Source organism: Brevibacterium sp. S22, assembly GCF_004745485.1.
GTDB lineage: Bacteria > Actinomycetota > Actinomycetes > Actinomycetales > Brevibacteriaceae > Brevibacterium.
Genome location: NZ_RHFG01000019.1, coordinates 1 through 57,671, shown reverse-complemented (window position 1 = coordinate 57,671; position 57,671 = coordinate 1). Strand labels below are relative to the sequence as shown.

Annotated in this window: 50 protein-coding genes (1 of these 50 running past the window's edge); 27 read left to right on the top strand and 23 right to left on the bottom strand. The window is 65.4% G+C overall.

Annotated elements, in window-relative coordinates; translation table 11 throughout:
* From EB835_RS14570 to EB835_RS14500, 15 genes are all read right to left on the bottom strand, one after another.
* Positions 1-609, bottom strand: the beginning of a protein-coding gene (locus EB835_RS14570; RefSeq protein ID WP_135810176.1) for an anion permease. Its footprint begins 870 nt before the window's first position; the window shows 609 of its 1,479 coding nt (coding positions 1-609); the start codon lies at positions 607-609; its stop codon lies beyond the left edge, outside the window.
* Between the two features lie 343 nt (positions 610-952).
* Positions 953-1,312: a universal stress protein gene (locus EB835_RS14565; protein ID WP_135810175.1), complete on the bottom strand. Its 360-nt coding sequence runs from the start codon at positions 1,310-1,312 to the stop codon at positions 953-955.
* 113 nt (positions 1,313-1,425) lie between these two features.
* Positions 1,426-2,841 (bottom strand): sugar porter family MFS transporter, encoded by a 1,416-nt coding sequence (locus EB835_RS14560; RefSeq protein WP_135810174.1) that lies wholly within the window; start codon positions 2,839-2,841, stop codon positions 1,426-1,428.
* Positions 2,842-3,028: 187 nt separating this feature from the next.
* A complete protein-coding gene (locus EB835_RS14555) occupies positions 3,029-3,913 on the bottom strand; it encodes a sugar phosphate isomerase/epimerase family protein (protein ID WP_135810173.1) in 885 nt (294 codons plus the stop codon).
* Positions 3,914-3,948: 35 nt separating this feature from the next.
* Positions 3,949-4,977 carry a Gfo/Idh/MocA family protein gene (locus EB835_RS14550; RefSeq protein ID WP_240688765.1) on the bottom strand — a complete coding sequence of 343 codons (1,029 nt, stop codon included), beginning with the start codon at positions 4,975-4,977 and terminating at the stop codon, positions 3,949-3,951.
* Positions 4,978-5,039: 62 nt separating this feature from the next.
* On the bottom strand, positions 5,040-6,005 hold the full coding sequence (locus EB835_RS14545; RefSeq protein WP_135810172.1) for a sugar phosphate isomerase/epimerase family protein: 966 nt from the start codon (positions 6,003-6,005) through the stop codon (positions 5,040-5,042).
* A 51-nt stretch (positions 6,006-6,056) separates the two neighbouring features.
* Positions 6,057-7,958: a 3D-(3,5/4)-trihydroxycyclohexane-1,2-dione acylhydrolase (decyclizing) gene (gene iolD, locus EB835_RS14540; RefSeq protein ID WP_135810171.1), complete on the bottom strand. Its 1,902-nt coding sequence runs from the start codon at positions 7,956-7,958 to the stop codon at positions 6,057-6,059.
* Entirely contained in the window at positions 7,955-8,869 is a 915-nt protein-coding gene (gene iolB / locus EB835_RS14535) for a 5-deoxy-glucuronate isomerase (protein WP_135810170.1), read from the bottom strand. The genes iolD (EB835_RS14540) and iolB overlap by 4 nt, the downstream gene beginning before the upstream one ends.
* Positions 8,866-9,777 (bottom strand): Cgl0159 family (beta/alpha)8-fold protein, encoded by a 912-nt coding sequence (locus tag EB835_RS14530; RefSeq protein ID WP_135810169.1) that lies wholly within the window; start codon positions 9,775-9,777, stop codon positions 8,866-8,868. Before EB835_RS14530 ends, iolB begins: the two co-directional genes overlap by 4 nt.
* A complete protein-coding gene (iolC, locus tag EB835_RS14525) occupies positions 9,777-10,838 on the bottom strand; it encodes a 5-dehydro-2-deoxygluconokinase (RefSeq protein ID WP_135810168.1) in 1,062 nt (353 codons plus the stop codon). The genes EB835_RS14530 and iolC overlap by 1 nt, the downstream gene beginning before the upstream one ends.
* A gap of 226 nt (positions 10,839-11,064) precedes the next feature.
* Complete coding sequence (locus EB835_RS14520; protein ID WP_135810167.1) at positions 11,065-11,832, bottom strand: GntR family transcriptional regulator; 768 nt, start codon at positions 11,830-11,832, stop codon at positions 11,065-11,067.
* A 176-nt stretch (positions 11,833-12,008) separates the two neighbouring features.
* Positions 12,009-12,998 (bottom strand): sugar phosphate isomerase/epimerase family protein, encoded by a 990-nt coding sequence (locus tag EB835_RS14515; protein ID WP_135810166.1) that lies wholly within the window; start codon positions 12,996-12,998, stop codon positions 12,009-12,011.
* Positions 12,995-14,179 (bottom strand): Gfo/Idh/MocA family protein, encoded by a 1,185-nt coding sequence (locus EB835_RS14510; protein ID WP_135810165.1) that lies wholly within the window; start codon positions 14,177-14,179, stop codon positions 12,995-12,997. Before EB835_RS14510 ends, EB835_RS14515 begins: the two co-directional genes overlap by 4 nt.
* Before the next feature lie 212 nt (positions 14,180-14,391).
* Positions 14,392-15,111, bottom strand: a complete 720-nt coding sequence (locus tag EB835_RS14505; RefSeq protein WP_135810164.1) for a DNA alkylation repair protein — start codon at positions 15,109-15,111, stop codon at positions 14,392-14,394.
* Complete coding sequence (locus EB835_RS14500; RefSeq protein WP_135810163.1) at positions 15,111-16,178, bottom strand: LacI family DNA-binding transcriptional regulator; 1,068 nt, start codon at positions 16,176-16,178, stop codon at positions 15,111-15,113. The genes EB835_RS14505 and EB835_RS14500 overlap by 1 nt, the downstream gene beginning before the upstream one ends.
* 233 nt (positions 16,179-16,411) lie before the next feature.
* On the opposite strand from EB835_RS14500, the gene EB835_RS14495 reads away from it, so the two are divergent.
* The 10 genes from EB835_RS14495 (at position 16,412) to EB835_RS14450 (ending at position 28,351) form a co-directional block, all read left to right on the top strand.
* A complete protein-coding gene (locus EB835_RS14495; protein ID WP_135810162.1) occupies positions 16,412-17,860 on the top strand; it encodes an aldehyde dehydrogenase family protein in 1,449 nt (482 codons plus the stop codon).
* 82 nt (positions 17,861-17,942) lie between these two features.
* The gene (gene iolD / locus EB835_RS14490) at positions 17,943-19,877 is read left to right on the top strand and encodes a 3D-(3,5/4)-trihydroxycyclohexane-1,2-dione acylhydrolase (decyclizing) (protein ID WP_135810161.1); all 1,935 of its coding nucleotides are present in this window, start codon (positions 17,943-17,945) and stop codon (positions 19,875-19,877) included.
* The gene (locus tag EB835_RS14485) at positions 19,865-20,653 is read left to right on the top strand and encodes an HpcH/HpaI aldolase family protein (protein WP_135810160.1); all 789 of its coding nucleotides are present in this window, start codon (positions 19,865-19,867) and stop codon (positions 20,651-20,653) included. The genes iolD (EB835_RS14490) and EB835_RS14485 overlap by 13 nt, the downstream gene beginning before the upstream one ends.
* Positions 20,654-20,697: 44 nt before the next feature.
* Positions 20,698-21,948, top strand: coding sequence for a Gfo/Idh/MocA family protein (locus tag EB835_RS14480; protein WP_135810159.1), 1,251 nt, complete (start codon positions 20,698-20,700; stop codon positions 21,946-21,948).
* Positions 21,941-22,912, top strand: coding sequence for an NAD(P)-dependent oxidoreductase (locus EB835_RS14475; protein WP_135810158.1), 972 nt, complete (start codon positions 21,941-21,943; stop codon positions 22,910-22,912). Before EB835_RS14480 ends, EB835_RS14475 begins: the two co-directional genes overlap by 8 nt.
* The gene (locus tag EB835_RS14470) at positions 22,909-23,793 is read left to right on the top strand and encodes a sugar phosphate isomerase/epimerase family protein (protein ID WP_135810157.1); all 885 of its coding nucleotides are present in this window, start codon (positions 22,909-22,911) and stop codon (positions 23,791-23,793) included. The genes EB835_RS14475 and EB835_RS14470 overlap by 4 nt, the downstream gene beginning before the upstream one ends.
* A complete protein-coding gene (locus EB835_RS14465) occupies positions 23,790-24,866 on the top strand; it encodes a Gfo/Idh/MocA family protein (protein ID WP_135810156.1) in 1,077 nt (358 codons plus the stop codon). Before EB835_RS14470 ends, EB835_RS14465 begins: the two co-directional genes overlap by 4 nt.
* 81 nt (positions 24,867-24,947) lie before the next feature.
* On the top strand, positions 24,948-25,961 hold the full coding sequence (iolG, locus tag EB835_RS14460; protein WP_135810155.1) for an inositol 2-dehydrogenase: 1,014 nt from the start codon (positions 24,948-24,950) through the stop codon (positions 25,959-25,961).
* A 120-nt stretch (positions 25,962-26,081) separates the two neighbouring features.
* Positions 26,082-27,503 carry a sugar porter family MFS transporter gene (locus EB835_RS14455; protein ID WP_135810154.1) on the top strand — a complete coding sequence of 474 codons (1,422 nt, stop codon included), beginning with the start codon at positions 26,082-26,084 and terminating at the stop codon, positions 27,501-27,503.
* 53 nt (positions 27,504-27,556) lie between these two features.
* Positions 27,557-28,351 (top strand): sugar phosphate isomerase/epimerase family protein, encoded by a 795-nt coding sequence (locus EB835_RS14450; protein ID WP_240688764.1) that lies wholly within the window; start codon positions 27,557-27,559, stop codon positions 28,349-28,351.
* 229 nt (positions 28,352-28,580) lie between these two features.
* Here EB835_RS14450 and argG read toward each other — a convergent pair whose 3' ends face one another.
* Together argG and EB835_RS14440 are read right to left on the bottom strand one after the other, a co-directional pair.
* On the bottom strand, positions 28,581-30,002 hold the full coding sequence (argG, locus tag EB835_RS14445) for an argininosuccinate synthase (RefSeq protein ID WP_135810152.1): 1,422 nt from the start codon (positions 30,000-30,002) through the stop codon (positions 28,581-28,583).
* Between the two features lie 284 nt (positions 30,003-30,286).
* The gene (locus EB835_RS14440; RefSeq protein ID WP_135810151.1) at positions 30,287-31,780 is read right to left on the bottom strand and encodes an APC family permease; all 1,494 of its coding nucleotides are present in this window, start codon (positions 31,778-31,780) and stop codon (positions 30,287-30,289) included.
* Positions 31,781-32,078: 298 nt separating this feature from the next.
* Here EB835_RS14440 and EB835_RS14435 point away from each other — a divergent pair, with 298 nt between their 5' ends.
* From EB835_RS14435 to gap, 12 genes are all read left to right on the top strand, one after another.
* Positions 32,079-33,257, top strand: coding sequence for a CPBP family intramembrane glutamic endopeptidase (locus EB835_RS14435; RefSeq protein WP_240688763.1), 1,179 nt, complete (start codon positions 32,079-32,081; stop codon positions 33,255-33,257).
* A gap of 175 nt (positions 33,258-33,432) precedes the next feature.
* On the top strand, positions 33,433-33,909 hold the full coding sequence (locus EB835_RS14430; protein ID WP_135810150.1) for a DoxX family protein: 477 nt from the start codon (positions 33,433-33,435) through the stop codon (positions 33,907-33,909).
* Between the two features lie 9 nt (positions 33,910-33,918).
* Positions 33,919-34,662 (top strand): GrpB family protein, encoded by a 744-nt coding sequence (locus EB835_RS14425; RefSeq protein ID WP_240688762.1) that lies wholly within the window; start codon positions 33,919-33,921, stop codon positions 34,660-34,662.
* Between the two features lie 48 nt (positions 34,663-34,710).
* Complete coding sequence (locus EB835_RS14420) at positions 34,711-35,277, top strand: isochorismatase family protein (protein ID WP_135810149.1); 567 nt, start codon at positions 34,711-34,713, stop codon at positions 35,275-35,277.
* Between the two features lie 332 nt (positions 35,278-35,609).
* Complete coding sequence (locus EB835_RS14415) at positions 35,610-37,937, top strand: MMPL family transporter (protein WP_135810148.1); 2,328 nt, start codon at positions 35,610-35,612, stop codon at positions 37,935-37,937.
* A gap of 134 nt (positions 37,938-38,071) precedes the next feature.
* Positions 38,072-39,508: a sensor histidine kinase gene (locus EB835_RS14410; protein WP_240688761.1), complete on the top strand. Its 1,437-nt coding sequence runs from the start codon at positions 38,072-38,074 to the stop codon at positions 39,506-39,508.
* On the top strand, positions 39,505-40,125 hold the full coding sequence (locus tag EB835_RS14405; RefSeq protein ID WP_135810147.1) for a response regulator: 621 nt from the start codon (positions 39,505-39,507) through the stop codon (positions 40,123-40,125). Before EB835_RS14410 ends, EB835_RS14405 begins: the two co-directional genes overlap by 4 nt.
* Before the next feature lie 124 nt (positions 40,126-40,249).
* Positions 40,250-41,737: an outer membrane protein assembly factor BamB family protein gene (locus EB835_RS14400; protein ID WP_135810146.1), complete on the top strand. Its 1,488-nt coding sequence runs from the start codon at positions 40,250-40,252 to the stop codon at positions 41,735-41,737.
* Between the two features lie 285 nt (positions 41,738-42,022).
* On the top strand, positions 42,023-43,684 hold the full coding sequence (locus tag EB835_RS14395; RefSeq protein WP_135810145.1) for a serine hydrolase domain-containing protein: 1,662 nt from the start codon (positions 42,023-42,025) through the stop codon (positions 43,682-43,684).
* 316 nt (positions 43,685-44,000) lie between these two features.
* Positions 44,001-44,369, top strand: a complete 369-nt coding sequence (locus tag EB835_RS14390; protein WP_240688760.1) for a carboxymuconolactone decarboxylase family protein — start codon at positions 44,001-44,003, stop codon at positions 44,367-44,369.
* A 112-nt stretch (positions 44,370-44,481) separates the two neighbouring features.
* The gene (locus tag EB835_RS14380) at positions 44,482-45,633 is read left to right on the top strand and encodes a GlxA family transcriptional regulator (RefSeq protein ID WP_240688759.1); all 1,152 of its coding nucleotides are present in this window, start codon (positions 44,482-44,484) and stop codon (positions 45,631-45,633) included.
* 213 nt (positions 45,634-45,846) lie between these two features.
* Positions 45,847-46,842 carry a type I glyceraldehyde-3-phosphate dehydrogenase gene (gap, locus tag EB835_RS14375; RefSeq protein ID WP_135810144.1) on the top strand — a complete coding sequence of 332 codons (996 nt, stop codon included), beginning with the start codon at positions 45,847-45,849 and terminating at the stop codon, positions 46,840-46,842.
* A gap of 193 nt (positions 46,843-47,035) precedes the next feature.
* Here gap and EB835_RS14370 read toward each other — a convergent pair whose 3' ends face one another.
* Positions 47,036-47,353, bottom strand: a complete 318-nt coding sequence (locus EB835_RS14370) for an XRE family transcriptional regulator (protein ID WP_135810143.1) — start codon at positions 47,351-47,353, stop codon at positions 47,036-47,038.
* A 236-nt stretch (positions 47,354-47,589) separates the two neighbouring features.
* Between EB835_RS14370 and EB835_RS14365 the strand changes: the two genes are divergently transcribed.
* Positions 47,590-48,513, top strand: a complete 924-nt coding sequence (locus EB835_RS14365) for a hypothetical protein (RefSeq protein ID WP_135810142.1) — start codon at positions 47,590-47,592, stop codon at positions 48,511-48,513.
* A 10-nt stretch (positions 48,514-48,523) separates the two neighbouring features.
* Here the strand turns inward: EB835_RS14365 and EB835_RS14360 are convergent, their stop codons facing one another.
* Both EB835_RS14360 and EB835_RS14355 read right to left on the bottom strand, forming a co-directional pair.
* Entirely contained in the window at positions 48,524-50,404 is a 1,881-nt protein-coding gene (locus EB835_RS14360) for a bifunctional sugar phosphate isomerase/epimerase/4-hydroxyphenylpyruvate dioxygenase family protein (RefSeq protein ID WP_135810141.1), read from the bottom strand.
* Complete coding sequence (locus tag EB835_RS14355) at positions 50,401-51,726, bottom strand: MFS transporter (protein WP_135810140.1); 1,326 nt, start codon at positions 51,724-51,726, stop codon at positions 50,401-50,403. The genes EB835_RS14360 and EB835_RS14355 overlap by 4 nt, the downstream gene beginning before the upstream one ends.
* A 225-nt stretch (positions 51,727-51,951) precedes the next feature.
* Here EB835_RS14355 and EB835_RS14350 point away from each other — a divergent pair, with 225 nt between their 5' ends.
* From EB835_RS14350 to EB835_RS14340, 3 genes are read left to right on the top strand one after another with little or no spacing between them, the layout of a single operon-like run.
* Positions 51,952-52,701, top strand: a complete 750-nt coding sequence (locus tag EB835_RS14350) for an IclR family transcriptional regulator (RefSeq protein ID WP_135810139.1) — start codon at positions 51,952-51,954, stop codon at positions 52,699-52,701.
* 35 nt (positions 52,702-52,736) lie between these two features.
* A complete protein-coding gene (gene aroQ, locus EB835_RS14345) occupies positions 52,737-53,219 on the top strand; it encodes a type II 3-dehydroquinate dehydratase (RefSeq protein WP_135810193.1) in 483 nt (160 codons plus the stop codon).
* Positions 53,216-54,076, top strand: coding sequence for a shikimate dehydrogenase (locus EB835_RS14340; RefSeq protein ID WP_135810138.1), 861 nt, complete (start codon positions 53,216-53,218; stop codon positions 54,074-54,076). The genes aroQ and EB835_RS14340 overlap by 4 nt, the downstream gene beginning before the upstream one ends.
* A gap of 1 nt (position 54,077) precedes the next feature.
* Here EB835_RS14340 and EB835_RS14335 read toward each other — a convergent pair whose 3' ends face one another.
* A complete protein-coding gene (locus tag EB835_RS14335; protein WP_135810137.1) occupies positions 54,078-54,815 on the bottom strand; it encodes a DedA family protein in 738 nt (245 codons plus the stop codon).
* A 236-nt stretch (positions 54,816-55,051) separates the two neighbouring features.
* Here EB835_RS14335 and EB835_RS14330 point away from each other — a divergent pair, with 236 nt between their 5' ends.
* On the top strand, positions 55,052-55,687 hold the full coding sequence (locus EB835_RS14330) for a hypothetical protein (protein ID WP_135810136.1): 636 nt from the start codon (positions 55,052-55,054) through the stop codon (positions 55,685-55,687).
* Between the two features lie 57 nt (positions 55,688-55,744).
* Here the strand turns inward: EB835_RS14330 and mgrA are convergent, their stop codons facing one another.
* A complete protein-coding gene (gene mgrA / locus EB835_RS14325; protein WP_135810135.1) occupies positions 55,745-56,785 on the bottom strand; it encodes an L-glyceraldehyde 3-phosphate reductase in 1,041 nt (346 codons plus the stop codon).
* Between the two features lie 56 nt (positions 56,786-56,841).
* Positions 56,842-57,504, bottom strand: coding sequence for a 4a-hydroxytetrahydrobiopterin dehydratase (locus EB835_RS14320; RefSeq protein WP_135810134.1), 663 nt, complete (start codon positions 57,502-57,504; stop codon positions 56,842-56,844).
* Between the last annotated feature and the right edge of the window lie 167 nt (positions 57,505-57,671).

The window sequence follows — 57,671 nt, the reverse complement described above, 5'->3', positions numbered from 1 at the left end:
CTGCACCGAGGTCAGGGAGAGGTAGGCGCCTAGCTTCTTCCGCGACTCATCGCTGGATGGGTGTGAGTCGTTGACCGAGGCCAGCGATCGCACGATCGGATAGACGACGCCTCCCGCACGGGCGGTGTTCGACGGTGTGGCCGGGGAGAGCACAAGGTCGGTCAGCGCCATGCCGTAGGACAGTCCGAGCGAGGACTTGCCGAGCAGAGAGACGAACAGCAGCGCGATGCGACGTCCCAGGCCGGTGAGCAGGAAGCCGTCGGCGATGAAGAACGCGGCCACGATCAGCCAGATCGTCGAGTTCCCGAACCCTTGGAGGGCTTCGGTCTTCGCGTCCATCGTGCCGGTGACCATGGCGGCGGCCAGTCCGATCAGAGCCACCGAGGCGGTCGGCAGCGGCTGCAGGATGAGCCCGAGGATGGTTCCGGCGAAGATTCCGGCCATGTGCATCCCGCGCGGGTCGATGCCCTCGGGTGCTGGGATGAAGTAGATGATCAGGGTGAGAGCGAGGACCGCTGTGATCTTTCCCGCCATCGACAGGCGGGCATGGTTGCGGGCATGGTGTGCGGTGGCTGCTTCCAGCGTTGCGGTGCTGGACTGACTGGGCATGGGGCTTCCTTGATTCTCAATCGGGATGCGCCTGATGCCTTCTGCGTTCGCGGTGTGCCGGCGGCTTTCGCTGTCGGCGGCGACAGCGATGGCGTGCGGCGGGATCGGGGCGGGCGTTCAGCCCGGTTCTGCGCGATCCGGTCCCAGAATAGACCTGCGTGAAGCTGTTGAGGAGACCTCTGGCCAGAGGGATATCTCACATGGCGGACGGAGTCGGTGAGTGGTAGCGGGTGGGCGTTCACGCTGGCCGGTGCCTGCGTTGATCAGCCACGACGCCCTGTGCCCACGTCGACGGGCCGAGCGGGTGCGCACCCGCTCGGCCTGCCACTGGAGCTTTCAGTCCTCAGCCCTTGACGGCGAGAACCGGAACCGGGGAGTCGAGAAGCAGGCGCTGGCTCACCGAGCCGATGAGCATCTTGCCGACCCTGGACCTACGTCGCATCCCGATGACGAGGCGGTCGACATCCGAGCGTTCCTCGAGTTCGTCGAGGACCGCCTCGGCGGGGTCACGATCGCCGCGTCCCCTGCGGGCGATGACGGTGTAGCTGATTCCGCTGTCATCGAGCGCAGACGTGTCGAAGTCTGCGGCGATGCCGAGGGGAACAATGACGAGGTCGGTGTCGAAGAGCTTCGCTTCGGCGATGGCGGCAGCCACGGCCGCTGCGCCTTCAGCGCGGTCAGTGACGGCGACGAGGATCGACATGATGGGCTCCTTCGATGGAGAGAGTGGACGATGCGGCTGAAGCTGCCGGCAGGATGAGCGGTGCCGACAGACCGAGCGGTTCCGGCGATGAAGTCGAAGACTGAGGTCTCACGTCACTCACCGTACTTCGTGCGGAACTCGGCCTCGAGGTCCTCGAGGGTCTTGTTCCGCGTCTCAGGGACGAAGAAGTAGATGAACAGCAGGGCCAGCACTCCGAGCCCGGCGAAGAGGAAGAAGGTGTTCGCGATGCCGAGGCCCGCGACCACGCTCGGGAAGAACTGAGCGACCGCGGCGTTGGCCAGCCACAGGGCGAAGACACAGATGCCCATTGCGAACGAGCGGATCTTCAAGGGGAAGATCTCGGCGAGCATGAGCCAGACGAGCGGCCCCAGCGTGCCCTGCATCGAGAAGACGAACAGCACGACGAACACGAGGATCGCGTAGGCCTTGAAGGTGCCCTCAGGCAGGAACACGGCGGAGAGCCCGATGAGCAGGTGGAATGAGCTGGTGAGGACGAATCCGCCGAGGAGCATGAATCGGCGCGGCAGACGGTTGATGAGCATGATGCCGACGGTGACGCCGAGGACGGAGAAGAGTCCGTTGAAGGTGTTCGCGATGATCGCGGCATCGGCGGAGAATCCTGCGTCGGTGAGCAGCTGAGTGCCGTAGTACATCACCGAATTGATTCCCGTCAGCTGCTGGGCGACGCCGAGGCCGACGCCGATGAGGACGAGCCTGAGCACCCATTTCGACGCGAGGTCGGACACGCCGCCGGTCTTGGCCACCTCTTCCTGCTCGGCGAGGAGTTCGACCTCTCTCATCTCTGCTTCGGCGCGATCGTCGGAGCGGACCTGTTTGAGGACGTCGAGCGCTTGATCGTCCCGGTTCTTCGAGATCAGCCAGCGGGGACTCTCGGGCAGGAAGATCATGCCCACGAGCAGTGCGATGGCCGGGAGAACGGCGACGGCGAGCATATAGCGCCATACGCCGTCGTGCTCTCCCCAGACGTTGAAGATGACCGCATTGATGACGAAGGCGGCGAACTGGCCGACGACGATCATCACCTCATTGCGGGTGACGAGCGAACCTCGCTTCTCGAATGGTGCGAGTTCGGCAAGATACACGGGCACCGTCGTCGAGGCGGCGCCGACCGCGAGTCCGAGGAAGAATCGGGCTCCGGCGAGGAACTGCCAGTTCGGCGCGAGCGAGCAGGCGAGTGTGCCGACGATGAAGAATGTCGCCAACAGGATGATGTTCGAGCGGCGTCCGAACGCGTCGGAGAGCCGTCCGCCGGTGATCGCACCGAACGCGGCACCGATGGTGAGGAAGCTGACGACGAGCCCTTCGGTACGAGGCGTCAGGCCGAAGTCGTGTGTCAGCGGTTCGAGGGCGCCGTTGACGACTCCGGTGTCGTAGCCGAACAGCAGGCCGCCGAATGTGGCGACGACCGCGATGATGCCCAGTCGTGAGGTGTGCGGGCCCTTCGTGTCGGGCGGAAGTTCCACCAGCGATTTCACTTGACCGCTCATGGCATTCACTCTCCTTTGAATGATTCTCAATCTGCGCGCAAACGAAGCGCAACAGGGGTGCCCCACCGCTTGTCGGCGGTGCGGTTGAGGAAGGCTGTTCAGTATTGGTGCAGGTGGTGCGCTTACGTGGTTCGATCAGTGGATTCGCGTCGACCCGACGGTGCGAGCCCGCGCGGTGATGCGATTCTCAGCCGGTCCGACCTCCCTGCTCGCTGACGAGTTCGTCGATCCGCTGCTTCTGGAAGCGGCTGACGGCCTCGTTGTTCTCGTTCTCTCCGAACACGTTGGAGACGATGAGGGCCTCCGCCCGGCCGAGGAAGCCGGATGCCCCGAGACCGGCGAAGAGAGCGTCGAAGTCGACGTCCCCGTCCCCTGCCTTGAGATGCTGGTGCACCCTCGCCGAGGTGGTCGGCGGGTTCGCGATGTAGCGCAGCCCGTGCGAGGCCCGGTGGTCGAAGGCGTCGGAGATGTAGACAGCGCGCAGGCGATCACCGAGCTCCGGCAGCAGAGTCTCGAGGCAGTCTCCGTAGTGGAAGGTGTGCGAGGCGACCCAGACGAAACCGATCGACTCCGAATCAAGACCGCGCAGCACTCGCCATGCTTCGTGGCCGTCCTCGACGAAGTCGTCGGGGTGGGGATCGAAGTTGAGTCGCAGGCCCTCTTTCTCAATGATCGGCAGCAGCTCGTCCATCGACCGGTAGAAGGAGACCTCGGAATCCTCGAAGGCCTCGGGTCGGCCGCTGAACTCGGTGTTGATCGTGCGCACACCGAGGTCGACGGCGATCTCGATGACCCGACGGAAGTTCTTCACCGCTGCGACTCGTTTGGCTTCGTCCGGCCATGCGATGCGTTGGACGGGCAGCAGCGCGGGCAGGGTGATGTCGGCGGCCTCGACGTTGCGGGCGAAGCGACGGATGAGGTCGCGGTCCATCTTCGGGTAACGGAAGTGCGTGGCGAAGTCAGGGTGCGGGGTCAGCTGCATGTGCTCGAACCCGAGGTCCGCGGTGGCCGCCGGGAAGTCGAGCAGTCGGTGCGTGTGGTGCAGCGGAGTGGGATCGTAGGCGATCTTCATGAATGCTCCCGAGGTGACAGTGAGTGGGCGGTCGGTCAGAGATAGAAGGTGGGGGTATCCGGGAGGTCGAGAGTGCGGGGCCTGCCGTCGAGCAGCGAGGCGACGCCTTCCTGGCAGGCCACGGCCACCTTGAAGCCGTCCCAGGCCGAAGGACCGGCAATGGCGCCCCGACGAGCCGCGTCCACCCAGGCCTGCACCTGATTGTCATAGGCCGCGGCGAAACGAGTGGTGAAGTCGGCATGTTCGGCGAGACCGGAACGCCCCTGGTGCCACAGCTGCAGGCCGTGCGCCTCTCCGATCCGGGCGATGCCCGAGTCGAAGACCGCCTCGGTGGTCACCTGGTAGCCGAACTGGATGCTCACATTCATCTCGAGATCGACGAGCGTGCCGTTCTCGAGTTCCATGAGCACGAGGATCGGCTCCTTCAGGCGTTCGGGCGTCAGCCGGTTGCGGCGGGCGTGCTTGACTTCGAGCGAGACGATGGGGGAGTCGGCCAGCCACGGGACGACATCGAATTCGTGGACGACGGAGTCGGTGATGAGCATCTCCTGCACGTAGCTCTCCGGGACCGCCGGGTTGCGGTGGGCACAGCGAAGCATGAGCAGCTCACCGGCCTGCTCGGTCTCGACGAGTTCGCGCAGCTGTCGGTATTCGGGGTCGAAGCGGCGCATGAAGCCGACCTGGATGAGATGCTTCCCGGTGGCCTGTTCGGCCTCGAGGATCCGCCACGACGATTCCGGATCCGGCGTCAGCGGCTTCTCACAGAGGATCGGCAGCCCGGCCTCGAGGCTGGGCAGCAGTACTTGTTCGTGGAGGAACCCGGGGGTGGCGATGAGGACTCCGTCGACGGCGTCGGCTGCGATGGCATCCTCGATCCGGGAGTATCCGACGGCTCCCGGAGCGTTCTCCAGAGCTGCGGCCACTCGAGCCGCGTCGGGGTCGACGACGGCGGTGACGCGGGCCCCGCTGATCGTCGAGGTGATGCGCTTGATGTGATCGGCGCCCATCATTCCGGCGCCGATGACGCCGACCCTGAAGTCCTGTGTCAGGTCCGATTCCGTCATTGTCTCTCCTGGTGTCTGATCTGCGGTGTCCGCGTTCTGCGGGGTCCGTGTGCGGTGGGTTGTCAGCGGTCGACGACCGCGGCCTCGGTCGAACCGAGGATGGTGGCAAGTGTTCGCTGTGCGATCGGGAAGGGGGCATCGACGCTGCAGCCGAACATGTCCTGTTCGACGATCGCGAAGGTGTTCTCGTCGAGACCGGCGACGGCCTCGATGATCGGGTCGAGGGGAGGAGTCCCCTGATCGGGTTCGACCATGATCCCGTCTGCGACGGCATCGCCGAACGATGTGTCGGATTTGAGGACGTCGAAGATCTTCACTGGGTCGACCTGTTTGAGGTGGAGGTAGCCGATCCGGGAGGGATGATCCTCGATGAGACCCAGGTTGTCCCCGCCGTAGTAGGAGAAGTGCCCGGTGTCGAGGCAGAGGTTCGTGAAGCGCTCATCGGTGAGTTCGAGGAACCGTTCGACTTCGGAATGGGTGCCGACATGGGAGTCGGCGTGGGAATGGAACTGCTGGTGGAGACCGAACTCCTCATACAGTGCCTTGCCGAGGGCGTCGTGTCCGGCGGCCATTCGCGTCCACTGTTCGGAATCGAGTGTGCGGGACTCAAGCGCCTGGCCCGTGGTGTCCGAACGCCACAGGTCGGGGATGACGACGATGTGCTCGCCGCCGAGTTCGGCGGTGAGAGCGGCGACCGCCTCGGCCTGTTTCCACGCCCGGTCGAACTGGTCATCGGTCTTGTGGAATCCGGTGAATACCGTTCCGCCGGAGAGCTTGAGACCGCGGCTGCCGAGCTCTTCACTCAGCCGAGATGGATCCGTAGGCAGGTAGCCGTAGGGTCCGAGTTCGATCCACGTGTATCCTGCGTCGACCACCTCGTCGAGGAAACGCTGCCAGGGAACCTGGCCAGGGTGGTCAGGCAGCCACACTCCCCAGGAGTCGGGGGCGGTGCCGATGCGCAGGGTTCGGGAGGCGATATTCTGCTCGGCCGAGGCCTGAGCTTCGGGTGACGGCGTTGTCGTTGTCATGGGGTGTCCTTCGGGAACTGTCGGTGTTCGGGCTGGCGCGCACGCGGCGCCTCACAGCAGCGGTCGCTGCCGCTTCCGTTCGGTTTCGTACTGGGCGCGGGCTGCTCGGGTGTCCTCGGTCGTGGCCACCTCGGCGACGGGCACATCCCACCAGCCTTCTCCGTCGGGAGCGTAGTCGAGCGGATCGGAGTCGACGTGGATGAGCGTCGAGGTCGGTGATGCCTTGGCTGCCTTGACCGCATCGGCGAGCCGGGTGCTCGCGTGCGGTCCCGGTGCGATCTCGACGACGTCGATGCCATAGGACCGAGCGTTGGCGGCGAGGTCGACGGGGAGGACTTCGTCGGTGCGGAAGTCGGGCGCCTCGGCGTCATATTTGCGATACCAGGTGCCGAAGCGGGGTGCTCCGACGGTCTCGGAGAGGTGTCCGATCGAGGCGTAGCCGTGGTTCTGGATGAGGACGACGATGAGTTTGAGGCCTTCGGCGACTGCGGTGACGAGTTCGGTGTGGAGCATGAGGTACGAACCGTCACCGACCATGACGATGGCTTCCCGGTCCTCACCGGCGGCGTCGATGGCGCGGCGGACGCCGAGTCCGCCGGCGATCTCGTAGCCCATGCAGGAGAACGCGTATTCGACGTGGTAGCCGAGCGGATCGCGAGTGCGCCACAGCTTCTGCAGATCTCCGGGCAGGGAACCGGCGGCCTGGATGACGACGTCGGTCGGGCCGGCGGCGGTGTTGACCGCGCCGATGACCTCGGCCTGTCCGGGCAGTTCGGCCGCGGTGGGGGCTGTGGCCGCATCGACGACGGAGATCCAGTCGCTGCGTTCGGTTTCGACCCTGGCGGTGAGTGCGGGGCTGACACGATGATCGCCGAGGCGGTCGTTCAGGGCGGTGATCCCTTCCCGGGCGTCGGCGATGAGCGGCAGCTGGCTGCCGTGCTTGACCGCGTCGAAGGGGGCGACGTTGAGGTTGACGAAGCGGACTTCGGGGTGGGCGAAGACGGTGCGGCTGGCGGTCGTGAAGTCGCTGTAGCGGGTGCCGATACCGATGATGAGATCCGCCTCGGCAGCGATGCGGTTGGCCGCGGCCGACCCGGTCGCCCCGATCCCGCCGAGGTTGAGCGGATGGTCCCAGTCGAGGGTGCCGCCGCCGGCCTGGGTCGTGGCCACGGGGATGCCGGTCGCCTCGGCGAAGGCCCGCAGCTCGGCCTCGGCGTGGGAGTAGAGGACGCCGCCGCCGGCGACGATGAGCGGAGTCTGCGACTCACGAATCGCTGCCACCGCACGGTCGAGGGGTCCGGTCTCGGGCAACGGACGGCGCAGGTGCCAGTCGCGTTCGACGAGGAATTCGTCGGGCACCTCGAGGGTCTCGGCCTGGACGTCCTCGGGCAGCGCAATGGTCACGGCACCGGTTTCGGCTGGGTCGGTGAGTACGCGCATGGCGGCCAGGGCGATCGAGAAGAGCTGCTCGGGCCGGTCGACGCGATCGAAGAACCGTGACATCGGGCGGAACGCATCGGTGACCTGCAGAGAAGTGTCGTGCGGGTGTTCGAGCTGTTGGAGGACCGGGTCGGCGACCCGGGTGGCGAAGGTGTCCGAGGGTAGGAGCAGGGCGGGCAGTCGGTTCGCCGTGGCCAGCGCCGCTCCGGTGAGCAGGTTCGCAGCACCCGGACCGACGGACGCCGCCGAAGCGAACGTCGAGAGGCGTCGATTCATTCGTGCGTATCCGACGGACTGGTGGACCATGGCCTGTTCGTTGCGAGCCTGGTGGTAGGGCATGGCTCCCGGTTCGTCCCGGCTGAGCTGGCGCAGGGCCTGCCCGATTCCGGCGACGTTGCCGTGGCCGAAGATCCCGAAGGTCCCAGCGATGGTCCGCTGCCGGATGTCACCGTCGACGGTGTACTGGCGGGACAGGAAGGTCACCAGCGCCTGGGCGACCGTCATCGTGGTCATTTCACTTCTCCTTCGGCGGTGTATGGCAGTCGGGAGTCGAACTCCTCGTCCTCCCACTGGGCCCTCACCCAGCCATGTGCGGGATCATCGCTGATCAGCCACACGCGCTCTGGGTCCGGTCCCGCCATGACGTTGAGGTAGTAGTTGTCGTATCCCGGGGCTGCGGCGAGCGGCCCGTGGTACCCGTACGGGACGAGGGCGACGTCGCCGGTGCGCACGATGGCCGAGGTCTCGATCGTTCCTGCGGGAGACGAGTATGTCGAGAACAGGGCGATCGGATCGGCGGCGTCCGGTGCCGTGAGGCCGCGGGAGACAGCGGTTTCGAAGTAGTAGATCTCTTCGAGCCGTGACTCGGATCCGGCGACCGCCTCGTCGTGCTTGTGCGGGGGATAGGACGACCAATTCTCGGCAGGCGTGATCACCTCGCACGCGATGATCTTCACGCAGTCGAGTCCGGCCGGGGTCGCGAAATTGTGGACCTGTCGGCTCGAGCGTCCTGCTCCGCGCAGTTCCACGGGAACCTCCGCCGCGGGCAGGAACTGCACGGGCCGGATCTCGGCGGTGGGCGCCTCGGCGGCGGCGATCCGCCCGTCACCGGACACGGTCAGCGCGGTGCCGGTGGGCAGGTAGAGGCAGTCGGCGGGACCGTGGAAGACCGAAGTCCGTCCGGCCAGCACCTGTTTGCCGCTGGAGCCGTCGGCCAAGGCGTATTCGACGGTGAACGTCTGCCCGGCCAGGGGGACGAGCACGCGTTCGAGCTCGGCGGCGGGGACAGTGATCGGACCGGACTGCTCCCCGAGGTCGAGGACCCGCAGGCCGGTGTGCTCCCAGCCGGGGATCGACGAATCGACGACGGATTCGAAGCCGTCGCGGGCGAGGCTGCCGCGAGGGTGGAACCATTCGTTGGTCATGCGTGTGCCCTCTCTGCTCCGTGGACGAGACCTGCCGCTCGGTCGACCGAGGCCGACACGTCTCCGTCGGCGGGATAGACGATGGAGCGGCCGATGACGAGGCCGCGGACGCCGGGCAGGGACAGTGCGTGCTCCCAGCTGCGGAACGTTGCCTCCGGGTCGTTCGAGCGCTCGCCGCCGAGCAGCAGGGTGGGCAGCGTGGTCGCCGCGAGCACTCGTTCCATGTCGTCGACGACGGGGATCTTCAGCCAGGTGTGCGAGGACGAGGTCCCCAGTGCCTGGGCGATGCCGATCGAGGCGATGACGGCCTCGGGGGTGAGGACGTTGCGGACCTTCCCGCCGCCCCATTCGCTGATGAAGGGTTCGAGCATGACCGGGATGTCCGCGGCTCGGCAGTCGTTGACTGCCTGGGCGTTCGCGGCCAGCGCCGAGGCGGTCGCGGGGTCATCGAGGCAGACGCGAAGCAGCGTCTTCGCGAGGTCGATGCCGTCGCGGGCCATACCGGCCGCGGTGTGGCCGGTGAAGCGGTCGTCGATCTCGAAGGAAGAACCGGCGAGTCCGCCGCGGTTCATCGAACCGACGGCGAGTTTGTCCTCGAGGCAGCCGAGGACGACGAGATCGTCGAGGATGTCCGGGCTGGCGAGCACACCGTCGACTCCGGGGTGCTGCAGCGCCGTGGCCAGGCGGGTGAGAAGATCCTCCCGGTCGGCCATCGCCAGCGGGTCGTCGCCGACCTTGTTCGCCCCGCGAGCCGGATGGTCGGCGGCGACGATGAACAGCCGTGAGTCGGCACCGCCGATGGGACGTCGGGAACGGGCCGCCCAAGCCGCGGGGATGGCATTCGGGTCGTCGAAGCGGAGGTCGCGCAGGCGGGCGAAAGCGTCGGGGGAGGGCAGGGAGATCGTCATCAGGCGTCCTTCGCGGAGGTGGTGAGCGTCGGGGTGGTGGTCGCGGCGGGTTCGCCGATCACCGCGGTGACCTCGTCGGTGCTGGGCATCGCGGTCGAGCATTCGCGTCGGGTGGCGACGATGGCGCCGGCGACGTTGGCGAACTTGAGCAGGTATTCGAGGTCCCAGCCGGCGAGCAGGCCTTGGCACAGGGCGCCGCCGAATCCGTCGCCGGCACCGAGTCCGTTGATCACTTCGACGGTGTGGGGAGGGACTTCGACCCGGTCGTCCGCGGTCTTCGCCAGCACGCCCTTGGGGCCCTGCTTGACGATCGCGAGTTCGACACCGCGTTCGAGCAGCGCATCGGCGGCGCGGTCGGGCACGGTCTCGCCGACGGCGATCTCGCATTCTTCCTTGTTCCCCACGGCGACGGTGACGAGCTCGAGTGCACGGGCCACCTCGGCGCTGGCGATCTCCGGGGACTCCCAGAACATGGGGCGGTAGTCGAGGTCGAGGACGGTGTGCTCGGCGCGGCCGCGGGCTGCCCACGCGGCATGGTGCGCGCTGCGGCTGGGGTCGACGCTCAGCCCGGTCACCGTGGCCCAGAAGATGCGGGCCTCGGCGATCGCTGCCAGGTCGAGGTCCGCCTCGGCGATGTCGAGATCGGGGGCCTTGGGCTCGCGATAGAAGTAGAGCGGGAAATCGTCGGGCGGGAAGATCTCGCAGAACGTCACCGGGGTGTTCAGGGTCTGACTGGTCGTGACGTAGCGGTCGTCGACGCCGAGGCGGGTGAGCTCGGCATGGAGGTAGCGGCCGAAAGGATCGTTGCCGGTGGCGGTGATGACGGCCGAGTCGACTCCGTGGCGGGCGGCCGCGACGGCGACGTTCGAGGCCGAGCCGCCGAGGTACTTCCCGAAGGTCTCGACGTCCTCGAGGCCGATTCCGTCCTGAAGGGGGTAGATGTCGACTCCGATGCGTCCGACGGTGATGAGGTCGAAGGGCTCAGAGCGAACCGACTCAGGCTGAACGGGCTCAGAGCGAACCGACTCAGGGCGAGGAGCCGGTGTCGGCGAGGAGGTCATGCTGGCCATCCTTCTCTACGGCAGCGATGCCGTGACGAGTATTTGTTAGGACAAACTATTTGTTATGACATTATCACCGTTCGTGGTCGCCGTCACCCCCCTGTTCCGAAAATTCTTAGGAGGGGTCGGGGCGCGGCTTTCTGAGGTCGCGGATCGGCGCGGCGGGGCGATGAGGATGCACCCGTGGAGGCGAGAGTGCACCCGTGGAGGCGCGGCGATGTGCGGCTCAGCGTGAGACGAGAGTCGTCTCGAAGGAGTAGAGATCGGGCCGATAGCAGTGGTCGCCCCATTCGATGATGTCGCCGGAGTGGTCGAGGGCCGTGCGGTTCATCGTCAGCAGCGGTGAGCCCGGATCGATGTCGAGCAGTTCGGCCTGAGTGTCGTCGGCGGCCTTCGCCCCGATGCGCTGCTGCGCGATCGAGAAGACCACCCCGCGTGAACGCAGCATCTCGTACAGGCCGGTGCTCACGAGCTCATCGGAGGTGATGTCGGTGAAGGGTGCAGGCAGCACATTGTGGAGCACCGCCAACGGTGTCGAACCGACCAGGCGCAGGCGGCGCAGGTGCAGGCTAGGAGTGCCGACGGGAACGCCGAGTCGTTCGGCCGTCTCGGGGTCGGAGGCTACGACGCGATGAGACAGGACGACGGTCGAGGGCGGGTTGCCGGACTTCTCGAGGTCTTCGTAGAGGCTCGTGAGATCGACGGGGCGGGCGACCGGTCGCTGGATGACCTGTGTGCCGATGCCGCGTCGGCGCACGAGCAGCCCTTTGTCGACGAGGTCTTGGATGGCCTGCCGAACCGTCGGGCGAGACAGGCCGATGCGCTTGGCCATCGCGACCTCGTTCTCGAGCCGGGTTCCGGCCACGAGCGAACCGGTCGCGATCGCGGCCTCGAGCTTGCGGGCGATCTGGACGTAGAGGGGCACGGCTCCGGGAGAGCGGTCGAGTGGACCGAAGAACTCCGCGGGGAGTTCGGTCTCGGGTTCGCGTGCCATGGGCTCCTGCCTCGTCGGGGAGTCGGGGATCTGACTCGAGCTTACTCGGCCAGGTGTGGCCTGGGGACGGTGACCCGCGCGGGTCACCGTCCCCATGTCGTGGGAGTCTCTGCGTCTCGGACGTCACTCGTCGTCTGGGAATCGCCGGTCGCGCGTGAACCGTCCGACGTGCGGACTCACGTGTTCCGTGCGGCGGTGAGCAGCACCTCAGCGGCGGTTTCGAGTCCTTCGATCCTGCCGAGGGATTCGTCCTCGTGCTCGATGTGCACGGCCATGTCCGGGTCGACGCGGGCCAGGGCGGCGACGAACCGGTTCCAGAAGTCCTGGTCGTGTCCGCGACCGAGCGCCACGAAGTCCCAGGCTGATCCTTCGGGCCATTTGTTGATCGCCGCCCCGCCGCGGAGTCGGGTGATCCGATCCCCGGTGAAGCGTGTGTGGCGGTCATCGAGGACGCCGTGGATCTTCGCCGCCTCGTTGATCCGCACATCCTTGGCCGCAGCGTGGACGACGAGTTCGCCGAGGTGGTCGACCGCGGCGACGGGATCGATGCCCTGCCAGAACAGGTGGGACGGGTCCATCTCGGCACCGACGTTCGTCGCGCCGATCCGTTCGACGAGGCGTTCGAGGGTGGCCGGGTTGAACACGAGATTGTGCGGGTGCATCTCGATCGCGATCTGCACCCCATTGTCGGCGGCGAGCCTGTCGAGGTCGCGCCAGACGGGAACCGCGCGATCCCACTGGTCCTCGAGGATGTCGAGGTGGGAGGACTCCCAGGGATTGACGATCCAGGTGGGAGAAGGTGCCGAGGCATTCGCCCCGGGCAGGCCCGACATCGTCACCACGCGGGTCTGCCCGAGCCGGTTCGCGACCGTGATCGCCCGCTCGATGTCGGCCAGGGTCGACGGACCGATCTCGGAATCGGGGTGGAGGGGATTGCCGTTGGCATTGAGGCCCACCAACTCGACCCCCGCCTCGGCGAAGGTGCCGAGGTAGTCGTCTCGGGCATCGTCGGAGGTGAGGATGTCGTCGATCGTGGGCATGTGGATCGGTGGGAGGAAGCCGCCGACGTTGACCTCCGCCGCGTCGAGTCCCAGTCCTTTGATCACGGACAGGGCTTCGGGCAGCGGACGGTCGTGGAGGATGGCCGAGTAGACGCCGTACTTCATTCTGCGACCTCCTTCGCGGTTCCGTTGTCGTTGGCCGAGGCGATGACTGCGTCGCGGACTTCGAGGGCGTGGAGGCCCTCGGAGAACTGGGCGCAGCGGGGCAGAGATTCGGCCTCGGGGCGGCCGGCGACCTCGTCGAGGAAGGCGCGGGCCTGGAAGACGAAGCCGTCGTTCTGTCCGACGCCGACTCCGGGGGCGGCCATGGCGAGGCCGTCGGCGATGTAGGGGTGTTCGGGGCCGAGCTGGATCGTCGTCAGTCCGGTTGCGGCGTGGCCGTCGATGCTCTGGTTGAGCACGATCTGACCGGGGAAGCGGAAGTCGAAGCTGGCCGATCCGTTCGCGCAGAAGACCTCGACGCCGAGGCTGTTCGGATGCCCAGCGGCGATGCGGGAGACCTGGAGGATGCCGGATCCTGTCGGGAATTCGACACCGAAGCCGGCGTAATCATCGTTGCCGACCGGCTCGTATTCGTCGCTGACCTCGACGTGGTCGTGGCCGACGACGTGGCTCAGCGGCAGCGGACGGGAGGTGATCGCTGTGTGGAAGCGGCCGCCGGAGACCGACTGGATGGGGCCGGCGAGGAACTCGACGGTGTCGGTGAGGTGGCTGCCGACATCGGCCAGGGCGCCGCTGCCGAGCACCCCTTTGTAGCGCCAGCTCATCGGTGCGGTGGGGGAGCAGGCATAGTCGGTCCAGTACCAGGCGTTGATGTGGTGGACTTCGCCGAGGGTGCCGTCGTTGATGAAGTCACGGATGGCGGCCAGACCCGGGGCGCGGCGGAACGTGAAGCCGAGGCGGGCGATCGAGTCGGCACTCTCGGCCGCGGAGACCATCGCCTGGGCGTCGTCGACCGTGTCGGTCAGCGGCTTCTCACACAGGACATGCTTGCCGGCCGCGAGCAGGGCCTCGACGATCTCCCGGTGCAGCGAGTTCGCGACGACGACGCTGACGATGTCGATGTCGTCGGCCTCGACGATATCCTGCCAGTTCGTGTCGTGGCGGGAGAATCCGTAACGAGACGCAGCCGCGGCGGCGAGGTCGCCGGCGATGTCGCAGACGGAGACGAGCTCGAGGTCCGGCAGTCCGCCGGTGCCGACGGTGGGGGCGGCGCGCCAGGCCGAGGCGTGTGCCCGGCCGGCCATTCCGGCGCCGATGACAGCGATTCCGAGGCGCTGCGACATGGTGATTCTCCTTCGAATGCAGGGTGGTGATGGTGCGGGTTCGGGGCGCGACAGTGCGTTGGTACCGCCGAGCGATCACCACGCTACAGGCTTATTTGTCATGTCAAAAGATGTTTCGGTGATTAATTTGTCAGGACATGAAATTGTCGTGGTGGGAACGCCGAGCCTCGACTGTGCCGGCACTCCCGAGGCCGCTCATCGTGCGGCATGGATCATCTCTCGGCCAGCACTGCGTCCCGCTGGCTTTGCGACAGCGGCTTGACCGCCTCGCGAAGCGACACCCCGGACGCTCGGTGAGCTCGCAGCAGAATCCAATCGAATACCAGGTCCGGACGCTTCTTCGCGGTGTCGCGCAGCACCCAGCCGATGGCCTTGCGAATGAAGAACTCGCGTTCTTCGAGCATGGCGTCGGCGAAGCGCGAGAAACGGTCGAAGTCCCCACGCCCGGCACGCAGCGGACGCAGATGGGCCAGCAGCGCCGAACGCCGGATCCAGAAATCCGCATCGATCGCCCAGCGTTCGAGCATCGGATCGAAGCCTGAATCCTGCTCGCTCAGCGGCCCGACGAGGTCCCCGGCGAGCGGATCGACGAGCGCCCAGGTCTTCGCTTCTCGCAGGAATCCTTCGATGACATCGGCATCACCGGCGCCGAGGTGGTCCTGCATGTGGATGAGCACCATCGTCGCCGCGAGGCGGCGTTCGTAGACGGGCTTTTCCCTGGGCTGTGTCCATAGCTGACCTGCGAGGTCAATGGCATCGTCGTGGCCGAGATCAGCCTCGCGCAACGCGGCACGGACGACCGAGCGCGTGTCAGGGACGCTCACCCCGTAGTGGTCGATCTCGCTCTTGAGGTAGGATTTCTCCTTCTCGGCCCGCTCACGGGTACCGCGCTCGCGCAGCTCCCGGTCGACAACCTCGGCGAGGGGCGACATTACGATTTGTCGGCCACGATGTCGCCGCGGACTGTGGAGTCCCGGATGACGAGCTTCGGTGTGATGAGATGCTCCTTCGCCGGTTCGTCGGGGTCGGCGAGGATGTCGAACACCGCTTGTGCGGACAGTTGTCCGATCAGCTTGTTCTGTGGATCCACCGAGGTCAGCGAAATCCTCTTCAGCGCTGACAAGGGGATGTTGTCGACGCCGACAACCGCCAGTTCGTCGGGCACCGCCACTCCTGCGTCATCGGCCGCCGAGAGGATGCCGATCGCGGAGACGTCGTTGATCGAGACGATCGCGGTCGGCGGGGATGCCATAGCGAGCAGCTCCGTGGCGGCGGCATATCCGTCGCCTTCGAAGAAGCCGGCTTCCCGGACGATCGGTGTCAGGCCACGGGATTCCATCGCCTTTCGATAGGCGACCTCTCGGGTCTTCGCGACTGCCCCGCCCAGGCCTCCGACGAAGGCGATCCGTTCGTGACCGAGCTCGCGCAAGTGGTCGATGACGAGGTCCGCGCCCTGGGTGTCATCCATCCGGACCGAGCTGTAGCCGGAATCGCTGCGAGGTTCGGCGCTCGCGTAGACGGTCGGGATCCCTTCAAAGAGGCCCTCGTGTTCGATCACGGTGCCGACGACGATGAGCGCCTTGGGGCGCAGGTCCTGGAGCATGGCGATAACCCGCGAATCGATGCGCCCGTACGGCTGTTCCGGATCCTGATCGTTGGCGACCGTGGCGCTCGTAATGAGTCCGTACTCGCCCCGCGCATCGAGCTCGACCCGAACTGCATCGGCGATCTCGGCGAAGATCGGATTGTGGAGGTTGACGACGAGGATGCCGACGAACGGTGATCCTTCCGTCGCCAGGGAGCGGGCGAGGAAGTTCGGCTGATAGCCGAGGGTCTGCGCTGTCTTGAGGATGAGCTCGCGACGTTTCTCCCCGACGCGCTGCGGGTCCTTGAAGGCGAGGGAGACGAGCGACTTCGACACTCCGGCGGCCGCTGCGACATCACGAATCGTCGGCCTCGATCCCGAGGTCTTCGATTCGTCGCCGACAGCTGATCCCATGGCTTCATCTTCACACAGGATGACGGCCGGGATGGACTGCGGGTGGCGATCTCGACTCAACTTGCGAAAAGATCACGACGGCCTCTTGACTCATGATCCGAATCACACTAGATTCGCACTGATCCCATTTTGAACCGGTCCAAAAATTTGGACGAATACGATGAACTCTAGATTTGGACCGGTTCAAAATGGATCACGCAAGCAAGTGAGATCGAACGAATGTGGAGTACGCAATGACGCGCAGCGAGTTGCTCATCGGTGGGACATGGCAATCCCCTCGCGGAGGAGACGGTCGCCTGAAAGATGTGGTGTCGCCGTTCGACGGTCGCACCGTGGGACAGGTTCCGATCGCGGGCACTGCGGACGTTGAGGCTGCCCTCGACTCCGCCACTCACGGTGCACAGATCTGGCGGAGGACTCCTGCCCACGAGCGCAGTGAGATTCTGCTCCGCGCCGCTGCTCTGGCCGATGAACGCAGCGAGGAGATCGCTCGTGTGATCTCGGCTGAGAACGGCAAGACCCTGAAAGAGGCGCGCGCCGAGGCCGGTCGCTCCGGTTCGATCATCCGCCTGGCCGCGTTCGAAGGTACCCAGCTCTATGGGCAGACGCTGCCGCTGGATGCGAACCCGGGGACGGGCCTCGACAAGGTCGGTTTCACCCTGCCCCAGCCGGTCGGCGTGGTCGTGGCTATCACCCCATTCAACTACCCGGCGTTGCTGGTCAATCACAAGATCGCTCCGGCGTTGGCCGCCGGCAACTCGGTCATCCTCAAGCCAGCGAGCACCACTCCGCTGACGGCGCTGGCTTTGGCCGAATGCTTCGTCGATGCAGGATTGCCCGAAGGCGTCCTGTCCGTCCTCACCGGTTCGGGTGGACAGATCGGGGATCGGCTTGCCGCTGACCGGCGCGTTAGAAAGATCTCCTTCACCGGATCCACCTCGGTGGGTGAGCACCTGGCATCGATCGCTGGAGTGAAGAAGCTGTCCCTCGAACTGGGCTCTTCGGCACCGGTCGTCATCCTTCCCGACGCCGACATCGACCACGCCGCGAGCGCCGTCGCCGCCGGCGGCTATACGAATGCCGGCCAGGTCTGCATCTCGGTGCAGCGTGTCATCGTCCACGAAGACATCCAGGGTGACTTCCTCGATGCGCTCAGCGCCAAGGTCCGTGAGCATCAGATCGGCAATCCCGAGGACGATGCGACGACGGTCGGCACGCTCATCACTGAGACCGAAGCCCAACGGGTCGAAGCGTCCATCAGGGAAGCCGTCAGTGCCGGAGCACGCCTCGAGCTCGGTGGCGACCGCGACGGTGCGATGGTCGAGCCCGCAATCCTCAGCAGTGTCGATCCCCACGCCGCGTTTGCGCAGGAGGAGATCTTTGGGCCCGCGGTGGCTGTGTCCACCGCGCCCGACGTCAGGACCGCCATCGAGCTGGCGAATTCGACCGACTATGGCCTGGCCGCTGGAATCTTCACGAACAATGTCGACGCCGGCGTCCAGTACATGCGCGAGATCGATGCCGGAAACATCCACATCAACTGGACTCCGCTGTGGCGAGCAGACCTCATGCCCTACGGGGGTCTCAAGGCCAGCGGTATCGGCAAGGAAGGCCTGCGGGCCGCCGTGGAGGAGATGACCGAGTCGAAGACCGTCGTCATTCACGGCCGTCCCTGGACCTGATGATTCGGCCCAGAACTGGCACCGCAGCACAACCGACATTCCAGCGCAGAAGAGCGCACCCCATCCGTTCGAAGGAGAACCCATGAGCCACGAACCGACCATCCGCCTGACGGTGGCCCAGGCCGTCGTCAAGTTCCTCAGCAGTCAGTATTCGGTCCTCGATGACGACCGGCAGCGCTTCATTCCGGCTGCGGCAGGCATCTTCGGCCACGGCAATGTCGCCGGCTTCAGCCAGGCATTCTCGCAGTACGCCGATGATCTCCCCTTCATTCAGGGCCGCAATGAGCAGGCATTGGCCCACGCGGGAAGTGCCCTGGCCAAGGCGAGCAATCGGAAGCAGACGCTGGCCGTCACCGCATCCATCGGGCCCGGCGCGATGAACCTCGTCACGGCGGCCGCTCTGGCCACAGTCAACCGTCTCCCGCTGTTCCTGCTGCCCGGCGATACCTACGCGACTAAGCGCCAGGGGCCGGTCCTGCAGGAATTGGAGAATCCCCAGGACCCATCCCTGACGGTCAACGATGCTTTCCGTCCGGTCTCGGCGTTCTTCGACCGGATCACACGCCCCGAACAGCTCATCACCGCGCTGCCGAAAGCCTTCCGCGTCCTGGCGAACCCCGCCGAGACCGGAGCCGTCGTCCTCTCGCTGCCGCAGGACATCCAATCGCACGCCTTCGACTTCCCGGTCAGCCTGTTCCGCGACCGCGACTGGGCCATACGACGCACGATTCCCCAGCCGAACGACATCGCCGAGGCGGCCGACGTGCTCGGATCGGCCGCGAAGCCACTCATCATCGCCGGAGGCGGGGTCCACTACTCCGAAGCCCGCGCAGCTCTGGCCGAGTTCGCCGAGTCCACGGGGATTCCCGTGGCCGAGACGTTCGGCGGCAAGGGCGCCGCACTCAACGACGCCGATTGGGTGCTCGGCGGAATCGGCCTCGAAGGCAACCCCGCAACGAACCGCCTCGTCGCCCAGGCTGATGTCATTGTCAGCATCGGCACGCGACTGACGGACTTCGCCACCGGATCGCAGACGATGTTCAAGAATCCCGATGTGCGCTTCGTTTCGATCAACATCGCCGAGCTCGACGCGATCAAGCAGGGAGCCGTCGCAGTACTGTCCGACGCGAAGCTCGGGATCGAGGCGCTGCACCAAGGCGTCTCCGAATACACGGTGCCCGACAGTTGGACGAGCGAGATCGCATCGGAGAAGGCCGAATGGGCCCCGCAGCGCAGCCAGGCGCTCGACCCCGAGACTCCCTTCGACAAGCAGGCGCCGGAGAATGCCGAACTGGGCATCCCCGACACGGATGCCGTCATCACCCAGGGGCAGCTCATCGGTCTGCTCCAGGAACACGCACAGCCCGGTGACACCCTCATCGCCGCGGCTGGGGGACCTCCGGGCGATCTGCTCAAGGTCTGGGACGCCACCGATGATCGACGCTGCCACCTCGAATTCGGATTCTCCTGCATGGGTTACGAGATTCCGGCCGGCATCGGAGTCCGGCTGGCCGATCCGGACAGCACCGGACGAGTCTCGGTCTTCATCGGCGACGGTACGTTCCTGATGAACCCGACGGAGATCCTCACCGCCGCTCAGGAACACCTGGACATCACCTACGTGATCTCGGAAAACCATGGGTTCCAAGTCATCCGCCGCCTGCAGATGATGAAGTACGGCGAGCAGTTCGGCAACGACTTCCGGTACCGGGACGAGGAGGATACCGCTCGACTCTCGGGCGACTACCTCCACGTCGACCTCGGCGAGATCGCCTCGGGACTCGGTGCCACGACCATCCGAGCCACCAGCACCGAGGAGGTCCGCTCCGCCCTCAACGAGACCCGCGACATCCACGGACCCGTCGCCATCGTCGTGCCGACCATTCCGTTGGTCGACCTGCCCGGTTCAGGTGTCTTCTGGGACGTCGCGCCCGCCGAGGTCGCCGAACAGGATTGGGTAGCCGAGCTGCGCACCGACTACGAACAGGGACTGGAGGACCAGAAATGGCACATCTGAACACGGCGGTGACGCCCTTGGACAAAGGTGGCCTGGCGGCACGAATCCGCGCGGGGGAGACGACGATCGGTAGCTTCGCTGGTCTCGGCTCGACCATGGCCATCGAAGTCCTGGCCGCTGCAGGCCTCGATTGGGTCCTCGTCGACCTAGAACACGGTGGCGGAAGCGAGGCCTCGGTCGGTGACGCGGTCGCCGCGGCCGGCGGGTACGGTGCCGCCACCCTCGTTCGAGTCGAGACCCCTGACCGGATCAGAATCGGCCGCGCCCTAGATGCCGGTGCTGCCGGAGTCATGCTCCCGCGAGTGGACTCCGCCGACGAGGTGGCCGCGATCATTCCGCACCTGCACTACCCGCCGCTCGGCGACCGGGGAGTGGCCACCTATAACCGTTCCCTGCGGTGGGGTATGGACAAGGACGCATTGAAGACAAGCGATAGCGAGGTGATCACCATCGTGCAGATCGAAACGACCGGTGCCCTCGCCGAGGTGGACGCCATCGCGGCCCTCGACGCCGTCGACGTCCTCTTCGTCGGCCCCCTCGACCTGTCGTACGCACTCGGAGTCCCGCTCGACTTCACGGCACCGGTCTTTCGCGACGCCCTTGACACGGTCGTCGAAGCCGCCCGGAAACACGGAAAGTCAGCAGGCATCCTCAGCGCCGACGCCGCAGTCGCCTCGACCCGAGCCGAACAGGGCTTCACCTTCCTGCCGGTGGGCTCGGATTCGACGCTGCTGGCCGACACCGCCGCTGCAGTCATCTCCATCCTGCGCGACTGAGATCGCGGCACTTCCGCGCAACAATCGACTACTCAAGGAGCACCATGAGCAACAACCCCACGACCATCGGAGTCGGACTCATCAGCGTCGGCTGGATGGGCCAGCTGCACAGCCGCGCCTACACCAACGTGCCCGTCGTCTATCCCGAATTGGGCATCAGGACTCGCCTGGTCATCGCGGCCGACACCAATGACGAGCGCGCCCGATTCGCCGAGGATGTGCTCGGATACGAGACCTCGACGAGTGACTACAACGATGTTCTCAACCACCCGGATGTCGACGTCGTCTCCGTGTGCGCACCGAACTTCCTCCATGAGGAGATCGGCACTGCCGTCGCCAAGGCCGGTAAGTCACTGTGGATCGAGAAGCCTGTCGGGCGCTCCGCCGAAGAGACAGAATCCGTGGTCAACGCTGCCGATGCCGCCGAGGTCGTCACCGCCGTCGGCTTCAACTACCGCAACGCCCCGGCCATCGAGTACGCGCGGAAGATCATCGCCGAGGGCAAACTCGGACGCATCACGAACGTACGCGGCGCATTCTTCGCCGACTACTCGGCCGAGCCGAATGGTGCTCTGTCCTGGCGCTTCATCCGCGGACTCGCAGGATCCGGAGTTCTCGGAGACCTCCTCGGGCATCTGACCGATCTCGCCCACTACGTCGTCGGCCCGATCGACAAGGTCACCGGTGTGGCCAACACGGCCTACACCGAACGGCCCAAACTCGAGATGGGAAGCGGCACCCACTTCGACGTCGTCGAAGGCGGAGAGATGGCACCGGTCGAAAATGAGGACTATGCCGGCCTGCTCGTCCACTTCGGCCCCGACGCTCAGGGAGCAGGCGCCGTCGGGACCCTCGAAGCCTCGAGGGTGTGCGTCGGTCCCCGCGCGGAGTACTCTCTCGAGGTCTACGGAACCGAAGGGTCGCTGCGGTGGAACTTCGAGCGGATGAACGAACTCGAACTCGCACTCGGTCACAAAGGCCCGCACGTGGGTTTCACCCGCATCATGGCCGGCTCCGAATTCGGTGACTTCTCGAAATTCCAACCGGGGGCAGGCACCTCCATGGGCTACGACGACCTCAAGGTCATCGAAGCGAAGAAGTTCCTCCTCGCCCACGTCGGTCAGGAATCGATCCACGCAGACGTCCACGACGCGCTGGCCGCGAACCGTGTCGTCTACGCGGGTGAGCGCGCCATCGCCACAGAGTCCTGGCAGTCCGTCGACCCGGTCGAAGGCACCTCGGCGTCGACCCGGACTGCTGCCGATTCGACCAGGAAGGAAACCGTCGATGCCTGAGAAGACCATCGTCATCGGTCTCGGACCGGTACCGAAGAACCTCGTCGAGGGTGAACTCGGACGCAGCGTCGACTTCGTCGAAACACCCGGGCCCGAGGACTATGCGAAAGCGGAGGGAGCAATCGTCCGCGCCGCCGTCAAGGTCGGTCCGGCCGAACTCGACACGATGCCCAACCTCAAGGTCATCGCCCGCACCGGAGTCGGCGTCGACGACGTCGATGTCGATGCCGCCACCGAGCGGGGAATCCCCGTCGCGATCACCCCCGGAGCCAACTCGACGGCCGTCGCCGAAGGCGCTTTCGCCCACATGTTGCAACTGGTCAAATCCCTGGGTCCGCTGACCGAGATCGTTCGCTCCGGAGGATGGACCGAGCGCACCAGCGTCCCGGTCGGCGATCTCGACGGAGCGACCCTGGGAATCGTGGGATTCGGCAACATCGGTCGCCGGGTGAAGGCGATCGCCGAAGCCTTCGGAATGACCGTCCTCGCGTATGACCCCGTCGCCGAGGTACCCGAGGCCAACAGGTCTGAGACGGTCGATGAGATTCTGCGGGCATCCGACATCGTCACCCTCCATGTCCCGCTGCTTAAGAGCACCCGTCACATGATCGACGCCCACGCGATCGAGACGATGAAGGACGGAGCAATCCTCGTCAACACCAGCCGTGGCGGACTGATCGACGAAGATGCGGCACTGGCCGGACTCGAATCGGGCAAGCTCGGGGGAGTCGGCCTGGACTCATTCGAATCCGAACCGCCGCAGCCACACCCCCTCTTTCAGCATCCACGCACAGTGCTGAGCCCTCATGTGATGGGACTCAGTACAAAGGCCAGCCGAGCCACCTTCATCGCCGCCGCCCGTGCCGTGGACGCCGTACTCAAAGGCGAACACCCGGACGCAGCGGTGAACGCGGCAGAGACACAGGCGGCACGTGCAGCCGCAGGCAAAGGAGACAACCAGTGAGCACCGTCAAGATCGCCGCAGCCCCCATCTCCTGGGGAGTCTGCGAAGTCCCCGACTGGGGATTTCAGCTGAGCCCGGAACGGGTCCTCACCGAAATGCAGGAACTCGGCTTCGACGCCACTGAATTCGGTCCCGAAGGGTTCCTCCCCGATGACGCGGAAGGTCGGGCAGAAACACTCAAACGGCACTCTATGCAGGCCGTCGGTGGTTTCTACCCGGCCGTCCTCCACGACCCAGACCATGACCCGCTGCCGGAGATCGAACGCGAGCTCGAAGCCTACGTCGCCGCCGGAGCCGACACGCTGGTCCTGGCCGCAGCCACCGGCGTCGACGGATATGACGCCAAGCGACCGGAACTCGATGACTCCGGTTGGGAGACCGTCTACCGCAACATCGGTAGCATCCTCATGGCCGCCGAATCCAGGGGCGTCACCGTCAGTCTGCACTCGCACGTCGGCACAATGATCGAGACCCAGGACGATGTCGACCACATTCTCAATGGCACTGATGTCGACTTCTGCTTCGACACCGGGCACATGTTCATCGGCGGCGTCGATCCTATCGAATTCGTTCAGCAGCACACGGGACGCATCTCCCATGCGCACCTCAAAGACGTCTCGCTCGACCGCGCCCGTCGTGTCCAAGCCGGCGATCAGACCTATTACGACTCCGTCATCGACGGAATGTATCAGCCCCTCGGCCAGGGTGACATCGACATCGAGGCGATCGTCGGCACCCTCATTCGGGCCGGCTACGACGGGTGGTTCACTCTCGAGCAGGACACTGTCGTGGCCGAGGAGCCGAAGGTCGGATCCGGCCCGATCGAACAGGCACGCGTCAGCTTGAACTACCTCAGAACAATCGTGGAGGCGAACCGATGAGCACTCGGATCGGCATCGTGGGTCTCGGCAGGATCGGCCGAATGCACGCTCGAAACATCGCGCAGGAAGACGGCGTCGATGAACTCGTCCTCATCGGCCGCAACGCAGAGAAGCTCGAAGATGCGAAAGCGCAACTCCAATCGGAACTCTCACCGGATGCGGGAGAGGATCTACGAGGCGTCCACGCACCGGCAGGTTCTGGCCACAGCCCCTTCATCGCCACAGTGCTGCTCACCGAGGACTGGACGCAGGGACTCGACGGCGTCATCATCGCCAGTTCGACTCCCTCGCATCCCGAGCTCGCCAGGACTGCGCTGACTGCTGGTGTTCCCGTGCTCCTCGAGAAGCCAATCGGTCTGAACCTCGAAGAGACTGCTGCACTGTCGGCCGAATTCGAAGCTCTCAACGTTCCCATCATGGTCGCCTATCACCGCCGGTACGATGAAGGATTCCAGAACCTCCGGGCGCGGATCCACAGCGGAGAGATGGGCACGATTCGGGTCATCCATTCGGTCGGTCACGACCGCTTCCACGTCGATCCGGAATTCATCCCCACCTCGGGTGGGGTGTGGCGGGATCTGCTCATCCACGAGTTCGACACGATCCCCTGGCTTTTGAACGAGGCGCCGGTGTCGATCTTCGCCTCCGGCGGTGTGCTCGATGAGCAGGCCTACACCGAAAGCGGAGACTTGGATACTGCCACAGCTGTCATCACGTTCGAATCCGGAGTTCAGGCGCTCATCAGCGGCGCACGCAACATCGCCTCCGGCCAGGACGTCAACACCGTCGTCTACGGCAGCGATGCCGCGTACGCGGCAGGTATCGACTCGAAGTCACCGATCATCTCGACGGAACCGGGTGTGTCTCCTCCGGAGTCGACCTACGCCGATTTCGTCGAACGGTTCGAGCCGGCATTCCGCCGAGAGATCCGACACTTCCTCGCTGTCATCGACGGAGATGCCGCCTCGTTGACCCTGCCGTCCGACGGTATCGTCGCAGCGCGATTGGCATTGGCCGCCGAGGAGTCTGTGCGACGCGGCGGGCCCGTCCGGTTGGACGAGATCACCACCTGAGAGCTCAAACCTCGTCACCGCACAACACAGCACCTCAATTACATCGACTCAACGCGAATTTCGCACCAGGAGAGAAGTTCAATGACGAATGAACAAATGCGCATCGGTCTCATTGGGACCGGGCGCATCGGCAAGGTCCACGCCGTCAACATCGCGGCGCTTCCCGAAACCACACTGACATGGGTGATCGACCCCTACATCGCCGGAGCGGAAGCGATCGCCTCCGAGAACGACGCACGCGCAACCGACAACCCTGACGAAGCGTTCGCCTCGGGAGAGCTCGATGCTGTGATCATCGCATCACCGACGTCGACCCACGCAGATCTCATCAAACAGGCCATCGAGGCGGGGATCCCAGTCCTCTGCGAGAAGCCGATCGACCTCGATATCGCCCGTGTCGACGAACTGGCGCCTCTGGTCGAAAACTCGGGCGTTCCGTTCGCAGTTGGTTTCAACCGCCGGTTCGACCGCGACTTCTCGTTCGCACGGGAACGCCTCATCGCCGGTGAGGTCGGCAACCTCGAACAGCTGTCGATCATCAGTCGCGACCCCGAACCGCCAACGGTAGAGAATCTCAGAACCACCGGCGGCATGTTCCGGGACCAGACCATCCACGACTTCGACATGGCACGGTACTTCGCTCCCGACATCGTCGAGGTCTTCGCCACAGGGTCACAGCTGTTCGACGACGGTGCCAAACAGACTTCGGACTTCGACACCGCCATGGTGACGATGAGGACCGCGACTGGGGTCCAGATCTCGATCACCAACTCGCGCCATAGCTCGATCGGCTACGACCAGCGGATCGAGATCTTCGGCGGTGAGGGCATGCTCGAGGTCGGCAATGCGGGCACGAGCCTGGTCAGCTACTCGAATGCGACGGCAGTGAAGACCACGTCGCCCTATCAGCACTTCTTCCTCGAACGCTACGCGGACGCTTACCTTGAGGAGCTGCGCGAGTTCAGCCGACTCGTGAGAGGGGAGGACTCCCGCTGCTCGACCTTCGCCGACGGCCGTGCGGCGTTGCTGCTGGCCGACGCGGCCGAACTCTCGGCCAGGGAAGGACGAGTCGTCCGCGTCGACCTGGACAGGTGAATGGCTCTGCGAGCCGCACGGCGACATCAATGACAGTGCAACGAAGCACAATGTGAGGAGACCATCGTGGTTGCCAATTCAACAGAGTCACCGACACTCAGGGACTCAGCACTACCGGACATGCCGAAAACCGGGCCGTTCAGGAAGCGGATCGGACTGATCTCGATCGTCGCCTGCTTCGGCGGCCTCCTGTTCGGATACGACACCGGTGTCATCAACGGCGCGCTCCGGCCGATGTCCCAAGAGCTCGGACTCACTGCAGTCAGCGAAGGAGTCGTGACGAGTTCGCTCGTCTTCGCCGCTGCCGTAGGTGCAGTGACCTGCGGCCAGATCTGCGACATGATCGGCCGCCGCCGTACGATCCTGTATCTCGCGCTGATGTTCTTTCTCGGCACGCTGGTCGTCGTGTTCGCGCCGAACGTCACCTTGCTGGTGATCGGCCGGATCCTTCTCGGTCTCGCGGTTGGTGGAGCGTCGATCGTCGTACCGGTGTATCTGTCGGAGCTCGCTCCGCACGAGATCCGCGGCTCGATCAGCGGACGCAACGAAGTTGCGATCGTCTCGGGACAGCTGGCAGCATTCGTCGTCAACGCCATCATCGGCAACGTGTGGGGGCACATCGATGGGATCTGGCGTGTCATGTTCGCCATCTGTGCGATACCGGCAGTCTGCCTGTTCATCGGCATGCTCAGGATGCCCGAATCGCCGAGGTGGCTTGTCGAACATAATCGCCGGGATGAGGCGCTGGCGGTCCTCATGACAATTCGCACCGAGGAGCGGGCGCGAGCCGAACTCGGAGCTGTCGAAGTGGTCGCCGAGGCATCGACCGGTGATCAGCGAGTCGGCTATCGGAAGTTCGTGTTCAACAAATGGTTGGTCAGGATCGTCCTCGTCGGAATGGGCGTCGCAGTCTGTCAGCAGCTCACCGGCATCAACTCGATCATGTACTACGGTCAGGTCGTCCTCATCGAATCCGGCTTTGCCGCAAACGCGGCACTCATCGCGAACATCGCACCTGGTGTGGTCGCGGTCCTCGGCGGACTCTTCGCCTTGTACATGATGGACCGAGTCGACCGTCGCGCCACCTTCATCACAGGCCTGTCCCTCACAACGACCTTCCACCTCCTCATCGGACTGTGCTCGAAATTCATGGCAGAGGACAACCCGCTGCGCGCCTGGGTGATCCTCGCTCTCATCGTCGGTTTCGTGGCCTCCATGCAGACGTTCCTCAACGTCGCAGTGTGGGTCTGGCTCGCCGAGGTTTTCCCGCTGCCGATGCGCGGTGTAGGGATCGGCGTCTCGCAGCTGTTCGGGTGGGGGATGAACGGCGTCATCGCCTTGGTCTTCCCGTCCTTGGTTGCTGGAGTCGGAATCTCCGGCGTGTTCTTCATCTTCGCGATCGTCGGAGTGCTGGCATTGATCTTCATCGCCACGCAGGTACCAGAGACTCGCGGCATCTCATTGGAGAAGATGGAAGAGGGCGTCGAATCGGGGCTGGCTTATAAGTTCCGTGTCTGGAAGAGGCTGCGTGATGAACAATGACAGAACCTGAACTGGTTGCGACGTGTTGGACGAGCGCTGGGGATGCTGCGCCGATGAGGAAGACTGAACGAAGCCCCCTCGATCCGCTCGAGCGAGTCCGAGAGGTCGGGGCGGCTGGCTGGATGGGGCTCGGATTCGTCCTCGATGACCTGAGAGCAATTCGGGACACGATCGGCTACGACGCGCTGGCCGACGAGATCAGCGGTGCGGGGTTGCGCCATGGCGAGGTCGAACTGTGCTCCGGATGGTGGAAGGACCCCGAAGGAGCGTGGCGTGGGCATTGGGAGGAACTGCTCGAAGCGGCACAGAGACTCGACGTTGCTTTCATCAAGATCGGCACTGACAGTGCCCCCGCCGTCGAGGATGTCGAACCTTTCGTCGAACCCCTGCGCCGTCTGGCGGCTGAGGCAGAGTCCTACGGCACGAAGGTCGCACTCGAGCCCCTTCCGTTTGGGATGATCGCCTCGATTCCGCAGGGTGCCGAGCTCATTCGCCGCGTCGACCACCCTGCTGCGGGCCTGGTCGTCGACTACTGGCACGTCTTCCGTGCAGGTACCTCTTTGGAGGAGCTGCGAAGCGCTCTGACTGCGGACCAGGTCTTCGGTGTCGAACTCTGCGACGCCGATGAGACCGTCGTCGGGACATTGTTCGAAGACACCAGGGACAATCGTCGCCTCATCGGCGAAGGGGACCAAGATGTCTGCGGTTTCATCGAGACGCTCAGAGCCATCGGCTATGACGGCCCATGGGGTGTCGAGATCCTCTCCGAAGACCATCGTCGGCGGCCCCTGCACGAGGCGCTGGATGTCGCACGCCGAACGGCGCTGTCCGCATTCGATGTTGCCTGAACGAACAACGGCGACGACTCCGGTCTGAGCGACGGGACTCGCTTCGCCGAGGCTGACCTACTAACTAACTGACCGACGTCCGCAGGCATAAGCAACGGCCGGCAGGTGCGCCCCTGGATCGCAGTGATCCGCGAAACGCACCTGCCGGCCGTTCTCTGTTCTCAACCGGAGGCCGCGAGTCTCATGCAGCGCGGTGTCTCCGGAAGTCTGTCACCGCCGGACGCGGACTTCAGTCCGTGCCGGCGTCGAACGCCGAGGACAGGTTGGCGAGGTCGCTGGCCTCGTCCACCTCGGCGCCGGAGTTCGCGATCTCGTCGGCGCCGCCGGCCTCAAGTGAGCCCACGAGCTCCGAGGTCGGGCCCGAGACGATGCCCATGGCCGCGTACTGCTCGAGGCGGGCACGGGAGTCGGCGATGTCGAGGTTGCGCATGGTCATCTGACCGATGCGGTCCTCGGGGCCGAAGGCGGCGTCGCCGACGCGCTCCATCGACAGCTTCTCCGGATGGTAGGACAGGTTCGGTCCCGTGGTGTTGACGATCGTGTAGTCGTCGCCGCGGCGCAGCCGCAGGGTGACCTCGCCGGTGATCGCCGAGGCGACCCACCGCTGCATGGATTCGCGGAGCATGAGCGACTGCGGGTCGAGCCAGCGTCCCTCGTACATGCGCCGACCAAGGCGGCGACCCTCCTCGTGGTAGAGGGCGATGGTGTCCTCGTTGTGGATGGCGTTGAGGAGCCGTTCGTAGGTCACGTGGAGCAGCGCCATGCCCGGAGCCTCGTAGATGCCGCGGGACTTCGCCTCGATGATGCGGTTCTCGATCTGGTCGGACACACCGAGTCCGTGGCGGCCGCCGATCTCGTTGGCCTTGAAGACCAAGGCGACCGGGTCGTCGAATTCTTCGCCGTTGATGGCGACGGGACGGCCGGCCTCGAAGCGGACCGAGACCTCTTCGGACTTGACCTCGACGTCATCGCGCCAGGCGGCGACGCCCATGATCGGTTCGACGATGTCGAGTCCGGCATCGAGGAATTCGAGCGTCTTCGCCTCGTGGGTGGCGCCCCAGATGTTCGCATCCGTGGAGTAGGCCTTCTCGGCCGAATCACGGTAGGGGTAGCCGTGCTCGACGAGCCATTCGCTCATCTCCTGCCGACCGCCGAGCTCATCGACGAACTCTGAGTCGAGCCACGGCTTGTAGATGCGCAGCTTCGGGTTGGCCATGAGGCCATAACGGTAGAAGCGCTCGATGTCGTTGCCCTTGTAGGTCGAGCCGTCGCCCCAGATGTCGACGCCGTCTTCCTTCATGGCGCGCACCAGCATGGTGCCGGTGACGGCACGGCCCAGCGGGGTGGTGTTGAAGTAGGTCTTGCCACCGGAGCGGACGTTGAAGGCACCGCACTGCAGGGCGACGAAGCCCTCCTCGACGAGCAGACGCTTGGCGTCGACGAAGCGGGCGATCTCCGCGCCGTATTCCTTGGCGCGCTCGGTCACCGATTCGAGGTCGGGCTCGTCGTACTGGCCGATGTCGGCCGTGTACGTGCAGGGGACGGCACCCTTGTGGCGCATCCACGCCACTGCGCAGGAGGTGTCCAGTCCGCCGGAGAAGGCGATTCCAACGTGCTCACCGACTGGGAGCGAAGACAGTACTTTCGACATGGCACCAGCGTAACGTCATCTCCCGCCGCCTGTCGAATTGTTATGCATTGCAATGTATTTTTATGTGCCGGAGCTGTGGGTGGGGCCGGTTTTGAGCGCCCGCTCCTGACGACGGTGAGCGTTGCTTCCTCGCCGAGGCGGCACCGTGCCTGGAGGGGCCCGAGCCAAGAGGCGTGTGGCGTGAAACTGCGTGCCATGGGTGGTCGAAATGGTCACGTCGGCCGCGGGATTTCGTGACCATTTCGCCCACCCAGGAAGCGATTGGAGGATGAGGAGCCAGCTGCTTACCGCCCCGACTTCTGGGCCCGGTGAGTCCGGATCGCCTCGGCGACGGCGATGGCGTCATCCTCGGGCGCATCGGACTTCCGGTCCGGGCGCGCCGTGAAGAGATAGATGAACCCGACGACCAGTACGACGACGAGGCCGATGAGCACGATCCAGTCGGCGAAGAACGATCCGGAGTCACCGGGCAGGGACAGCAGGATCATCGCGAAGATCCCATAGGCCAGGGCCGCGATGTTGACGACGATGCCCCAACCGCGCAGCGACCATGGTCCCGCCGGCCTCCACCCCTTGATCCGCTGACGCAGCGCTCCGAGGACGACCATCTGGAAGGCCAGGTAGATCCCGAGGATCGCGAACGAGGTCACAGCCACGAGGATTCCGTCGTTGAACCAGATCAGCACGCAGATGAGTGCCGGTGCGGTGCAGGCGACGATGAGCGCATTGCGAGGAATCTTCGTGCCGTCGGTGACCTTTGAGAGCCACCGGTGACCGGGCATCATTCCGTCGCGGGCGAAGCTGAAGATCAGACGCGAGGCCGCGGCCTGCAGGCTGAGCACGCAGGAGATGAACGCGAGGATCGCCACCAGCAGGAAGATCTTCGCCCCGACCGCACCGAGGCTGCCCTCAAGGATCGACGGAATCGGATCCTCGACCTCACCTGCGACGATCTCGTCGAGGTTCGGTGCGGCAAGTACGTAGCCGCCGAAGGAGAACAGGGCCGAGATCGCTCCGACGAAGATCGTCATGAGCATCGCCTTCGGGATGCCGCGCGCGGGGTTCGAGACCTCCTCGGCGACGTCGCCGCAGGCTTCGAAACCGTAGAAGAGGAAGAGTCCGGCGACTGCGGCTCCCATGAACACGGGCAGGTAGCTGCCGTCGCCCGCGGTGCCCATGGTGTCGAAGAAGACGGAGAAGCTGTGCTTGCGTTCGAAGATGAGGAGGAACAGGCCGAGCCCGATGACGCCGATGAGCTCGGCGAACAGGCCGATTCGTGCGATCCGGGCCAGCCACTTCGTGCCTGAGAAATTGATCGCCAGAGCCAGAACGAGCAGGACAAACGCGAGGACCAGGGTGGTGTTTCGGTTGAGGACGAAGCCGAAGAGACTCGCGAGGAACCCAGCCCCGAATTCCGCCACCGAGGTGATGGTGACGATGAGCGCGCAGATATAGACCCACGCGGCCATCCACGCATACCGCTTGCTCCACAGGCGGCGCGCCCACGGGTAGATGCCGCCGGCGATGGGGAACTGCGAGACCACCTCGCCGAAGACCAGGGCGACGAGCAGCTGCCCGCAGGCGACGATGACGATCCACCAGATCGACGGTGGACCGCCGGTCGACAAAGCAACGGCCAACAGTGAGTAGACGCCGACGAGCGGTGAGAGATAGGTGAAGCCGAGCGCGAAGTTCGCCCACGGGCTCATCGATCGCTCGAATGAGTCGCCGTAGCCGAGGACCGCGAGGTGATCGGAATCGGAGAGGTGATCGGACATGGTGATGTTCCTTCATTCGAATCGTCGTTGATTCTGGTTCTGTCGGTCATCGTATCCCCGATTCCCCAGCCTGGAGCCGAAAGCGCTGAAGCAAGACTCACAGGCCCCATTCCACCCGCGCAGGTCCCGTCCCGCTCAGCTCTCACCAGCACGTACGGCTCGGCCGATCTCGCCCACGCGACTGAGTGCGATTTCATCCTCGCGGCGGAGGCGCCGGACGAATGCGCGTCATAGCGTGGAACCACAGGCACAGAGCACCGATGAAACGACGGGCGCCGCGCAGCAACGAGGAGGAACTGTGAACACGCAGACGCACAATCAGGCAGGATCTGCCGAGGCGACCGGACCGACCGATGCGACGCCCGGTCCCATGACTCCGTCCGGAGCCCCCACCCCGGGGACCCCTGCACCGCGCATCGCCGAGGAGGCCGGCGCCGCCTGGTCCGCCGCCGAGGCGGCCGATCGGAAAGGGCGTCCGCTCGCTGTCGTGCCGACCCGAGTTCCCTGGCTCGAGCTCGGGATCTTCGCCGTCATCGCGTTCGGACTCGCATGGCTCGCGTGCCTGCCGCTGTGGGTCTCGGGCGAGGGCCTCGGCGATCCGCTCGCCGTGCAGCTCTATGGCGGTCTGATGATGTTCACACCGCTGGTCGCCAGCATCGTCGCTGCCGTCATTCAGCGTCGGCGAGCTCGCAGCAGAGGCGAGGTCATGGCCAGCGCACCTCGCTATTTCGGCTTCTGGCCGCTGCGCCCGTTCGGCCGAGTCCTCTGGATGACCGTGGCCGCCTTCTTCGGGGTCATGGTGCTCATCGTCCTCGGCTATCTCCTCAGCGCCGCCTTCGGTTGGCTCAGCCTCGATCTCACCGGGCTGTCTGCGTTCAAGGAGCAGCTGGCCACGATCCCCGGCCTGGACTCGGTGCCGACAGTAGTCGCCGTCCTCGGCTATCTGCTGCTCATGCTCGTCTCCTCGGTGGTCACTGCCTTCGTCACGATTGGGGAGGAATTCGGCTGGCGAGGATGGCTGCTCACCAGCCTCCGGCCGCTGGGCACCTGGCCTGCCCTGCTCATCGTCGGCGCGGTCTGGGGCCTGTGGCATGCACCGCTCATCCTGCTCGGCTACAACTTCGGCCGCCCCGACATCACCGGACTCGGACTCATGGTCGGCGGCTGCATCATGGTCGGCATCCTCTTCGGCTGGCTGCGACTGCGCACCGGCTCGGTCTGGCCTGCCGTGTTCGCCCACGCCGGACTCAACGGGTCCAATGCGATGCTGCTGGGGCTGCTCATGGACTCCGGCGCCTCGACTCCGGATCCGGCACTCTTCACCCTTCTCGGGGTCTCCGGATGGATCGTCTGTGCCGTCGTCATCGCCGTCCTCGTCGTGACGGGACAGTTCCGGAAGCAGCCGGAGTTGGGGATCAAAAAGACCATCCCCGCCGAGGAGGCCCCGCAGTCGGCCGCCCAAGCGCAGACAGCCTGATCGCCGGAAGCCCAACCGTCACGCGCAGACCGCCTGCTGCCGCCGCACCTGACCACCGGCAGACAGCCTGACCGCCTGACCACCATCGAAATATGACGCCGGGGCCGTCCTCGAAATTGAGGCACGGCCCCGGCGTCCGTTAGGCTCAAAACCCCATAGACCTAAGGAGTACTCCGTGATTTTTGGACCATCGCTGCTGCAGACGGCGGGACGCATGCTCACCGCCCCGATCTTCATCACCGGCGGCCTGTCGGCCGTGAAGGACCCGGCCGGAAAGGCGGCGATGGCGGAGTCGACGCTGGATGCCATCCGCGAATACGTCCCCGCACTGCCCGATGACAACGAGCTGCTCGTGCGCATCAACGGCGGAGTGCAGATCCTCGCCGGTGCGACCCTCCTGCTCGGCATCAAGCCGCGACTCTCGGCGCTGGCGCTCGCCGGCTCCCTCGTCCCGACCACGCTGGCCGGACACTCCTTCTGGGAGATGGAGGGCGGCGACGCGAAAGCCCACCAGACTCAGTTCTCGAAGAACCTCGCGGCACTCGGCGGGCTCCTCCTCATCGCCGGAGAAGGCGACAGCACCAAGGTCATCGAGAAGGCCGCCGCCAAGGCAGCGAAGAAAGCCGAGAAGCGCGCCCTCAAGCAGGCGTGAGACTCGACGATGACTCGGCCGCCGGCTGACGGGACATCCGGCAGGGAAGCCCCTGCCTGGGAGCTCTCGGGCCAGGAGGTCTCGTCCTTCGGCCGAGTGGTCGATTCCGCGGGCGGTGAGCCCGTCGACCAGATGTTCGCCGAGGTGGTCGACATCGTCACATTCAACGACGTCAAGGACCCCGACCTCTGGGCACGGCCGACCACTGCTCCGGCCCCTATCCAGATCGTCGAGCACGATCCGGCGTGGGCCGATCATTTCGCCGAGGCCGCCCGCCGGATCCGTCGAGTGCTCGCTCCGAATGGAACGTTCGTCGGCATGGCACACGTGGGCTCCACCTCGGTGCCGGGATTGCCGGCGAAGCCGATCATCGACATCGCCCTTGTTGTCGCCGACCCCACGGCCGAGGACGACTACGTCCATGCGCTCGGCGAGGCAGGATTCGACCTCACCATCCGCGAACCCGCCTGGTACGAACACCGCATGTTCAAACGTCTCGATCCGAAACCCGGGCAGCTGAATTGCAATCTCCACGTCTTCGGGCCCCGTTGCGCAGAAGTGGCGCGGATGCGGCTGTTCCGCGACTGGCTGCGCGAGCACGAGGACGACCGCGAGCTCTACCAGTCGGTGAAACGCGCCTCTGCTGAGGAAACGAACGCGGCCGGGGAGACGGTCATGGATTACAACGCCCGCAAGGAAGCCGTCGTCCGCGAGATCTACCACCGCATCTTCGACGCCCGTGGCTGGATCTGAATTCAGCGCAGCCCTGGAAAACCATACGGAAACGCCTATGCTCGAAGCATGGTCAAGGCACTCCTCATCGTCGATGTCCAGAACGATTTCACCGAAGGCGGCGCGCTCGGCGTGACCGGCGGCGACCGCGTCGCCGAGGGCATTACGCGCCACCTCGCCGCACATGCCAGCGACTACGACGCCGTCATCGCCTCCCGCGACTGGCACGATGCCGACAATGACAACGGCGGCCATTTCAGCGACTCTCCGGACTTCGTCGATACCTGGCCCGTCCACTGTGTCGCCGGCACGTCCGGTGCCGAGTTCGACCCGCTCCTCGACACCACGCCCATCACCCATGAAGTCCGCAAGGGCCAAGGCAAGCCCGACTATTCGGCCTTCCAAGGGACCACGGAGACGGGGAGCCGCCTCGGCGAGCTTCTGGACGAACTCACCATCACCGAGGTGGACGTCGTCGGCATCGCCACCGACCACTGCGTACGCGCCTCCGCCCTCGACGCATTGGACTCCGGCGTGCAGGTCCGTGTCCTCACCGACCTCGTCGCCGGAGTCGGGGAGGACTCGAGCAGGGCAGCCCTCGCAGAGGTCGAAAAGGCGGGAGCCGACCTGGCGTGAGCCGCTGGCTCTCACCCTCGGCTCCTCCTCTGTCGGCTCCTGCGTCGCGGCCCCTTTTTCTCGGCCCCTAGGTCTCACTTATCGCTTAACCCGAAGAACGCACTTTGCACGACACGTTCTTCAACCTAACCGGTAAGTGAGACCAGAAGCCTCCCCTCCGGAGCCGCCCAAGGGCCGCCCTCCCGGCGATCCTCCCGCCCTTCCGGCCCAACCCTTCCACCTCCCGATTCCACCATCATTCCTGGTCAGCAGGTTTCCTCCATCGAAAGTTGCAGATCGGATCTGAACTCATAGGCGATGTGCACCGGTCCGTATATTGATGGACTGGAGTCATGAACTCACCACTGGCGAAAACCGCACATACGCTGACATCGAAGCGCGGTTCGTGGTTCGTCCTCGGCGGGGTCGTCGTCCTCGTCGCTCTGATCTTCGGACTCCTGTCCGGAGCAGGTGAGGACCGGGCCAACGAAACCGCTCCGGCCGACTCCGAATCGGCCCAGGCCCAGCAGACCCTCGACAAGTTCCCCGAAGCCGACAAGCAGTCCGTCATGGTCGTGGCCTCCCTTACCGACGGATCCGAACTGTCCGCGAACGATCAGGCCGAACTGAAGACGCTGGGCGGCTCGCTCGGCGATTCCGTCGGCGACGAATCCACCGAAACCGTGACCGGGCCGATACTGAGCGACGACAAGCAGGCCGCACTGCTCATGGTGCCCATCACCGTCGGCCTGACGAACTCGGACACCGCTGACACCGTCGATGACCTGCGCACCGCCATCTCCGATGACCCGACCGCCTCAGAACTCACTGACGACGGCATGTCCCTGCTGGTCACCGGCGGTCCCGCGATCGGCGCCGACATCGCCTCGGCGTTCAATGGTGCCGACTTCACGTTGCTGATCGTCACCATCGTCATCGTCGCCCTGCTGCTGATCATCACCTACCGCTCACCGATCCTGTGGCTGCTGCCACTCATCGTCATCGGCACCGCCGACGGACTCGCCTCGACCGTGACCGCGGCCGTCGGCGACTGGCTCGACCTGCAGTTCGACGCGGGAATCATCAGTGTCCTCGTCTTCGGCGCCGGCGCGAACTACGCCCTCCTGCTCATCTCCCGCTACCGCGAGGAGCTGCGCCGCTTCACCGACCACCGCACCGCACTCGCCGAGGCCTGGACACACACCGCAACGACGATCCTCGCCTCGAACCTCACCGTCGTCCTGTCCCTGCTCAGCCTCGTCTTCGCAATCATCCCCGGCACCCGCGGACTGGGCATCACCGCGGCCGTCGGCCTGCTCATCTCCGCGGCCGCCGTCCTCTTCGCCCTGCCGCCCGTACTCGCGATCTGCGGCAAGCGAGTGTTCTGGCCCTTCGTGCCGAAGACCGAGGACGCGCTCACCGCGCAGGGCTCGGACGAGGACACCGCCCCCGCCGAGGCGGCCCCGCACTCGGCGCGGGAGCTCGGTGACCGCGCGGCTGACACCAGGGACGGGGCCGCCTCGGCGAAGCCCTCGATCTGGCGCACCATCGCCACTCGCGTGGTCCGGAGACCCGGGCTCCACCTCGGTGCCGGAATCGTCATCCTCGGCGTCATGGCCACCGGGTTCATCGGATCGTCGATCGGCCTCGACCAGAGCGAGAAGTTCCGGGTCCAGTCCGAATCGGCGCAGGGACTCGACGTCCTGTCCGACCATTTCCCACCCGGTGAATCCCAGCCCATCTGGATCCTCGCCGATACCGACCACGCGGACGACGTCGTCGATTCCGTCAGCGATACGAACGGCGTGGTGCGCGCCTCGGCGATCGAGGACACGAACATCGACGGCACCTCGATCACGAAGATCATGGTCACCGGCGAGTACGAACCCGACAGCGCGCAGGGACTCGACCTCGTCGAAGACATCCGCAGCGATGTCCACGCCATCGACGGAGCCGACGCCCAGGTGGGCGGTGCCGCGGCCACGGAGCTCGACGCCCGTGACGGCAATCAGACGGACTTCTTCACGATCGTCCCGATGGTCCTGGCGATCAGCTTCATCATCCTGCTCGGCATCCTCCGCGCACCCATCGCCGCGTTCACCCTGCTGGTGGTCAACGTGGTGTCCTCGGCTGCGGCGATCGGACTCGGCGCATTCCTGTCCCGGACGATCTTCGGACAGTCGGCACTCGATGCGCAGGTGCCGATCCTCGCGTTCCTCTTCCTCGTCGCGCTGGGCATCGACTACTCGATCTTCCTCGCCCACCGCGCGAAGAAGGAGTCCGTCATCCACGGCGGACGCCAGGGCATGATCGAAGCCGTCGCACACACCGGCGGCGTCATCACCAGCGCCGGCATCGTCCTGGCCGGAGTGTTCGCGGCATTGGGCATGCTGCCGCTGATGGTGCTCGGCCAGCTCGGCCTCATCGTCGGAGTCGGCGTGCTGGTCGACACGATCATCGTGCGCACCGTCATCGTGCCCTCGATCTTCGGGCTCGTCGGCGATCGGATGTGGTGGCCGAACAAGGCGATCACCCACTTCCACGAGCGCGCAGCTGAGGGTGCGGCCGACGGTTCGACCGCACGCTCGAGCGAGGACGGGCACGACCTGCAGTCCACTCATCTGCTCGTCGAGAAGGGATCTGCGGACTCCGGTTCCGCATCCCATCACGGCAAGCACTGAACCGACGCCTGAACGAGTTGAGCAGGCCCGGGCGACGACCATCTCGTCGCCCGGGCCTGCTCGGTTTCCGCACCGGGTGGTGCCTATGACATACCACCGGGGTCCCGGATGTGATTGAGTTGGCAGGGAGATTCATGACAGCACGTGATCACCGCTTCGGCACCTTCGCCGTCGCGGCCGATCTGCAGAAAGGCGGCAGCGTGGGCGCACGCAAGTGGACAGAACGCACGATGGAGTTCGGTCAGCACGCCATCGCGCTCGTCCTCATGCTCATCTCCTGCATCCGAGCAGTGACCACCGGCGCTCCGATGCTCGCCGCCATCGCTGTGAGCGTCGTCTTCCTCGCCTGGTATGCCCTCGGGGCCGTGCGCGCGGCTCGCTCGGGCGCACTGGTGCTGGCGAAGTGGTGGCTGATCGTCCTCGCCGCCGCCTGGCTGTGCACACTGCTCGTCTCCGCCGAGTTCATCTGGGTCGCCTTCCTCCTCTGGCTGCTCGCCGGCCACCTGTTCTCCCTGCGCATCGCCGTCGTCTTCACCGCGCTCACCTACATCGCGACCATCGTCGCCCCTCTCGGGCACTACGGACAGGTGCCGACCCCGAGCATCATCGGCTCCCTCATCGGCGCCGTCTTCGCGCTCGGCCTGTCCCGCGGCTACATCGAACTGCTGCGCGAGGGCCGCCGCCGTGAGGAGCTGCTGCGCTCCCTCGAACTCGCCCACCAGAACCTGCTCGACCTTCAGGACGAGCTCGCCCTGACCCAGCGGCACGCCGGCGAGATCCAGGAACGCACCCGCGTCTCCCGCGACATCCACGACACGATCGCGCAGTCGATCTCGTCGATCCGCCTCATCGCCCACGCCGAGGCGGAGCGCACCACCGATGACCGCGCCGGCCAGGTGCTCGCCCAGGTCGAGGACCTCGCCGCACAGAGCTCACGCGATGTCCGCCGCATCATCGCAGCCCTCGCCCCGGCCGAGCTCGAAGACGGAGCGCTGACCGCGGCCATCCGCCGGCTGCTCGCCCGCCTCGAGGACGACAGCTCGATCCGCGGCCACCTCGACGTCGACGAGACCCTGCCGACCCTGTCCGCCGAGGTGGAAGTGGCGCTGCTGCGGACCGCGCAGTCGGCGCTGTCCAACGTCCGTCAGCACTCCCAGGCCACACGGGTGATGGTCAGCCTCATGGACCTCGACGGGACGATTCGAATGGACATCGTCGACGATGGGGTCGGCATGGCGGATCCGCACACCCGACAGCGGAACCCGGACTCGGGTTTCGGCCTCGACTTCATCGGCTCGAGAATGCGCGAACTCGGTGGGGAACTCGTCATCGAATCGAGTCAGGGATCCGGCTTCGCGATCTCCGCGACCTTGCCCAGCCAATCCCAGCTCCACACCCGCGGTGACGGACTCGGCGCCCCCGCCGAGGGCACACATACGGACACAGCCGACCACCTCGGCGAAGAGGGAGGCGGCACACCCGCCGAGGGCTCGGGTGCGGATCCGACCGGCCGCCTCGGCGAGGGTGATGGCAGCACACGTGAGAACACCGACACAGGAGAGAACGCATGAGCATTCGAGTGATCCTCGTCGATGACCACCCGGTCGTGCGGGCGGGCCTGAAGTCCGTCATCGACGCACCGGAAAACATCGCCGTGGTCGGTGAGGCCGGCAGCGGCGAGGAGGCGCTCGTCGTCGTCGACGAGCTCGGCCCCGACGTCGTCCTCTGCGACCTGCGGCTGGGGGAGGGAATCGACGGCATCGAGGTGACCAAGCGGCTGCGGGCCTTGGAGAACCCGCCGGCGGTGCTCATCCTCACCACGTTCGACCTCGACTCGGAGATCGTCGCCGCACTCAACGCCGGGGCGTCGGGCTACCTGCTCAAAGACATCGACCCGGGCGACATCTCAACGGCGATCGAGAAGGCCGCGGCGGGAGACACCTACCTGCCGCCAGAGATCTCATCGAAGGTCATCGCCGCGATGCGCAACCCGAGCCCGAAACTCACCCGGCGAGAGCGCGACGTCGTGAAACTGCTGGCCACCGGGGCCTCGAACGCACAGATCGCTCAGGAGCTCTTCGTCACCGAGGCGACCGTGAAGAGCCACCTCGTCAACGTATTCACGAAGCTCGGGGTTGACTCGCGGGCCCGCGCCATCCGCGTCGCCGAGGACCAGGGACTGGTGTAGCGCCGGCTGTCATTCTGGGCTCCGTTGCTCGGCCTGCTCACTCTTACCACGCCCGAAGTGTGAATCGGTGCCCCGCCGCTTATGATCAGCGTATGACTTGGGGTATGAGCAGGAGAAACGCATCATGAAGCGGATGTGGGCAGGGGTCGCAGCAGCGGGGCTGGTGGCATTGAGCGGCTGCAGCGACGGAGCCGGCCAGCCGGAGGGAGCACCGTCACCGACGACGACCCCGACCCTGGCCGAACCGGTCGAACTCGACTACTACGCCTCGGTGATCACCGACAACGGATCAGACTTGGCTCTGGTCGGAGACTGGATGAGCCAGAAGCTGCGAGTCATCGACGCCGACGGCGACGAGAAGTGGAGCATCGACTCCAACACCAACGAAGACGACGGAGGCACCGAAGCCTACTCGGCAGGCGAGAATGTCATCGTCCACGACTACTCCGGTACGACCACGGCCTACTCGTGGGCAGACGGGCAGGAAGTCTGGACCTTCGACATCCCCGACACCGCCGGTTCGTGCCGCCCGGCCCAATCCTTCGGATCACAGTCGACGGCAGGAGGCAGCCGCCTCGGCGAGGGAGATCTCATCCTCCTCGAGAACATCTGGATGGACTCCGAGGAGAACTGCGAACCCTCAGCCGAAGGGAACACCGTCCTCTACGCACTCGACCCGGAAACGGGGAAGGAAGCCTGGCCGGCGCGCTCGGTCGGTGAGGACGGACAGACCTTCGGCGGTCGCCTCCTCGAGCTGGCGCCGGACCGCAAATCAGGGGTCATGTCCTGGATGGACGGGGACGAGTCGATGGTCACGCGTGTGTCATTCGACGACGGCACGCACATGTCGATCCCCATCACCGAGGCGCGCAAGATCGACGACACCGGAGCCGACTACTTCACCGTGTACCCGACTCTCGATCCCGGCAATCTGACCTACGTCTACGGGTCCGCGGACCCCGACGATCCGTTGAGCTCGGCAGTGACACGTGCGGCGCAGCTGAGCATCCCCACGGACCTGAAGTCCTCCGACTCTCCCACGCTGACGGCCACCGAACAGTCTGTGGACGTGAGTATGGAAGACACCTTCGACGCTGTGTGCGGCACCGAACTGCGCTTCAGCGCAGAGGGGAAGCCGGCGTGCCTGCAGACCGAGCTGTTCGCCTCTGCGGTGAAGTACCAAGGATCGGACGGTGCCGTCGACGGGTGGTATGCAGACGCACCGGAAGCCGCGGCTGCTGTCATCGGCGGTCTCGGCAGTCCGCAATGGGAACCGGTCGACATCGGCGGCCAGACCGCCGTCATCGTTCCGGCACCCGAAGGCGGAATCGCCGCACTCGATGCGGCCACCGGCAAACCAGTATGGACGACCGACGGGCCGAAGCTGAAAGAAGAAGGCGAAACAGGCTATTGGGGAGGGCAGGGAGTGCTGCCGGACCTCGGACTGATCGTCGTCACCGACCACAAGAAGACGACGTTCTTCGAGGTGAAGACGGGCAAACCGGTCAGCGACCATCCGGCAGGGGACTACTCCGACCTGAGCTCGAGCGGACGTTTCGTCATTGCGACGAACGAGGACACGAGCACGATGTGGGCCGTCGTCGACCAGTGAGAGTGATCAGGCGGGTGACGTCTGCGGAGCTGCAGGCAGACTGAACTGCGCTGAAGTGGGATTGGCGCGGATCTGCCCGGTTGTCAGGTGAATAACTGATTGGTAATGATCCGCTGCGTCGCGCCTGGTGAGGGCGTCAACGATGACAGATCGAGGCACGTTGAGGAGTACGGATCGGCCCGGCTCCGCTACGGAGTTTCACCTCGTCCGGGTAGTCTGTTCCCTGCGCATCGGGACAACCCTGCGCACATGCAGACCCGTTCGGATCGAAGCAGTGGAGGTGACATGGCAGGCGAAGACGAGACGTTTCCGCCCCGCCCGGTGACCCCGCCGAACCGTCGCATCGGCGCACTGTCGGGCAACACGAAGGGCACCGGCGCTGGTGCTGACGCCGGTGAAGGTGCTGACACCGGTACGGGCCGGACGGCCCGGGTGGACGCTGCCCCGGCTGAGCCTGCGGATTCGAAGGTCCCCACCGAGTCGAAGGCCGCCACCGACTCTCCCGGTGATTCCGCCGCACCCGCCGCCCCCGCCTCGGCGCCGGATATCACTCTCCCGCATGTCGGGGAACTCGCCTCGGCGAGTGAAGACGCGATCGTCGATCCCTCCGAAGCGGTGCTCGAAAGCATCGACCTCGACACGTGGAAGTGGCCCGAGTTCTTCGCCTTCGCGCTCACCCGGATGCAGGAGATCTTCCCGACCGGGGGAATCCCGCGCGGAATCGGACCGGTTCGCGAATTCGTCACCGAAGACAACGATTTCCGCCCCTTGGCCATCGACCGTGAGAAGTGGCCGGCGATCGATGAGGCATGGAGCACCGTCGGCGACGTGCTCGCGGGCACCCACACCGATGCCTGGCTCGTCACCCGCAACGGGGTCGCTCTGGCTGAGGAATACGCGTGGCCGATGAAGCCGGCCCGCCAGCACATGCTCTTCTCCGTGAGCAAATCCATCGTCGCCACCGTCATCGGCGCGCTCGCCGACGCCGGACTGCTCAGCCCCGCCGACCTCGTCACCACGCATGTGCCCGCCCTGGCCGAGAGCGGTTACGCGGGAGCGACCATCCGCGACCTGCTCGACATGCGTTCGGGCATCAAGTTCTCCGAGGAATACCTGGAGGACGGCTCGGAGATCCGGGCCCTGTTCGAAGCGGTCGATTTCGCGCCCCGGACGGCCTCCTCGGCGAAGGGGATCAAGAATTTCCTCACCGGTCTGACCAGCGAACGCGACCACGGTTCGGCATTCGTCTACCGCAGCTGCGAAACCGACGTGCTCGCCTGGATCGCCGAGGCGGTCACCGGCCAGCCGTTCTCCATCGTCGCCAGCGAATACGTGTGGTCGCGGATCGGTGCCGCCCATGCCGCCCAGGTCTGCCAGGACCGGTGGGGCGGGTCGATCGCCGACGGCGCCATCAGCGCCACCCTGCGCGACCTCGCTCGTTTCGGCGAGATGATCGCCCGCGGCGGCACGACGGACAACGGCGAACGCGTGCTCTCGGCGGAATGGGTCGACGATATCTTCACCGGTGCCGAGGACTCCGCGAAGGTCTTCGCCGCGTCCCCCTCGGGGCGCTCATATCCGGGAGGTATGTACCGCAGCCAGTTCTGGCTGCCCTCGGCTGACCGCAACGTCGTCATCGGCATCGGCATACACGGCCAGATGCTCTACATCGACCGTGCCACGCAGACCGTCGGCATCAAGCTCTCTTCCGATCCGGAACCGGTGAGTCTGGCCGCGCAGCACGGCACCCTGGCCATGTTCGAAGCCATCACCGAGGCGGCGCCGGAGGGTTCTCCTCCCGGTCAGGAAACGTCGGCCCCCGCCCCGGAGGCATCGGATCGTGCCGACCTGGCTCCCGCCCCGGAAGCGGCTGCCCTTGCCCCGCAGGCTCCGCCGGCGCCGAGCTTCGATGCGACTCCGCTCATCGGCCAGAACACGCTCTACTGACACCGCGCGATCCCGAGCCTGCCATTTCCCTCCCTCAAGGCGAATGTCTGGTCGATCCGCCGTGGTTTCGTCGCCGAAAACTCCGTGGAATGACCAGAGAATTCCTGCGAGCGGCCAGGCAAGCCTTGTGGAATCCGCCCAGTGGTGCCGCAGCAGACACTTCGTGTGGAGACCAGGGGAGTGCCAAAGCAGGAATGCCGCGTGGACTTCCGCAGGACGGGGCAGCAGGCAGGTCAATGAAACTCAATTCAACGAAGCCCAGCGTGACAAATCGGTGGGCAGGCGGCGCGGAGACGCGGTAGCGTGAGGAATCGGAATGGCACCGATCACAGGAGGCACCACGATGACAGACTTCTTCGACCGCGAGAACGACGGCAAGTACGACAGGGCCTACAAGGAGACTACCCCCGATATCCTCAAGGCATTCGGCGAGTTCAACAACGCAGTCTTCGCGCCCGAGGGCCGCGAGATCCCGCTGAAGTACCGCGAACTCATCGCCTACGCCGTCGGCCTGACCACCCAGTGCGCCTACTGCATCGACGCGCACTCCAATGCCGCCGTCAAGGCCGGGGCCACGGAGACCGAGCTGGCCGAGACCGCCTGGACCGCCTCGGCGATCCGTGCCGGCGGAGCCTTCGCCCACGGTCGCCTGGGCTTCAAGCTCACCGGCACCCACGAACACTGAGGCTGGGGCACTCGCCCCGGCCGTCGCGACCGAAATGGGCTCCGGCAGCGTCGTCACCACTGGAAATGCCGCGCACTGGAGCAGCCTTGGATCGCTAGACTGAGAGGCGATCATGAGTGACGAGCCCCGCCCCCTCCAGCGCAGAACGCTCCGTTCCCGCCCGCACCGCATCCTCGTGCTGGCGTTGGACGGGGTGTCTGCCATGGACCTCGGGGTCCCCGTCCAGGTGTTCGGGCGGGAGTCGAATGCCGCCACGGCCCGCACCCGCACCGAGGTGGCCCCGCCCGAACGGCCCGCCGTCGCCGGTGCGATGGCTGCCGCGGTCGCAGGCGAAGATACCGGCGCAGCACCTGCCCACGAACTGCCTGGGTCGGTTCCTGCCGGTGAGCGGGCAGGGGCGGTCCCCGCCGGGATCTGGCCCTATGAGGTCGAAGTCTGCGGAATCGCCGCAGGCAGAATCACCGGATCGGACGGACTCGACTACTCCGTCGACCAGGGACTCGCGGCGCTGGAAGCCGCGGACACGATCATTCTCCCCGGTGCCACCTCGGCGGTGGCGGAAGAACCACCTGCCTCGGTCATCGGAGCCCTGCTCTCGGCATTCGAACGCGGCGCGCGGATCGCCGCGATCTCTACCGGCACCTTCGTCCTCGCCCGCACCGGTCTGCTCGTGGGGCGTCGAGCCACCACGCACTGGTCGACGGCGAAGGAGCTCGCGCGACGGTTCCCCTCGATCAAGGTCGACGAGAACGTCCTCTTCATCGACGAAGGACAGCTGCTGACCTCGGCCGGAGCCGCCTCGGCGATCGATCTGTGCCTCCACCTCATCCGCAGCGATCACGGCGTCGGCCTGTCCAACCAGGTCGCCCGGCGACTCGTCGCCGCCGCCTACCGCAGTGCCGGCCAGGCGCAATACGTGCCGCGCAGCGTGCCCGACCCACTCGGCGACGACTTCGCCGACACCCGCGAATGGGCACTGCAGCACATCGGGGAGAAGATCACCCTGCGCGACCTCGCGGCCAATGCCGGAGTCTCCGTGCGCACCTTCTCCCGCCGTTTCGTCGAAGACACCGGCTATACGCCCATGCAGTGGGTGCTCAGAGCCCGAGTCGACCTGGCAAGGGAGCTGCTGGAGAACTCCGATCTGGGCATCGAACAGATCGCTGACCAGGTGGGACTCGGAACGGGTGCGAATCTGCGGATGCACTTCCAACGCATTCTCTCAACGTCCCCGAACGACTACCGGCACTCCTTCCAGGGCTGATAGGCACCTGCTCTCGAGGCCTTTCCGCGCGGTATGTCCGCACCCTATTCGACCCTTTTCGGCGACCCAGATCACGGTGGCGAAAAACTTTCGACATCTGGCAATACGACTGGCTTAAACCTTGCGTAGATTGTCTGTCTGGCCACTGTTGCCGCGCGTGCTGATCGCCCATGATGGAGATATCAAGACGAATCCCGTGTACAAGGAGTGACATTGACTCGCATCGCCATCAATGGTTTCGGTCGCATCGGACGCAGCACCCTGCGCGCCCTGATCGAGCGCGGCAGCGAGCTTGAGGTCGTTGCCATCAACGACCTCGGCGCTGTCGACGATCTCGCTCGGCTGCTGAAGTTCGACACCACCCTCGGGCGCTTCAACCACAGCGTCGAGGCCACCGAGGACGCCCTCGTCATCGACGGCAGGACCATCAAGGTCTTCGCAGAGAAGGATCCGGCCGAACTGCCCTGGGGCGAGCTCGACATCGACATCGCGCTCGAGTCCACCGGCCGCTTCACCAAGGCCGAAAAAGCCCGCGCCCACATCACCGCCGGCGCGAAGAAGGTCCTCGTCTCCGCCCCCTCGAAGGGTGCCGACGTCACCCTCGCCTATGGTGTGAACAATGAGGCCTACAAGCCCGAACACACCGTCATCTCCAACGCCTCCTGCACGACGAACGCTCTGGCCCCGTTGGCCAAGGTCCTCGACGACCTCGCCGGAATCGAGCAGGGATTCATGACCACGGTCCACGCTTACACCGGCGACCAGATGGTCCAGGACGGCCCCCACAAGGACCCCCGCCGTTCCCGTGCCGCCGCCGAGAACATGATCCCCACGTCCACGGGTGCGGCCAAGGCCATCGGCCTCGTCCTCCCGCAGCTCGACGGCAAGCTCTCGGGCGACGCCATCCGTGTGCCCGTCCCGGTCGGTTCGATCGTCGAGATCAACACCACCGTGTCCCGTGAGGTGACCCGTGACGAGGTGCTCGGCGCCTACAAGCAGGCCGCCGAAGGTGAGCTCAAGGGCATCCTCGACTATGAGACCGAGCCCATCGTCTCCTCGGATATCGTCGGCCAGCCCGCTTCGTCGATCTTCGACTCCGCCCTGACCCGCGTGGTCGGCAAGCATGTGAAGGTCGTGGCCTGGTATGACAACGAGTGGGGCTTCTCAAATCGTGTCGTCGACAACCTCGAGTTCATCGGCAGGAACTGACGTTCCGCGCTGATGTATCCCGGCGCTCGACGCCGGCGACATTTTCGGCACCGAGGTGGTCCCTCGCTGCCAACGGATGCAGCTGTGGCCTCGAGCCTGCGTTGAGCAGGTTCGAGGCCACAGTCTTCTGACCACTCAGGCGCCTCATCTTCGCAGAAGGTGTCTGATCATTCGGATGTCTTCGGTGCAGAACTCAGACGTCATCGGCACCGGGAGTGCCGCCTTCGTCTTCCCAGCGCTCGATGGCGCGGACCTTGGCTCGTCCGAACTTCAGGCGGATGCCGTAGCCGCCCTCCTTGCCGTCGGGTATGAACCGTGCACCGTACTGTTCGAGGGCGAGGACGAGGCGACGCTCCTGCTCGGCGGTGAGGTCCGCTGTTCCCTTCTCGTACTCCTTGAGCTCGGACTTGCCGAGCTCTGCCTTGCCTGCCACGTCCTTGGCCGAGACCTGACAGAGGATGCGGGTCGCGCGTGCCAGGGGGCCATCGATGATGATCTCTTCTGTGCTCATGTCACCACCCTGCCAGAGCCCGTGAGGTGTGCCAAGACGGAAAGCCGCTGGTGAGATGGGGCACGAATGCGACCGGGAACTCTTGGAAACGCTGATGCCAGCACAGGAATCCTCAGTTCGATTTGATTCCGATCATTCTGTGTCAGTGCTGACCGGTAAGTTTCGTCTCATGTCTCTGACAGTGGAGTCAGGGGCCACGCGTCGCAGGGTGCGGCGCATGACGGAAGGTCAGAACAATGGAGATCAGGACCAGAAGCATCCGCAACTTGGCATACCGCTGCGAAGAATTCATCGACGGGAGCGGAAAGCCGCGGCCGATCGGCTACCCGAACAGTCTCGCGCTGTGCATCCTCGATGCGCTCTTCACGACGGGTTCCCACCCAACAGCGATCGACAACCTCCTCAATCGGTACATCGCCCGGCATGGGAGCGCCGACGGAGCAAAGATGCTGCGCTACTCGATTGCCACGGCCGGTGGGCCGGAGGTGTGGGCTCGGGAGGTGATTCGCAACGTCAAACCCGCCCATTCCCACCCTGGGGCCATCCTCAGGGCCGAGATCGTCGACCGTGCCACCCGGCTGATGGCCGACCACGGCATCGACACCGTCGAGGACCTCCTCGGCTCGGTCGGTGACGAACCATCGAGCGGACGGCACACCAACGAGGTGGCCCGTGACTGGAGAGAGCTGCCGAGCCAGAAGTCGGGGATCTCCTGGAACGCCCTGTTGGTGCTCGCCGGGTCTGCTCACCTCGAGATCGACTACAGGGTGAACTTTCTCATCGCTGAGGTGGTCAGGTGGTCCGTCAGCATCCGCGGCGACGACGCTGTGCTCGAACTGATCAAAGCGACGGCCGACTACCTCGACGTCGAAGACAGGGTGGTCAAGCAGATCGTCTGGCAGCTCGCGCACCGTCGTCTCCAGTCGGACCCGAAGCGCAGGAAACTCGATCTGCCGTACCCTCTCGACGATGAACTCGACTCCGAGCCTGAGTGGTGGCCGGGGACGTACGATCCCGAAGTTCGCGGTGAAGCCGAAGGGTGGGCATCGGTGTTCGAACCCGAATACAGAGCTGATCCCTGCGAGTCCGAGGAGGCGCTCGAGCCTGACTGGGCTCGACCGTACCCGATGTCGGGCACGACCGGCGCGGCGCCGTTCTGACCCGGTCGGGTCAGCGGCCCGAGTTGCGCCGGTGTTGGGCGGCCAACCGCACCGGCGCGTTCGGGGCGCCGTAGCCTTGGTAGTCGTTGCGACGCTCGACCATCTCGAAGAACACCGACCCGATCGTCGAAGTGTAGAAGTGGAGGAACTCGCCGCGGTCGTCTCGGTCGTAGAGGATGTTGTTCTCGCGCAGCCGTTCGAGCAGCTCCGGTTCGAGCTCGAACCGCGCCTCGAGGTCTTCGTAGTAGTTCTCGGGAACGGTGAGGAAGTCCAGCCCACGCGAGACAGCGGTCGCGGCCGCCGTGAAGATGTCATCGCAGGCGAGAGCGACGTGCTCGGGATAGTCGCCGGTCACCGCCGATTCGGCAGAGCGTGGTGCGAGGTTGAGCGGCATCCGGATGACTCCGTCGGAGCTCGCCATGACCTGAGAGCGGATGAGTCCCGAAGGGCTGGGCACATCGTTCGATGACTGAGCGTGGAGAGCCAGGAGGGAGGTGTAGAAGAGCACCGCTTCGTCGTAGTGGTGCGCGGGCTGCGCCAGGTTGACATGATCGATTGCCGAGCGTCGGTCATCGGGGACGTTGCCGAACTCCTCGGTCCATGTCGGATCGACCCCGGTCCCATTTCCGAAGAACACCTCGGAGCCGTCCGGAGCGAACACGCCGCGCAGAACTTCCTCATCATGGGCCTGATCGCGGGGCACTTCGGCGGCCTGGAGCAGGATCGCCCGCCCCATGGCGGCATCGGCATCGGCGACGGCGAAGCCGATGCCTCGCAGGTGAGTCCCGGAGCCCGCGGAATCTGCTGCCGGGTAGGTGGATGCGACGGGCGGTTCGGTAGAGGATTCGACAGCCGGTTCGGTGGACTCGGTGACGACGATTCGAGCCTGGCCGCGTCGCCACAGCTGCACATGCGGTTTCGTGCGGTGGAAGCCGACGAACCGGAAGCCGAGCTGATGGATCTGCCGGGTGAGCGCCCCCAGATCATCGGTGTTCAGTTCGACGTAGTCGATGCCGCGAGGCTCCGCGACCTGCGGCAGCGGCTGCAGATCGAGCCGCACACGGTCGCTGTCCGTGCCGACCTCAGAGACATTGGCTTCGAGCCACCGCAGAGAGCGCAGACCGTCGACGGCGGTGCGCTGAGTGTCGGCCTGCCGGAAGGAGTCGTTGAAGACCTCGAGCGACACCGGTCCGCTGTACCCGGTGGCAGCGACTCGAGCGAGGAAGTCGGTGAGGTCCCATGACCCTTCGCCGGGGAAGACTCGGTGGTGACGGGACCAGCTGAGCACGTCCATCGACAGGGCCGGGGCGTCGGCGAGTTGGAGGAAGTAGATCTTCTCGCCCGGAATCTCGGCGATGCGGGACAGGTCCGTGCCGCGGGAGAGGATGTGGAAGCTGTCGAGACAGGTGCCGATGCGCGGATGGTCAGCGGCCTTGACGAGATCCCAGGCGCGATCATATTCGGAGACGAACCGTCCCCAGGCCAAAGCCTCGTAGGCGACGTCGATGCCGTACTTCTCGGCAAGGTCGCCGAGGCTGCGCAGCTGATCGACGACGACCTCGTCATCGTCGATGGTCGCGGTGGCGACATTCGAACACAGCAGGATCGTGGTCATACCCAGGCGCCGCATCAGCTGGAACTTCGCCTCGGCCCGGACCAGGTTGGCGGCGAACTGCTCGTCATCGACGCCTTCGAAATCACGGAAGGGCTGATAGAGGTCGAGGCTCAGCCCGAGCTCTGCGGCCAGCGCAGCGATCGCCTCCGGGGAATTGGGGGAGACGACGAGATCCTGCTCGAAGATCTCGACCCCGTCGAATCCTGCCGTCGCGGCAGCCTGCAGCTTCTCCTCGAGCGTGCCCGACAGGCACACTGTGGCAATCGAGGTTCTCATCGTGACCTTTCCTCATGGACGACATCGATCTCTTCCAGGCTCAGTCCCTTCGTCTCCTTCGCCGTCATCGCGACAAGACCGACGACGATGCAGACGCCCGCGGTGAACGCAGCGACCGACACCCAATTCTCTCCTCCCGCACCGGCGACGGCAGAGGCGAGCACGGGCGCCAGACCTCCGGAGACCGCGAATCCGACCTGAGTGCCTAGGGCCAGACCGGTCACACGTGCTGTCGTGGGGAACATCTCGGCGTAGAACGAGGGCCAGATGGAATTCGCCAGAGAATACGCACAGCCGGACATCAAGGCGCCGAAGACGAAGATGAGCGGCCAGTTCCCGGCCGAGACCGCACCCAGATACGGGAACATCATCAGACCCGATCCCACGGCGCCGGTGATGAACACCGGCTTCCGACCGAACCTGTCGGAGAGCAGTGCGGCCGCAGGGATCGCCAGCAGTGCGACCCCATTGGCGATGACCGAGACGAGCAGCATGGTCGGACGCTCGAGGCCGACGATCGAGGTGGCGAACGACAGCGACCAGACGGTGAAGACCATATTCACGGTGTTGACCATGGCACACACGGCCACACGGACGACTGCTGCCTTGTGCCACCGGAAGACCTGCATCAGCGGCGGGTTCTCGACTCGGGATTCCTTGAACGCCGGCGGCTCTTCGAGCCCGCGACGGATGAGCCAGGCAGTGAGGACGACGACTGCGGAGAGCCAGAACGGCACTCGCCAACCCCAGCTGAACAGTGCTTCATCGGGCAGGAAAGCGGTGAAGGGAATGAACACCGCAGTGGCCAGCAGAGTGCCTGCCTGGGTGCCGTGCAGCGTCCAGCTCGTCGTCCACGACCGTTTCTCCTCTGCCGAGTGCTCGAGGGAGACAGAGATCGCGCTCGCCTGTTCGCCGGAAGCCGACAGTCCTTGGATGACTCGGCAGAGCACAAGCAGGATCGGGGCCAGCATGCCCACCTGCTCATAGGTGGGAAGGCAGCCGACTACGAAGGTCGAGACGCCCATCATGAACAGAGTGAGCATGAGGACGAACTTGCGGCCGAAGCGGTCGCCGAGCGGACCCATGATGAGCGCACCGAGCGGACGCACGACATAGGCGACTCCGACGGTGCCCATGGCCAGCAGGATGGCGATTCCAGGTGCGGTGTTCTCGGGGAAGAACAGGGTGTTGAGCACCAGCGCCGCCGCGGTTCCATAGACCGCGAAGTCGTAGTACTCCAGCGCCGAACCCGTCCAGCTCGACAGGGCCGCGCGCAGCGGTGTCTTCTTCGTGGGGCGAGCTTCCTCGATCGCGTTGCTCATGCTTCCTCGCATCTCTCACTTCCAGGGTCCGGTCGGCGGACCAGCGAAATTCTTGCTTAATTGCCATAGTGTGGCAATCGTTGTTACATTGTGGTTTACAGTGTGATCGAGATGACATAGCCTGTCAACGTGGAACGCAGAGATCCTGCTCCCCAGACATACGACCTTCCCGGGCACACGGCCCCAGCACCACCGAACAGCCACAGCAACGCAAGGAGGCGAAGCATGCCACCCAAGGGTTCGAACTCGGTGACGAAGACCTTCGAGATGCTCGAGCTCCTCGGGGAATCACCCGAGGGGATCAGCGCAGCCCAGGCCGCCGAGACGACTGGCTATCCGTTCTCGACGGCCTACCGACTCCTCGGCGGGCTCGTCGAATCCGGCTATGCCAGCTTCGATGCACGTACGAAGATCTATACCCTCGGCATGGAGGTCTTCCGTCTGGCGCAGAAGGTCGCTCACCGACAGGGGCTGTCGGGGGCGACGAAGGATCTGCTGCGGGAACTGACGGCGACGACCGGCGAATCGAGCATCCTCGCGATCCGCCGCGGCAACGCCGCGCTGACAGTGCTCACCGTCGACGGTCCCCAGTTCCGCACCACCACGGACCCCGGCGACGAATCCCTGCTGCACACCTCGGCGCTCGGCCAGGCCCTGCTCGCTCACGACCCGGATGCCGAAGCGACGATCGCCGCCCTCGAGCTCGAGGCGCGCACCCAGTACTCGATCACCGACCCCGCCCAGATGAGCCGCAAGCTCGAACAGATCCGAGAGACGGGATGGGCCGGTCAGTCCGAGGAGAACGACATCGGCATGAACGCCCTGGCCGTGCCCGTCTTCGACCTCGACGGAAGCCTGCTGGCCTCGCTCGCTCTCGCCGCTCCGGTCTTCCGCCGCGGCCTTGACGAACTCGTCGAATTCGTCCCCCACCTGACCGAGACCGCGGCGTCCATCGCCGCCCGGTTCCCGAGGTGATCATGCCCGAGGAAACCCTGCCCGGGGCGCGGACCATGCCCGAGGAAACCAATCGCGAGGCGATCAATCCTGAGATCCTCGTCCTCAACGGCCCCAACCTCAACCTCCTCGGGGAACGCGAACCGGAGATCTACGGCCGCACCACCTTGGCCGATATCGAGGCCATGTGCGCCGACACCGCCGCCGAGGCGGGACTGAGCGTCCGCTGCATCCAGAGCAACCACGAGGGCGGGCTCATCGACGCCGTCCACGCGGCCCGGCACTCCACTGTCGGCGCGATCATCAACGCCGGGGCGTACACGCACACCTCGCTGGCTCTGCATGATGCGCTGAAGTCCTACGACCACCCGATCATCGAGGTGCACCTGAGCAACCCCCATGCGCGGGAGGCCGTGCGGCATCATTCCTACCTCTCACCCGTGGCCGCAGCCGTCATCGCCGGAGCCGGTGCGAAAGGCTACGTCCACGCGGTCGAGATACTCATCGACCACCTCACGAACGCGAAAGCGAGACTATGACCTCATCCCTCCTCCTCGGCCTCATCGGCGACGGGATCTCCGCCTCCCGCACCCCGCGGATGCACGAGACCGAAGGCGCTGCCCACTCCATCCCCACGATCTACCGCACGATCGACATCAGCAGCCCCCACCTCGCCGAGGCGGGACTCGAGGAGCTGCTCACAGCTGCGATCCGGCTCGGCTTCAACGGACTCAACATCACCCACCCGTTCAAACAGCAGGTCATCGGCCTCCTCGATGACGTCGACCCGGTGGCCGCGCGCATCGGTTCGGTCAACACCGTCGTCATCGATGCCCATGGCAGGACGACCGGGTACAACACCGACGTCACCGGGTTCGCCGCCGGGTTCCGCGCCGGTCTGACGTCAGCCGCCACCGAGGCGGTCGTGCAGATCGGTGCGGGTGGAGCCGGCCGTGCTGTCGGGTTCGCCCTGGCCGAACTCGGAGTCGGCGAGCTCATCATCGCCGACACCGATGTCCAGCGTGCCGAAGGACTGGCCGCGGACATCGTCGAGGTGAGCGCGGTGGGCACTCGGGCACGGGCGATCGGGCTCGATGAGCTGGAAGGGGCGGCCGCCTCGGCGCAGGGGATCGTCAATGCCACTCCGGTGGGGATGAAGGCCTATCCCGGAACCCCGGTCGACACCTCGGTGTTCGGGTCGGACACCTGGGTGGCCGACGTCGTGTACTTCCCGCTCGAGACGCAGCTGCTGGCGGAGGCCAGGGCGAAGGGGTGCCGCACCCTCGACGGATCGGGGATGGCGGTCAATCAGGCCATCGATGCGTTCGAACTCTTCAGCGGGCAGAAGGCGGAGCCGCAGCGCATGCGCGAGACGTTCCTGTCCTTCGGCGCCTGACTCAGTCGTCGGAGGTGTCCCCGGCCGCTTCGGCCTTCTTCTGCTTGCGGTATTCCTTGAAGAAGCTGATGGCGAAGATGCCGACGATCAGGGCCAGTGTCAGCCACAGCGCGTATTTGTCGATGATCTTGAGGATGTCGACGGCGGCCTCCCCGAGCTGGTAGCCCAGGAACGTCCAGATGAGAGTGAAGATGAGGCAGCCGAGGAGGTCGGCGACGAGGAAGAGGGACAGACGCATCCGCGTCCACCCGGCGACGATATAGACGAGTGTGCCGGGGATGCCTGGGCAGCGGGAGACCAGCGTCATGAGGAACAGTGCCCAGTTCGGGATCTTCTTCAGCTGGTTGATGCGTTTGAGCTGGCGCTCGTTCTGCGCGAAGAGCCGCAGCACCCCGTCGCCCCAGCGGCGACCGGCCAGCCAGAACGCCCAATCGAGTTTCGCCATCCCGACGAAGCCGGCGAAGATGACCAGCCACAGCGGGATCTCACCGACCCGAGCATAGGCGGCGGCCGCAACGACCGAGGTCTTCGCACCGTTGATGAACTCCTGGACGACCGGGGCATTGACGAGCATCCACGGTCGCAGCGGCATGAGGCCGAGGTAGATGAGCGGGACGCCGATGATGATGAACAGCAGCAGCTTGTCGAGGCCGGCAGCCTTGCCCTGCCAGGGTTTGATCGCCGCCCACGGGCTCTCTTTGGGCTCGGCCTCGTCGCGTTCCGCGCGATCGTCGCTCATCGATGGGCTCCTGCGGGTCGTCGGGGCGGTCGGCGCTTACGGTATCACAGGCATCCGAACACTCCACTTAAGAAGACTCTCATCGCCTCCGGCTCGATGCGCTCACCTCCGACGTGAACTGTGTCTATGCGTTCAGACCGCGGTGGAGCGATCGGATCGGGACACTCCTCGACGCTGTCGAGGCGAGTTGGTCCGGAGCGGTGGGGCGGGAGGCATCGACAGGCTAGTCTGGGCGCATGTTGGTGCGTGACCGGAGTGGATGGGTGCTTCCGGCGGATCCGCGTGCGGTGGGCAGGATCTCACGGTTTTCGCGGATCGTCGGGATCGCCTGCGCGATCATCGGCGGGTGGGCGCTGCTCTGGGGGCTCGGGTTTCTGCTGTTCGGGGATCTGTTCCTCGACGCTGTCTCCGAAGCTGATCAGGGCAATATCGCCATCGCCCGGTGGGGGCTCGGCGGTGGGATCACGGTGTCCGGGGCCGTCTTTACGATTGTCGCCGTCGTCATTCTCCATCGGCTGCGAACGCTCCGGAAGGTTCCACAGCAGTCGGTTCTCGCCGTCGACGCGCGCGGCATCTCGGTGGTCGGAATGGGATCGGCGGACTACGCGGATCTCATCTCGATCCACGCTCGCATCGGACCCCGACCGATCTATTGGTCCACGACGATGGCCAAGACTGCGGGCAATGAGCTCGCCGCCACCCTGACCGGTCGGAGCCGAACCATGCACGAACTCGTCATCCGCCGACGCAGCGGGCCGGATATCCGAGCGGACCTGTCCATGCACACGAGTCCCGCAAGTTTCACGCAGTTGGTCGATCAGCTGCGGGGACTCCTCGCCCCGTGCTCGATTCCCGTCGAGTTCCGACGCTGAGCACGGCCATTGCGGGACTGACGGGCCGATGGTGCTGCGGGGCCGGGCCGGCCGGCCTCAATCGGCGGTGCTGCGGCGGGCATCGCCCCAGATGTCGACTCCGGAGTCGACGGCGAACTCGTCGATCGCCCGCAGCTCATCGGCGCTCAGCGGCGCGGCGTCGAGAGCCGCGACATTGTGCTCGAGCTGCTCGACGCGGCTGGCCCCGATGACCAGCGAGGACACTCGGTCGTCGCGCAGGGCCCAGGCCAGGGCCATCTGTGCCAAGGACTGTCCTCGAGCGGCGGCGATGTCGTTCAGCGACCGGATGCGGGAGAGGTTGTCGTCGCTGAGGAAACCGTCCTTGAACGAGGGCTTGTCTTTGCCGGCGCGCGACTCCTCAGGCACCCCGCCGAGGTACTTGTCGGTGAGCAGTCCCTGGGCGAGCGGGGAGAAGCAGATGACGCCGAGGCCTTCGTCGTTCGTGGTCTCGAGCAGTCCGTCGTCTTCGATCCACCGGTTGAGCATCGAGTACGAGGGCTGGTGGATGAGCAGGGGAGTGCCGAGGTCGCGAGCGATCTGCGAGGCACGGGCAGTGTCGGCAGCAGAGTATGAGGAGATGCCCGCATAGAGGGCGCGACCCGAACGGACAGCGGTGTCGAGTGCGCCGATGGTCTCCTCGAGCGGGGTCGTGGCATCGGGGCGGTGGGAGTAGAAGATGTCGACATAGTCGAGACCGAGTCGACGCAGCGACGCGTCGAGGCTGGCCAGCAGGTATTTGCGGCTGCCTCCGGGACCGCCGTAGGGTCCGGGATGCATGTTCCAGCCTGCCTTCGTTGAGATGATGAGCTCATCGCGGTAGGGGTGGAGGTCCTCGCGCAGCAGGCGGCCGAAGTTCGTCTCAGCAGAACCCGGGGGCGGACCGTAGTTGTTCGCCAGATCGAAGTGCGTGATGCCGAGGTCGAAAGCCCGCCGGACGATGTCGCGCTGATTCTGGAAGGCGACGTCATCGCCGAAGTTGTGCCACAGCCCCAGCGACAGGGCCGGGAGGACGAGCCCGGACCGGCCGACCGGGCGAAAGGTCATCGAGCCGTAGCGGTTCTCGGCTGCTTGGTACACGCGTTCTCCTGAGCTGAGTGGAAGAGGTCGTGTCCCAGCTTACGGGCGCACGTGAGCTACGGGCGAGCGGACAGAGTGCATACGCATGCGCGGTTGCCATCGGCATCGGCGAGCACGGTGAACGAGGGTGCTTCCTCCTCATCGACGATCGTGCCTCCGGCTTCGACCGCGGCCCTGATCCGATCCGGGGCGACGGCGGCAGGCACGGAGACATCGACGTGCAGGCGCTGGTGCGGCACCTCGTGCTCTTCGCACTCCTGAAACCACAGCAACGGCATCTGTCCGGACGGATCGATGACATCGGGACCGGAGACGTTGCCCGCATCCCCGGTCAGCAGTGCCGCCCAGAATGGGGCGATGGCGTCCTGGTGGGCGGTGTCGAGGCCGAGTTCGAGGACAACTGGGGCCTCGGGGTCCGCGCGCACCCCCGCCGAGGCGGCCGCCTCGCTGATCTGTCCCGCGAGATCGAGATCACGTTCGGTCACGGCCCCGGTGTCGTGGCTGGTCAGACGGATGTCGACGTGGGGAAAGGTGAGCGTGACATCGGGATGGTGGCCGGCCGCCTCGGCGCGGGATCCGATCTCAGCCACGAGGTCGAGCCCGGTGGCGAAGTCCCCGGTGAGGAACCGGGCCTTGATGCAGTCCGGCATCCCCTGCCAGTCGCCGAGTCCTTGGGCATCGAGTGCGTCGAGCAGCTTCTGTCCGGTATATGCAGTCATGAGCCCATGCTAGGGACTTCCCGGTCCCGCGTGAACCCCTCGACGAGACTCGTAGAAAGTCCCCGCGTTCCAAGGGGTCGTGCCTCACAGAAAAATCCCCGCGAAACACTTCCGCCGGGCAGCAGGGCACGCCGACGATGGGGTCATGGTCGATAAGGACGTTTCGA

What these genes read in the sequence shown, in the direction of transcription:
- EB835_RS14565 (WP_135810175.1), bottom strand. Translation starts at nt 1,312, where the DNA reads ATGTCGATCCTCGTCGCCGTCACTGACCGCGCTGAAGGCGCAGCGGCC.
- EB835_RS14560 (WP_135810174.1), bottom strand. Translation starts at nt 2,841, where the DNA reads ATGAGCGGTCAAGTGAAATCGCTGGTGGAACTTCCGCCCGACACGAAG.
- EB835_RS14555 (WP_135810173.1), bottom strand. Translation starts at nt 3,913, where the DNA reads ATGAAGATCGCCTACGATCCCACTCCGCTGCACCACACGCACCGACTG.
- EB835_RS14550 (WP_240688765.1), bottom strand. Translation starts at nt 4,977, where the DNA reads ATGACGGAATCGGACCTGACACAGGACTTCAGGGTCGGCGTCATCGGC.
- EB835_RS14545 (WP_135810172.1), bottom strand. Translation starts at nt 6,005, where the DNA reads ATGACAACGACAACGCCGTCACCCGAAGCTCAGGCCTCGGCCGAGCAG.
- iolD (WP_135810171.1), bottom strand. Translation starts at nt 7,958, where the DNA reads ATGACCACGATGACGGTCGCCCAGGCGCTGGTGACCTTCCTGTCCCGC.
- iolB (WP_135810170.1), bottom strand. Translation starts at nt 8,869, where the DNA reads ATGACCAACGAATGGTTCCACCCTCGCGGCAGCCTCGCCCGCGACGGC.
- EB835_RS14530 (WP_135810169.1), bottom strand. Translation starts at nt 9,777, where the DNA reads ATGACGATCTCCCTGCCCTCCCCCGACGCTTTCGCCCGCCTGCGCGAC.
- iolC (WP_135810168.1), bottom strand. Translation starts at nt 10,838, where the DNA reads ATGACCTCCTCGCCGACACCGGCTCCTCGCCCTGAGTCGGTTCGCTCT.
- EB835_RS14520 (WP_135810167.1), bottom strand. Translation starts at nt 11,832, where the DNA reads ATGGCACGCGAACCCGAGACCGAACTCCCCGCGGAGTTCTTCGGTCCA.
- EB835_RS14515 (WP_135810166.1), bottom strand. Translation starts at nt 12,998, where the DNA reads ATGAAGTACGGCGTCTACTCGGCCATCCTCCACGACCGTCCGCTGCCC.
- EB835_RS14510 (WP_135810165.1), bottom strand. Translation starts at nt 14,179, where the DNA reads ATGTCGCAGCGCCTCGGAATCGCTGTCATCGGCGCCGGAATGGCCGGC.
- EB835_RS14505 (WP_135810164.1), bottom strand. Translation starts at nt 15,111, where the DNA reads ATGTCGCCCCTCGCCGAGGTTGTCGACCGGGAGCTGCGCGAGCGCGGT.
- EB835_RS14500 (WP_135810163.1), bottom strand. Translation starts at nt 16,178, where the DNA reads ATGGGATCAGCTGTCGGCGACGAATCGAAGACCTCGGGATCGAGGCCG.
- EB835_RS14495 (WP_135810162.1), top strand. Translation starts at nt 16,412, where the DNA reads ATGACGCGCAGCGAGTTGCTCATCGGTGGGACATGGCAATCCCCTCGC.
- iolD (WP_135810161.1), top strand. Translation starts at nt 17,943, where the DNA reads ATGAGCCACGAACCGACCATCCGCCTGACGGTGGCCCAGGCCGTCGTC.
- EB835_RS14485 (WP_135810160.1), top strand. Translation starts at nt 19,865, where the DNA reads ATGGCACATCTGAACACGGCGGTGACGCCCTTGGACAAAGGTGGCCTG.
- EB835_RS14480 (WP_135810159.1), top strand. Translation starts at nt 20,698, where the DNA reads ATGAGCAACAACCCCACGACCATCGGAGTCGGACTCATCAGCGTCGGC.
- EB835_RS14475 (WP_135810158.1), top strand. Translation starts at nt 21,941, where the DNA reads ATGCCTGAGAAGACCATCGTCATCGGTCTCGGACCGGTACCGAAGAAC.
- EB835_RS14465 (WP_135810156.1), top strand. Translation starts at nt 23,790, where the DNA reads ATGAGCACTCGGATCGGCATCGTGGGTCTCGGCAGGATCGGCCGAATG.
- iolG (WP_135810155.1), top strand. Translation starts at nt 24,948, where the DNA reads ATGACGAATGAACAAATGCGCATCGGTCTCATTGGGACCGGGCGCATC.
- EB835_RS14455 (WP_135810154.1), top strand. Translation starts at nt 26,082, where the DNA reads ATGCCGAAAACCGGGCCGTTCAGGAAGCGGATCGGACTGATCTCGATC.
- EB835_RS14450 (WP_240688764.1), top strand. Translation starts at nt 27,557, where the DNA reads ATGAGGAAGACTGAACGAAGCCCCCTCGATCCGCTCGAGCGAGTCCGA.
- argG (WP_135810152.1), bottom strand. Translation starts at nt 30,002, where the DNA reads ATGTCGAAAGTACTGTCTTCGCTCCCAGTCGGTGAGCACGTTGGAATC.
- EB835_RS14440 (WP_135810151.1), bottom strand. Translation starts at nt 31,780, where the DNA reads ATGTCCGATCACCTCTCCGATTCCGATCACCTCGCGGTCCTCGGCTAC.
- EB835_RS14425 (WP_240688762.1), top strand. Translation starts at nt 33,919, where the DNA reads ATGACTCGGCCGCCGGCTGACGGGACATCCGGCAGGGAAGCCCCTGCC.
- EB835_RS14420 (WP_135810149.1), top strand. Translation starts at nt 34,711, where the DNA reads ATGGTCAAGGCACTCCTCATCGTCGATGTCCAGAACGATTTCACCGAA.
- EB835_RS14415 (WP_135810148.1), top strand. Translation starts at nt 35,610, where the DNA reads ATGAACTCACCACTGGCGAAAACCGCACATACGCTGACATCGAAGCGC.
- EB835_RS14410 (WP_240688761.1), top strand. Translation starts at nt 38,072, where the DNA reads ATGACAGCACGTGATCACCGCTTCGGCACCTTCGCCGTCGCGGCCGAT.
- EB835_RS14405 (WP_135810147.1), top strand. Translation starts at nt 39,505, where the DNA reads ATGAGCATTCGAGTGATCCTCGTCGATGACCACCCGGTCGTGCGGGCG.
- EB835_RS14400 (WP_135810146.1), top strand. Translation starts at nt 40,250, where the DNA reads ATGAAGCGGATGTGGGCAGGGGTCGCAGCAGCGGGGCTGGTGGCATTG.
- EB835_RS14395 (WP_135810145.1), top strand. Translation starts at nt 42,023, where the DNA reads ATGGCAGGCGAAGACGAGACGTTTCCGCCCCGCCCGGTGACCCCGCCG.
- EB835_RS14390 (WP_240688760.1), top strand. Translation starts at nt 44,001, where the DNA reads ATGGCACCGATCACAGGAGGCACCACGATGACAGACTTCTTCGACCGC.
- EB835_RS14380 (WP_240688759.1), top strand. Translation starts at nt 44,482, where the DNA reads ATGAGTGACGAGCCCCGCCCCCTCCAGCGCAGAACGCTCCGTTCCCGC.
- EB835_RS14370 (WP_135810143.1), bottom strand. Translation starts at nt 47,353, where the DNA reads ATGAGCACAGAAGAGATCATCATCGATGGCCCCCTGGCACGCGCGACC.
- EB835_RS14365 (WP_135810142.1), top strand. Translation starts at nt 47,590, where the DNA reads ATGGAGATCAGGACCAGAAGCATCCGCAACTTGGCATACCGCTGCGAA.
- EB835_RS14360 (WP_135810141.1), bottom strand. Translation starts at nt 50,404, where the DNA reads ATGAGAACCTCGATTGCCACAGTGTGCCTGTCGGGCACGCTCGAGGAG.
- EB835_RS14355 (WP_135810140.1), bottom strand. Translation starts at nt 51,726, where the DNA reads ATGAGCAACGCGATCGAGGAAGCTCGCCCCACGAAGAAGACACCGCTG.
- EB835_RS14350 (WP_135810139.1), top strand. Translation starts at nt 51,952, where the DNA reads ATGCCACCCAAGGGTTCGAACTCGGTGACGAAGACCTTCGAGATGCTC.
- aroQ (WP_135810193.1), top strand. Translation starts at nt 52,737, where the DNA reads ATGCCCGAGGAAACCAATCGCGAGGCGATCAATCCTGAGATCCTCGTC.
- EB835_RS14340 (WP_135810138.1), top strand. Translation starts at nt 53,216, where the DNA reads ATGACCTCATCCCTCCTCCTCGGCCTCATCGGCGACGGGATCTCCGCC.
- EB835_RS14335 (WP_135810137.1), bottom strand. Translation starts at nt 54,815, where the DNA reads ATGAGCGACGATCGCGCGGAACGCGACGAGGCCGAGCCCAAAGAGAGC.
- EB835_RS14330 (WP_135810136.1), top strand. Translation starts at nt 55,052, where the DNA reads ATGTTGGTGCGTGACCGGAGTGGATGGGTGCTTCCGGCGGATCCGCGT.
- EB835_RS14320 (WP_135810134.1), bottom strand. Translation starts at nt 57,504, where the DNA reads ATGACTGCATATACCGGACAGAAGCTGCTCGACGCACTCGATGCCCAA.